The sequence below is a fragment of the Frankia sp. R43 genome (genome assembly GCF_001306465.1).
Lineage (GTDB): Bacteria > Actinomycetota > Actinomycetes > Frankiales > Frankiaceae > Parafrankia > Parafrankia irregularis.
Genome location: NZ_LFCW01000011.1, coordinates 287,411 through 345,081 on the forward strand (window position 1 = coordinate 287,411; position 57,671 = coordinate 345,081).

Annotated in this window: 42 protein-coding genes and 1 pseudogene (2 of these 43 running past the window's edge); 23 read left to right on the forward strand and 20 right to left on the reverse strand. The window is 71.2% G+C overall.

What is annotated here, in order from left to right; genetic code table 11:
* From ACG83_RS37040 to ACG83_RS37065, 6 genes are all read right to left on the reverse strand, one after another.
* Nucleotides 1-108, reverse strand: partial view of a glycoside hydrolase family 26 protein gene (locus ACG83_RS37040; protein ID WP_369812945.1) — the start only. Its footprint begins 1,383 nt before the window's first position; only the first 108 of its 1,491 coding nucleotides appear in the window; it begins with the start codon at nucleotides 106-108; its stop codon lies off the left edge, out of view.
* Between the two features lie 827 nt (nucleotides 109-935).
* Nucleotides 936-2,180 (reverse strand): cytochrome P450, encoded by a 1,245-nt coding sequence (locus ACG83_RS37045; RefSeq protein ID WP_054570899.1) that lies wholly within the window; start codon nucleotides 2,178-2,180, stop codon nucleotides 936-938.
* Nucleotides 2,181-2,229: 49 nt separating this feature from the next.
* Complete coding sequence (locus tag ACG83_RS37050; RefSeq protein WP_054570900.1) at nucleotides 2,230-3,729, reverse strand: aldehyde dehydrogenase family protein; 1,500 nt, start codon at nucleotides 3,727-3,729, stop codon at nucleotides 2,230-2,232.
* Nucleotides 3,730-3,767: 38 nt separating this feature from the next.
* Complete coding sequence (locus tag ACG83_RS37055) at nucleotides 3,768-4,100, reverse strand: DUF4286 family protein (RefSeq protein WP_054570901.1); 333 nt, start codon at nucleotides 4,098-4,100, stop codon at nucleotides 3,768-3,770.
* A 92-nt stretch (nucleotides 4,101-4,192) separates the two neighbouring features.
* Nucleotides 4,193-5,680 carry an aldehyde dehydrogenase gene (locus ACG83_RS37060; protein ID WP_054570902.1) on the reverse strand — a complete coding sequence of 496 codons (1,488 nt, stop codon included), beginning with the start codon at nucleotides 5,678-5,680 and terminating at the stop codon, nucleotides 4,193-4,195.
* Nucleotides 5,681-5,997: 317 nt separating this feature from the next.
* Nucleotides 5,998-6,672: a TetR/AcrR family transcriptional regulator gene (locus ACG83_RS37065; RefSeq protein ID WP_006540864.1), complete on the reverse strand. Its 675-nt coding sequence runs from the start codon at nucleotides 6,670-6,672 to the stop codon at nucleotides 5,998-6,000.
* Nucleotides 6,673-6,952: 280 nt separating this feature from the next.
* Here ACG83_RS37065 and ACG83_RS37070 point away from each other — a divergent pair, with 280 nt between their 5' ends.
* Nucleotides 6,953-8,668: an amidohydrolase family protein gene (locus ACG83_RS37070; RefSeq protein WP_054570903.1), complete on the forward strand. Its 1,716-nt coding sequence runs from the start codon at nucleotides 6,953-6,955 to the stop codon at nucleotides 8,666-8,668.
* Nucleotides 8,669-8,929: 261 nt separating this feature from the next.
* Here the strand turns inward: ACG83_RS37070 and ACG83_RS37075 are convergent, their stop codons facing one another.
* Together ACG83_RS37075 and ACG83_RS37080 are read right to left on the reverse strand one after the other, a co-directional pair.
* The gene (locus ACG83_RS37075; RefSeq protein WP_054570904.1) at nucleotides 8,930-10,633 is read right to left on the reverse strand and encodes a glutamate--tRNA ligase; all 1,704 of its coding nucleotides are present in this window, start codon (nucleotides 10,631-10,633) and stop codon (nucleotides 8,930-8,932) included.
* A 1,268-nt stretch (nucleotides 10,634-11,901) separates the two neighbouring features.
* Nucleotides 11,902-12,717 (reverse strand): FadR/GntR family transcriptional regulator, encoded by an 816-nt coding sequence (locus tag ACG83_RS37080; RefSeq protein ID WP_054570905.1) that lies wholly within the window; start codon nucleotides 12,715-12,717, stop codon nucleotides 11,902-11,904.
* A gap of 84 nt (nucleotides 12,718-12,801) precedes the next feature.
* Here ACG83_RS37080 and ACG83_RS37085 point away from each other — a divergent pair, with 84 nt between their 5' ends.
* Genes ACG83_RS37085 through ACG83_RS37100 form a run of 4 tightly spaced genes read left to right on the forward strand, consistent with a single transcriptional unit; the run spans nucleotide 12,802 to nucleotide 17,415 of the window.
* A complete protein-coding gene (locus ACG83_RS37085; protein WP_235498420.1) occupies nucleotides 12,802-13,944 on the forward strand; it encodes an acyl-CoA dehydrogenase family protein in 1,143 nt (380 codons plus the stop codon).
* Between the two features lie 41 nt (nucleotides 13,945-13,985).
* Nucleotides 13,986-15,038, forward strand: coding sequence for an acyl-CoA dehydrogenase family protein (locus ACG83_RS37090; protein ID WP_054571004.1), 1,053 nt, complete (start codon nucleotides 13,986-13,988; stop codon nucleotides 15,036-15,038).
* On the forward strand, nucleotides 15,035-16,267 hold the full coding sequence (locus ACG83_RS37095; RefSeq protein ID WP_054570907.1) for an acyl-CoA dehydrogenase family protein: 1,233 nt from the start codon (nucleotides 15,035-15,037) through the stop codon (nucleotides 16,265-16,267). Before ACG83_RS37090 ends, ACG83_RS37095 begins: the two co-directional genes overlap by 4 nt.
* Nucleotides 16,264-17,415, forward strand: coding sequence for an acyl-CoA dehydrogenase family protein (locus ACG83_RS37100; RefSeq protein WP_054570908.1), 1,152 nt, complete (start codon nucleotides 16,264-16,266; stop codon nucleotides 17,413-17,415). The genes ACG83_RS37095 and ACG83_RS37100 overlap by 4 nt, the downstream gene beginning before the upstream one ends.
* A gap of 237 nt (nucleotides 17,416-17,652) precedes the next feature.
* Here the strand turns inward: ACG83_RS37100 and ACG83_RS37105 are convergent, their stop codons facing one another.
* Nucleotides 17,653-18,204 (reverse strand): excalibur calcium-binding domain-containing protein, encoded by a 552-nt coding sequence (locus ACG83_RS37105; RefSeq protein ID WP_054570909.1) that lies wholly within the window; start codon nucleotides 18,202-18,204, stop codon nucleotides 17,653-17,655.
* 842 nt (nucleotides 18,205-19,046) lie between these two features.
* On the opposite strand from ACG83_RS37105, the gene ACG83_RS37110 reads away from it, so the two are divergent.
* The 3 genes from ACG83_RS37110 to ACG83_RS47265 are packed head-to-tail and all read left to right on the forward strand — an operon-like array spanning nucleotide 19,047 to nucleotide 22,030.
* The gene (locus ACG83_RS37110; RefSeq protein WP_054570910.1) at nucleotides 19,047-20,252 is read left to right on the forward strand and encodes an amidohydrolase family protein; all 1,206 of its coding nucleotides are present in this window, start codon (nucleotides 19,047-19,049) and stop codon (nucleotides 20,250-20,252) included.
* A gap of 3 nt (nucleotides 20,253-20,255) precedes the next feature.
* Nucleotides 20,256-21,434, forward strand: a complete 1,179-nt coding sequence (locus ACG83_RS37115; RefSeq protein ID WP_054570911.1) for an aromatic ring-hydroxylating dioxygenase subunit alpha — start codon at nucleotides 20,256-20,258, stop codon at nucleotides 21,432-21,434.
* Nucleotides 21,431-22,030: a hypothetical protein gene (locus tag ACG83_RS47265; protein ID WP_054570912.1), complete on the forward strand. Its 600-nt coding sequence runs from the start codon at nucleotides 21,431-21,433 to the stop codon at nucleotides 22,028-22,030. Before ACG83_RS37115 ends, ACG83_RS47265 begins: the two co-directional genes overlap by 4 nt.
* Before the next feature lie 130 nt (nucleotides 22,031-22,160).
* Here ACG83_RS47265 and ACG83_RS37125 read toward each other — a convergent pair whose 3' ends face one another.
* On the reverse strand, nucleotides 22,161-22,976 hold the full coding sequence (locus tag ACG83_RS37125; protein ID WP_054570913.1) for an SDR family NAD(P)-dependent oxidoreductase: 816 nt from the start codon (nucleotides 22,974-22,976) through the stop codon (nucleotides 22,161-22,163).
* Nucleotides 22,977-23,161: 185 nt separating this feature from the next.
* Here ACG83_RS37125 and ACG83_RS37130 point away from each other — a divergent pair, with 185 nt between their 5' ends.
* The 5 genes from ACG83_RS37130 (at nucleotide 23,162) to ACG83_RS37150 (ending at nucleotide 33,358) form a co-directional block, all read left to right on the forward strand.
* The gene (locus ACG83_RS37130; protein WP_054570914.1) at nucleotides 23,162-24,238 is read left to right on the forward strand and encodes a Zn-dependent alcohol dehydrogenase; all 1,077 of its coding nucleotides are present in this window, start codon (nucleotides 23,162-23,164) and stop codon (nucleotides 24,236-24,238) included.
* 139 nt (nucleotides 24,239-24,377) lie between these two features.
* Nucleotides 24,378-25,628 carry an amidohydrolase family protein gene (locus ACG83_RS37135; RefSeq protein ID WP_054570915.1) on the forward strand — a complete coding sequence of 417 codons (1,251 nt, stop codon included), beginning with the start codon at nucleotides 24,378-24,380 and terminating at the stop codon, nucleotides 25,626-25,628.
* Nucleotides 25,625-29,485, forward strand: coding sequence for an indolepyruvate ferredoxin oxidoreductase family protein (locus ACG83_RS37140; protein WP_054570916.1), 3,861 nt, complete (start codon nucleotides 25,625-25,627; stop codon nucleotides 29,483-29,485). The genes ACG83_RS37135 and ACG83_RS37140 overlap by 4 nt, the downstream gene beginning before the upstream one ends.
* Nucleotides 29,486-30,255: 770 nt before the next feature.
* Nucleotides 30,256-31,905: an amidohydrolase family protein gene (locus tag ACG83_RS37145; protein WP_054570917.1), complete on the forward strand. Its 1,650-nt coding sequence runs from the start codon at nucleotides 30,256-30,258 to the stop codon at nucleotides 31,903-31,905.
* A gap of 226 nt (nucleotides 31,906-32,131) precedes the next feature.
* A complete protein-coding gene (locus tag ACG83_RS37150; protein WP_054570918.1) occupies nucleotides 32,132-33,358 on the forward strand; it encodes a septum formation family protein in 1,227 nt (408 codons plus the stop codon).
* 47 nt (nucleotides 33,359-33,405) lie between these two features.
* Here ACG83_RS37150 and ACG83_RS43265 read toward each other — a convergent pair whose 3' ends face one another.
* Nucleotides 33,406-33,858 carry an ATP-binding protein gene (locus ACG83_RS43265; RefSeq protein ID WP_235498422.1) on the reverse strand — a complete coding sequence of 151 codons (453 nt, stop codon included), beginning with the start codon at nucleotides 33,856-33,858 and terminating at the stop codon, nucleotides 33,406-33,408.
* Between the two features lie 330 nt (nucleotides 33,859-34,188).
* On the opposite strand from ACG83_RS43265, the gene ACG83_RS37155 reads away from it, so the two are divergent.
* Nucleotides 34,189-35,097: a septum formation family protein gene (locus ACG83_RS37155; protein ID WP_161934839.1), complete on the forward strand. Its 909-nt coding sequence runs from the start codon at nucleotides 34,189-34,191 to the stop codon at nucleotides 35,095-35,097.
* A 287-nt stretch (nucleotides 35,098-35,384) separates the two neighbouring features.
* Nucleotides 35,385-36,137 carry a hypothetical protein gene (locus ACG83_RS37160; protein ID WP_054570920.1) on the forward strand — a complete coding sequence of 251 codons (753 nt, stop codon included), beginning with the start codon at nucleotides 35,385-35,387 and terminating at the stop codon, nucleotides 36,135-36,137.
* Between the two features lie 207 nt (nucleotides 36,138-36,344).
* On the opposite strand, the gene ACG83_RS37165 is transcribed toward ACG83_RS37160, so the two are convergent.
* From ACG83_RS37165 to ACG83_RS37175, 3 genes are read right to left on the reverse strand one after another with little or no spacing between them, the layout of a single operon-like run.
* Nucleotides 36,345-37,565: an amidohydrolase family protein gene (locus ACG83_RS37165; RefSeq protein WP_054570921.1), complete on the reverse strand. Its 1,221-nt coding sequence runs from the start codon at nucleotides 37,563-37,565 to the stop codon at nucleotides 36,345-36,347.
* Nucleotides 37,566-37,601: 36 nt separating this feature from the next.
* Nucleotides 37,602-40,037, reverse strand: a complete 2,436-nt coding sequence (locus tag ACG83_RS37170; RefSeq protein ID WP_054570922.1) for a CoA transferase — start codon at nucleotides 40,035-40,037, stop codon at nucleotides 37,602-37,604.
* The gene (locus tag ACG83_RS37175; protein WP_054570923.1) at nucleotides 40,034-41,059 is read right to left on the reverse strand and encodes an LLM class flavin-dependent oxidoreductase; all 1,026 of its coding nucleotides are present in this window, start codon (nucleotides 41,057-41,059) and stop codon (nucleotides 40,034-40,036) included. Before ACG83_RS37175 ends, ACG83_RS37170 begins: the two co-directional genes overlap by 4 nt.
* A gap of 361 nt (nucleotides 41,060-41,420) precedes the next feature.
* On the opposite strand from ACG83_RS37175, the gene ACG83_RS37180 reads away from it, so the two are divergent.
* The 3 genes from ACG83_RS37180 to ACG83_RS37190 all read left to right on the forward strand — a co-directional run bounded on the left by ACG83_RS37180 (nucleotide 41,421) and on the right by ACG83_RS37190 (nucleotide 44,032).
* Nucleotides 41,421-41,867, forward strand: coding sequence for a Zn-ribbon domain-containing OB-fold protein (locus ACG83_RS37180; protein WP_235498423.1), 447 nt, complete (start codon nucleotides 41,421-41,423; stop codon nucleotides 41,865-41,867).
* Nucleotides 41,864-43,060: a thiolase family protein gene (locus ACG83_RS37185; RefSeq protein ID WP_054570924.1), complete on the forward strand. Its 1,197-nt coding sequence runs from the start codon at nucleotides 41,864-41,866 to the stop codon at nucleotides 43,058-43,060. The genes ACG83_RS37180 and ACG83_RS37185 overlap by 4 nt, the downstream gene beginning before the upstream one ends.
* 138 nt (nucleotides 43,061-43,198) lie before the next feature.
* Nucleotides 43,199-44,032 carry an SDR family NAD(P)-dependent oxidoreductase gene (locus ACG83_RS37190; RefSeq protein WP_054570925.1) on the forward strand — a complete coding sequence of 278 codons (834 nt, stop codon included), beginning with the start codon at nucleotides 43,199-43,201 and terminating at the stop codon, nucleotides 44,030-44,032.
* 129 nt (nucleotides 44,033-44,161) lie between these two features.
* Here ACG83_RS37190 and ACG83_RS37195 read toward each other — a convergent pair whose 3' ends face one another.
* The gene (locus ACG83_RS37195) at nucleotides 44,162-44,827 is read right to left on the reverse strand and encodes a cutinase family protein (RefSeq protein ID WP_054570926.1); all 666 of its coding nucleotides are present in this window, start codon (nucleotides 44,825-44,827) and stop codon (nucleotides 44,162-44,164) included.
* Nucleotides 44,828-45,385: 558 nt separating this feature from the next.
* On the opposite strand from ACG83_RS37195, the gene ACG83_RS37200 reads away from it, so the two are divergent.
* Both ACG83_RS37200 and ACG83_RS37205 read left to right on the forward strand, forming a co-directional pair.
* A complete protein-coding gene (locus ACG83_RS37200) occupies nucleotides 45,386-45,904 on the forward strand; it encodes a SigE family RNA polymerase sigma factor (protein ID WP_054570927.1) in 519 nt (172 codons plus the stop codon).
* On the forward strand, nucleotides 45,901-47,016 hold the full coding sequence (locus ACG83_RS37205) for a hypothetical protein (protein WP_054570928.1): 1,116 nt from the start codon (nucleotides 45,901-45,903) through the stop codon (nucleotides 47,014-47,016). Before ACG83_RS37200 ends, ACG83_RS37205 begins: the two co-directional genes overlap by 4 nt.
* Before the next feature lie 170 nt (nucleotides 47,017-47,186).
* Here ACG83_RS37205 and ACG83_RS37210 read toward each other — a convergent pair whose 3' ends face one another.
* From ACG83_RS37210 to ACG83_RS37225, 4 genes and pseudogenes are all read right to left on the reverse strand, one after another.
* On the reverse strand, nucleotides 47,187-48,332 hold the full coding sequence (locus ACG83_RS37210; RefSeq protein WP_235498424.1) for a MaoC family dehydratase: 1,146 nt from the start codon (nucleotides 48,330-48,332) through the stop codon (nucleotides 47,187-47,189).
* The gene (locus tag ACG83_RS37215) at nucleotides 48,329-49,582 is read right to left on the reverse strand and encodes a CoA transferase (RefSeq protein WP_054571007.1); all 1,254 of its coding nucleotides are present in this window, start codon (nucleotides 49,580-49,582) and stop codon (nucleotides 48,329-48,331) included. Before ACG83_RS37215 ends, ACG83_RS37210 begins: the two co-directional genes overlap by 4 nt.
* 325 nt (nucleotides 49,583-49,907) lie before the next feature.
* Nucleotides 49,908-51,497: an MFS transporter gene (locus tag ACG83_RS37220; RefSeq protein ID WP_054570929.1), complete on the reverse strand. Its 1,590-nt coding sequence runs from the start codon at nucleotides 51,495-51,497 to the stop codon at nucleotides 49,908-49,910.
* Between the two features lie 292 nt (nucleotides 51,498-51,789).
* Nucleotides 51,790-52,899, reverse strand: a pseudogene (locus tag ACG83_RS37225) (ABC transporter substrate-binding protein).
* A gap of 311 nt (nucleotides 52,900-53,210) precedes the next feature.
* On the opposite strand from ACG83_RS37225, the gene ACG83_RS37230 reads away from it, so the two are divergent.
* The 3 genes from ACG83_RS37230 (at nucleotide 53,211) to ACG83_RS37240 (ending at nucleotide 57,604) form a co-directional block, all read left to right on the forward strand.
* Nucleotides 53,211-54,266 carry an XdhC family protein gene (locus ACG83_RS37230; protein ID WP_063793334.1) on the forward strand — a complete coding sequence of 352 codons (1,056 nt, stop codon included), beginning with the start codon at nucleotides 53,211-53,213 and terminating at the stop codon, nucleotides 54,264-54,266.
* A gap of 532 nt (nucleotides 54,267-54,798) precedes the next feature.
* Nucleotides 54,799-56,007 carry an ABC transporter substrate-binding protein gene (locus ACG83_RS37235; RefSeq protein ID WP_054570931.1) on the forward strand — a complete coding sequence of 403 codons (1,209 nt, stop codon included), beginning with the start codon at nucleotides 54,799-54,801 and terminating at the stop codon, nucleotides 56,005-56,007.
* Between the two features lie 175 nt (nucleotides 56,008-56,182).
* Nucleotides 56,183-57,604: an MDR family MFS transporter gene (locus ACG83_RS37240; protein WP_054570932.1), complete on the forward strand. Its 1,422-nt coding sequence runs from the start codon at nucleotides 56,183-56,185 to the stop codon at nucleotides 57,602-57,604.
* A 59-nt stretch (nucleotides 57,605-57,663) separates the two neighbouring features.
* Here ACG83_RS37240 and ACG83_RS37245 read toward each other — a convergent pair whose 3' ends face one another.
* On the reverse strand, nucleotides 57,664-57,671 hold the end of the coding sequence (locus tag ACG83_RS37245; protein ID WP_083473882.1) for a TetR/AcrR family transcriptional regulator. It continues 559 nt past the right edge of the window; 8 of the gene's 567 nt are visible here — the last part of the coding sequence; the start codon falls outside the window, past its right edge; it ends in the stop codon at nucleotides 57,664-57,666.

Consider the following 57,671-nt stretch of genomic DNA (forward strand, 5'->3'; position numbering starts at 1 on the left):
CGGAACCGTGTCACTGATCGCGCGGGTCGTTGTCGGAGCCGCCGTGACGGCTGCGTCCGCAGCCGCGCCTACGCTGGCCGGTTCCGCCTTCGGCTTCGCCGCCGCCACCGTTGTGCCGCCTGCTTTGCTGGCTGCCTCGTGCCGTCGCACGCACTTCCCCCATCGAGCGCCCCGCCGCACACTCACCGCCCGCCGCCTGAGCCCCGCAGGCCTCGGGCGGGGCGCAACCGTGCGACGCCTATGTCGGCGGACGCCGACCCATCATCCCAACCTTGGTACGGGATCACATGGGTGGACACCCGGCAAATGCCACCGGGGTGCCCTCTGACCAGCGGAAACGAAAGCGGACAACGGCAGGTGGGAGTCCGGGGAGGGTGCGTGGTCGATGTATGACTGGATCCGGCGAGCAGGACGATCGCTCGACGATCTCGCCCGGCGGCGTCCACTCGGCTCGCGCTCACCGGCGCGCCCGGATCCGTACGGCTCGAAGAGTTGAGGCCCGCCACCCCCTCAGGGCTGCGTTACCCACTCGGGAGCGACCAACATCCTTCGGGTCTTCGGCGCTTTTCGGTCGGGATCCCGGATCCAGCCGCTCTGTTGGAGCGCGATCCTCGCTTGGGCGGCCATCACCGTGGTGATGTTGACGGGATGTCGTCACCACCTGCTGTTACCTGAGAGCTGTGAGGTGTTGGAGGTGTTGAGGGGTGGAAAGCGTGAAGGATTTTGGTCGTGCTGACGACCAAAATCCTTCACGCTTGTTTGCTAGCAACGTGGCCCGGCTCGGCCGCTCCGCTCCGCCGCTGCGCCGGGTTCTGCGACACGCTCGCCAGCGACCACAATGCTCAACTCTTGCCCGGCAGCAACGGCAGCAACGGCAGCAACGGCAGCAACGGCAGTAACGGCAGCTGCTGTAGCAGGCGGCGCGCCCGTCCGCGTTAGGCCGCCGCGGTGAAGGTGATCGGCAGCGTGAGCGGGGCCCGGGTCAACGTCGTGTGGTAGTGGATCTCCGCGTCGTCGCGCAGGCGGAAGTCCACCATCCGGCGGAGCAGTTCCTCCAGGGCGATGCGCATGTTCAGCCGGGCGACGTTCGAGCCGAGGCAGCGGTGTGGGCCCGCGCCGAACGCCAGGTGCCGGTTCGTGGCCCGCTCCAGGTCGAACGTGTCCGGATTGGTGAACTCGTCGTCGTCGTGGTTCGCCGACGCCCAGTACATGAGCACCTTGTCGCCCGCGCTGATCTGCTGGTCGCGGAGCTGGACGTCTGCCGTCGCGGTGCGGGCGATGGCGATGAACGGCGCGTCGAGGCGGAGCAGCTCCTCCACGGCGGCGGGAATCCGCTCCGGATGCGCCCGGAGGTAGGCCGGGATCTCCGGCTCCCGGCAGAACCGCGCCATCATCAGGCCGAGCGCGCCGGCGGTCGTCTCCAGACCGCCCAGAATGAGCAGCTGGACGATACCGATGATCTCGCGCTCGGTCAGTGGGCGCTCACCGATCTCGGCGGTGAACAGCGCGTCGACGACGTCACCGCGCGGCGGCCGCCGACGCCTGGACTCGACGAAGCCGGTGATCCATTCGGAGAGCCCGGCCCAGCATTCCTTGCCCTGCGGATCGTTGGGAATGGACGACTTCGACGCGAGGTAGGCGACCTTCTCCAGGTCCTCGACGGGCGCGTCGAGGGCGAAGGTGAAGAAGCTCAGGCTCGGGAACGGGCGGGCGAAGTCGTCCATGAACTCGCATTCGCCCCGGTCGATGAAACCGTCGATGAGCCGGGTGACCAGCTCCCGGGTCGGCTCCGCCCAGCTGGCGATCGCGGCCGGGGTGAAGTGCGTGTTGATGAGCTTCTTGTAGGCCCGCTGCTCCGGTGGGTCGACCTCCACCGGAATGTTGCGGACGTGGGTCGTGCTCGGCGGGATGTTGAGGCCCTGGGTCGAGGTGAACGACTGCCAGTCCTGGGCGACGCGCAGGACGTCGTCGTACTTCGTGAGCACCCAGAAACCCTCATGCTTGTCACTGTGGGTGACCGGGCATAAGGATCGCATCCTGGTCAGGGTTTCCGGGAGTGTCGCCGCCAGCTCCGGGGAGAGATGGTCGAAGCTCCGGGTACACCATTCGTCGGGCAGCCGGCCTGCCGGTGCCTGGGCGGCAGCTGCGCCGGTGGCTGTGTTCGGTGCTGTCGGATCCATCTCGGCCCCCAGTTCCTCGGTTCCTCTTTGTCCGTGGTTCCTCGTTGTCTCAGGCCGTGTCGATCCAGACCGATTTGACGTTGAGGTAGTCGTCGAGGGACTGCTGGCCCATTTCTCGGCCCCAGCCGCTGGTCTTGTAGCCGCCGAACGGAACGGCCGGGTCCATCACGTTGTACGAGTTCACCCAGACCGTGCCGGCCTGCAGGTCACGGGCGAACCGGTGCGCCTTGCCGACGTCGCGCGTCCACACCCCGCCGCTGAGGCCGAACTGGGTGTCGTTGGACCGTGCCACGACCTCTTCGGCGGTGTCGAAGGGCAGCACGCAGGCGACCGGCCCGAAGATCTCCTCCCGGGCGACGCGCATGTCGTCGGAGACGTCAGCGAGCACCGTCGGCGGGACGAAGTAGCCGTGGGCCAGGTCGCCTTCGGTGAGCCGGGCGCCGCCGACGGTGGTGCGCGCGCCCTCCTCCCGGGAGAGGTCGAGGTAGCCGACGACCCGCTCGAGCTGCTCCGCGGAGACCAGCGGGCCGATCCTGGTCTGCGGGTCGAGGCTGTTGCCGACCCGCAGCTTCGCCGCCTGCGCCGAGATCCGCTCCACGAACTCGTCGTAGATGGGGCGCTCGACGTAGATCCGGGTGCCGGCGCAGCAGATCTGTCCGGAGTTGAAGAAGACTCCCAGCGCGGCGCCCGGCACGGCCTTGTTCAGGTCCGCGTCGGCGAAGACCACATCGGGGGACTTGCCGCCGAGCTCGAGGGAGACCCGCTTCAGGTTGCCGGCCGCCGCCCGCACGATGTGCTGCCCGACAGCCGTCGAACCGGTGAAGGCCACCTTGTCGACGCCCCGGTGCGCGGCCAGCGCGGCGCCGGTCTCGCCGAAGCCGGTCACGATGTTCACCACGCCCGGCGGGATCCCGACCTCGTTGATCAGCTCGCCGAGGCGCAGCGCGGCGAGGCTGGCCTCCTCCGCCGGCTTGAGCACCATCGTGCAGCCGGTGGCCAGCACCGGGGCGATCTTCCAGATCGCGTTGCTGATCGGGCGGTTCCACGGGACGATCGCCGCGACGACCCCGACCGGCTCCTTCAGGGTGTAGGTGAACATGGAGCCCGGCACCGAGTTCGGGATCGTCTCACCGTGGATGCCGACCGCCATCCCGGCGAAGTGGCGCAGCACGCTGGCCTCCCAGGCCGAGCTCGGCCCGGGCCGGCGGCGGCCGATCGGCGTGCCCATGTCGAGGGTCTCCAGCAGCCGGAGCTCCTCGTAGTTCTCGGCGACGGCGTCCGCGAGCGCCCACAGCAGCCGCTGACGCTCGTCCGGCGTGCTGTTCCGCCACGGCCCCTCGAAGGCGGCGCGGGCAGCCGCGACCGCCTGGTCGACGTCCGCGGCGCCGCCCTGGGCGATCTCGACCAGCGTCTCCCCGGTGGACGGGTTGATGCTCGGGAACGTCGCGCCGTCCGCGGCGTGAACCCATTCGCCGCCGATCAGCAGCCGCCCGGGCCCGGCCTTCAGGAGCGGGATCGTCGCCGCTTCGGGTGGGCTGAGAGTCGACACCGGTGCTCCTTGTCGGTCGGTGAGGTCGGTCGGTGAGGTCAGTCGATGAGCTCGTAGAAGGACCGGACCGGCGGGGGATCGACCTGGACGGAGCTGCTGCGCCGCACCCGGCCTTCGGCTGACCGGGCCGCCATCTCCAGCAGGGGTGCGCCGAGGTCGTCGGCCTCGATCTCGTAGACCGTCAGGTAGGCGCGCGCCGCCGGGTCCGCCGTGAGGTGCCCGGCGTCGCGCAGCCGGTAGCGCTTCGCGGAGACGAAGCCCGGAATCTCAAGGATGTCCGGGATGTGCTCCTCGGAGTACCACTTGTTGAACTCGTCCTCCCGCTCCGGTGAGACCGGATGGGACTGAACGACGAACACACCCTTGGCCACGCCGGCCTCCCGGTCTCGTCAACGGCTGGGGCAGGAGCGCTGGTCAGTCAGAAGCACTGGTCAGCCAGGATCGCGGGGGCAGGGCCGCCGGGTCAGGAGGTCGAGCCGGCGGCGGGCAGCAGCGCCGGGGGAAGCCCGATGCTGCGGGTCTCCAGGAACTCGTGGAGACCCTCGGGCCCCAGCTCCCGGCCGAGCCCGGACTGCTTGAAGCCCCCGAAGGGCACCAGCGGGAACGGCGGGTAGCTGCCGTTGACCGCCACGCTCCCGGTGCGGATCCGCCGCGCGACATCGACGGCGCGCTGCGGGTCCGCGCTCCACACCCCGCCGGACAGCCCGTAGTCGGAGTCGTTGGCGATGCGCACGGCGTCGTCGACGTCGTCGTAGGGGATGAAGCACAGCACCGGCCCGAAGATCTCCTCCTGGGCCACCTGCATCGAGTTGTCGACGTCACCGAGGATCGTCGGCTCCACATACCAGCCGCGGGGCAGGTGGGCCGGCCGGCCGCCGCCGGCGACGATCCGCGCGCCATCGCGCACCGCGCCCGCGATGTAGCCCTCGACCCGCTCGCGCTGCCGGGCCGCGACGAGCGGCCCGACCAGGATCGCCGGGTCGTGCGGGTCGCCCACCGTGATCGCGTTCGCCGCCTTCGCGGCGATCTCCAGCGCTTCGGCGTACCGGGAACGCTGCACCAGGACGCGGGTATGCGCCCCGCAGACCTGGCCGGACAGATGCATCCCGCCCTTGACCACCGCCGGGACGACGGTCGCCAGGTCGGCGTCGTCGAGCAGGATCGACGCGGACTTGCCCCCCAGCTCGAGGGAGACCCGGCGGATGCGCTCCCCACACAGGCTCATGATCCGTTTGCCGGCGGCCGTCGAGCCCGTGAACGCGATCTTGTCGACGCCCGGGTGCGTCACCAGGTACTCGCCGACCTCCCGGCCGCCCGGGATGACGTTGATGACGCCGGCCGGTACCCCGGCCTCCTCCGCTGCCTCGGCGAGCAGGTAGTTGCTCAGCGGGGCCTCCGGGGCGGGCTTGAGCACGACGGTGCAGCCGGCGGCCAGGGCGGGCGCGGTCTTCCAGGCGCCGAGGGTGACCGGGGCGTTCCAGGGGACGATCGCGGCGACCACGCCCACCGGCGCGGTGGTCACCAGGCCGCCGCGGTCCGCGGCGGGGTTGATCACGGTGCGCTCGAACTCGTACGTGCGCGCGAGCTCCGCGTAGTAGTCGAAGACGGGGGCCACCAGGCCGGTCTGCGCGGCCCGGGCCTGGCTCGCGGCGCAGCCCATCTCGTCGGTGGTGACCTGGGCGATCTCGGCCTCGTGCTTGCGCAGGGCGTCGGCCACGCGGGCGAGGATGTCGGCCCGCTCGGCGGGTGTCATCCGGGGCCAGGGGCCGTGGTCGAAGGCGTCGCGGGCGGCCCCGACGGCCTGGTCGATGTCGGCGGTTGTCGCCAGCGGGACGCCGCCGACGACCTCCTCCGTGGACGGGGAGACGACCGGGAGGATCTCCGAGCTCGCGGGCTCGGGCCAGGCTCCGTTGATGTAGAACGCATCTCTGTGCATTAACCGATCACGCACAGTGCCTCCCTGGGTAGCTCCCGGCGTGGAGCGTAACAGCATGAGCGAATGCTCGCTAGCTTCAAAAGATCTTCAAGTGCCCACAAGGTGCTGGTAGATCGAGGTCCAACAATATGTGAGCACTCACTTGAGAAGCAACGCGTACGAGCCGGGAGGGCTCGCCGCCGCCCCGGGTGCCAGCGGCAGTGCCGCGGGCCAGCGGCGGCGCCGGGTGCCAGCGGCGCCGGGTGCCAGCGGCGCCGGGTGCCAGCGGCGCCGGGGGCTCAGTGGCGCCGGGGGCTCAGCGGCGGCGCCGGACGGTCGGCAGTGCCGGCGGCTCAGCGGCGGCGGCGGGAGGGCTCCAGCACGGGGAAGAACCCCTTGATCGTGCTCTCGGTGATCAGGGTCACCGCGCGATCGCGGTTGAACAGGTCGTTGTGCCGGCTCTCCATCGCGAGGATCAGCGCGATCCCCATGACGGCGCGCGCGGACAGGTCCGGCGACTCGAACTCGAAGCCGTAGCGGTCCTCGACGTCCCGCCAGGCGTCGGCCAGCCGGTCCATCGCCACCGAGAAGTGCTTGCGGTAGAACTTCCGGCCGACCTTCGGGTCGCCGAACAGCACCAGGCCCAGCAGCGGGAGCACTTCCTCCAGGGTCGAGATGAGCTGGCGGTAGAGGCCGTTCATCGTCTGGATCTGGCGCTCCGGGGTGAGCGGCTCCTCCAGGTCGATCACTTCGGTGGCGGCGACGAGCTCGTCGACGGCGTCACGCAGCGGCTCGACGACCGCCTCGTAGAAGAGCTGGTCCTTGCTCTCGAAATGGCGGTAGATGACGCCTTCGCTGATCCCGCCGCGCTCCGCGATCGCCTTGATGGTGGTGCCGTTCATGTCACCGGTCTCGGTGAACGCCTGGCGGGCGGCCTTCAGGATCGAGCGCTTGCGCGCCTCGGCGGTCAGCCGGCGTGGACGGGGTGGCTCCTCGGCCCCCGGGGGGTTGACTACCTGTTCGGACATCGTCCCCTCCGCGCCTTGTACCACAGATGGTAAATGAACGTACACTACTCCGTCGAATCGACCATCGTCCGCGCGAGCCGCCATGCCGCGATATTTTCCGTGTCGGCTGCGTCACCCGCAGGCGATGCCGGACGGTCGCCGCCCCGGTGCGGGTCGCCGTGATCCCAGGTGCCTTGACGCGGCCTACGGGACATCCCTAGCATCGATATTAAATGAGGGCTTACTCATTTATTGTTCTCGTCGGTGCTGGGTGGACGGTCGGACCGGAGGAACGGATGCCATGCACGACATCGTGATCCACGGCGGTGAGGTGGTCGACGGGACCGGCTCCCCGCCGCGACGCGCCGACGTGGCGATCGACGGGGACCGGGTCACCGAGATCGCCGAGCCCGGCACGCTCGCCGCATCCGGGCGCCGCCAGATCGACGCCCGGGGCCGCCTGGTCACACCCGGCTTCGTCGACATCCACACCCACCTCGACGCCCAGCTCTTCTGGGACCCGGTGGCCAGCCCGTCCTGCTGGCACGGGGTGACCAGCATCGTCCTCGGCAACTGCGGTGTCACCTTCGCCCCGGTGCGCCCCGGCGAGCAGCGCTACCTGGCCGAGATGATGGAGGCGGTCGAGGACATCCCGGTCGAGACGATCATGTCCGGGATGGACTGGAACTGGGAGTCCTACGGCGACTACCTGCGCGCGCTGGGGCGCCGCGGTCTCGGCATCAACGTCGGCGGCATGATCGGCCACTGTGCGCTGCGCACCTACGTGATGGGCTCCCGCGCCCTGGATGACGTCCCGGCCTCCGCCGACGACATCGCCCGCATGGCGGAGATCGTCGGGGAGGCGATCGACGCCGGCGCGCTCGGCTTCTCGACGTCCCGCAGCTTCATGCACACCGTGCCGGACGGCCGGCCGGTTCCCGGCACCTACGCCGCCCAGGCGGAGCTGGCCGCGATCGGCGGCGCGCTCGCGGAACGCGGCCGCGGCACGATCGAGGTCGTGCCCCGCATCGGCGAGCGCGACGGGCCGGAGAAGGCGAACTCCGTCGCCGAGCTGGCCTGGATGGAACAGGTCAGCCGGGACTCGGGCCGCCCGCTGACGTTCGCGATGATGCAGAGCGACCGCCGGCCCGGACTGTGGTCCTGGGTGATGCAGGAGGTGGCGGCCGCCCGCGGCCGCGGCGCCGACCTGCGCCCGCAGACGGCGGCGCGCGGCAGCGGCATCCTGTACGGGCTGGTCGGCCGCACCCCCTACGACGCGCTGCCCGGCTGGGCGGAGCTGATGGCCCGGCCGTGGCCGGAGCGGCTGGCGGCACTCGCGGATGTCGGCCGGCGCCAGGCACTGGCCACGGAGGCCGAGCGCCCGGTCGAGCTGTCCGGGCCGCTCGCGCCGAAGGACCCCGCCAAGCTGTACCTCCTGCCGCCCGGATCGGCGCGGTACGACGTCGACCCGGGTAACAGCCTCGCCGCCGAGGCGGCGCGGCGCGGCATCACCCCGGCGGCGGCCTTCCTGGAGTTCACCGTCGAGACCGATGGCCTCGGGCTGCTCTACTACCCGGTGCTCAACCAGGACCTCGACGCGGTCGCCGCGATGCTGACCAACCCGGATGTCGTCGTCGGCGTCGGGGACGCCGGCGCGCACGTCGCCCTGACCATGGACGCCGGCCAGTCGACCTTCCTGCTCCGGCACTGGACCCGCGACCAGGGCCTGCTCGACATCGGCACGGCCGTGCGCAAGCTGACCTCCGAGGGCGCCGAGCTGTTCGGGCTCGCCGACCGCGGGGTGCTTGCTCCCGGGGCCTTCGCCGACATCAACGTCATCGACCTCGACCGGCTCGACCTCGACGTGCCGCAGATGCGCGCGGACTTCCCGCTCGGCGCGAACCGGTTCGTCCAGCGGGCCCGCGGCTACGACTACACCCTGGTCAACGGCCGGGTCCTGATCGAGGGCGACGAGCTCACCGACGAACGCCCGGGCGGAATCCTCACCGCTCGCTAGCGGAGCGCAGCGCGGCGTGGCGCTCAGCGGCTGCCGCCGCTGCTCCCGAGCAAGGAGTGAGGATTTCGGTTGCTGCCGCAGCCGAAATCCTCACTCCTTGCTGATTGCCAAGCGGTTCCACGTCCCTTTTTGGGGCTATTGGTGAGAATTGCTGGCGCTGGCGCCGTGTGGCGGCGCGGGATTCCCGATGGGTCACCGCGCGCTGGGGGCCCAGGCCGGACCGGTCACGCCGGAGCAGACCGGACCCGGGTTTGTGTTGCGTCAGGCCTGGTCGAGGACGGCGCCGATCCGGCGGCGGGTCTCGGTCTCGCCCAGAGCCTGGGTCACCAGGTTGAAGGCGGGGCTGCGGTTCGAGCCGGTGAGCAGGACCCGGAACACCTGGGCGGCTTCCTTCGTCGACCCGACGAAGGAAGCCTTGTCGGCCTTGTATTCTTTCGGGCTGCCGGCGAAGCCGTTCGCCAGCGCGGCGACGCGGATCTGCTCGAACCAGGCGTCACTGTCGTTCACGTGCTGGTAGTCCCGCAGGAAGTCGGTGGCGAGCCCGCGGACGACCTCGGCGGGCAGCTCGCCGAGCCGCGGGTCGGCGGGATTCGTGACCGGTTCGAAGACCCCGGGGAAGAAGTACCCGTAGACCTGGCGGAAGTCGGACCACTTGTGCAGGTCCTTACGCGGGTTGGCGACCCCGACCCGCTCGATGTCGAGCGCCCGCAGCGCCACATCCCGGTTCGCGGCGACCGCGGCGGCGAGCTCGGTGTCGTAGACCTGCGCCCAGGCCAGCACCTCCGCCAGGATCGCCTCGCCGCTCATCGTGGCCACCAGGTCGGCGGCGACGTCCGCGAGCTTCACCAGGTCGACGAGCGGCCCCGCGACGCCGCATTCCTCCAGCCGCAGCGGCTCGGCCAGCGCCTGCTCGATCGGAAGGTCCGCGAGCCGGCCGTTCGCAAGGCTGCGCAGGTAGAACCAGAGCGCGTCCGTCGGATAGCCACCGGCGACGTAGTACTCGACCGAGGCCTCCGGGTCCTTGCGCTTGGAGAGCTTGCGCTTCGCCTTTCCGTCCTGCTTCATGAGCGGTGCCACATGGGCGTACGGAATCCGCTCGAAACCAGCCGCGTCGAAGAGCTGGTGATGCACCGGGACGGATGAGATCCATTCGTCGCCGCGGATGACCAGGTTCACCCGCATGAGATGGTCGTCGACCGCGTGCGCGAAATGATATGTCGGCAGCCGCAGCTCGTTCGCGGAGCTTTTCAGAATGACGACGTCGTTGCGGTTGTCGTCGGCGGAGATCGTGCCGCGGATGACATCGGTGTAGCTGACCCGGCCGGCGGCCTCGCCGGGGGAGCGGAAACGCACCACATACGGCTCTCCGGCGGCCAGCCGGGCGCGCACGGCCTCGGCGTCGGCGTCGCGCCAGGGCGCCCAGCGGCCGTAGTACCCGGTGGGGACCTTCACGGCCCGCTGCTCCTCCGCGAACGCGGTCAGCTCCTCCTTGGAGGCGAAGCAGGGATACGCCGCGCCCGCGCGCATCAGCTCCCGCACATAGCTCAGGTAGATCCGGGAGCGTGCCGACTGGAGGTAGGGACCGTACGCGCCGGCGCTGGCACCTGCACCGCCGTCGCGCTCGTCCGAGACCAGGTCGAAGTGGGCGAACGCCCGGTCGAACTCGTCGACCGCGCCGGCGACCTCGCGCTCCTGGTCGGTGTCCTCGATGCGGATCAGGTAGGTGCCGCCGGACTGCCGGGCCACCGCGCGGTCGAGCATGGCGACGAACACGCCGCCCAGGTGCAGCGAGCCCGTCGGGCTCGGGCAGAACCGGGTGACCTGCGCGCCCGGGGCGAGCTGGCGCGGCGGGTACTGCCGCTCCCAGTGCTCGACCTCGGGCAGATCGCTCGGGAAGAGCGCGTCGATCTCCGCACGATCAAGGGCGGAAACAACCTGGGCGGACGAATCACCTGGGCGGACCATCGACAAAGCAACCATTCCCGGTTTGCGTGTGAATTCTCGAGTTTTTGCAGTGACCCGAACATTCTACCACGGCGGGGATCGAAATCGAGATCGGCGCCGCCGGACGCTGTTCCGGCCCGTCGGATGTCTCGGCATGTCGGTGTCGCGGGATGCTGGTCGATGCCAGGCGATTAACTGGAGGGGTGCATTTATTGGCGGTGCCAGGCCGCAGCGTCTGCCACCCGAGGAGCCGGGGATGTAGGTCGTCCTCGCAACCAGGATCCTTGGGGCCGCCGACATCCATCCCAATATTGGCAAACGGGGCAGAGGGTCGCTTGGCGATCGACAAGAAGTGAGGATTTTGGCTGTTCCGGCAGCCAGAATCCTCACTTCTTGCTCGGCGGCGGCCGAGGAGCCGGCGTGCCCGCGGGTTCCGATGGGCTCTGGCTGTGGCATTGGCGTCCGAAATCGTCCGGACCCGTGAACGGATGCCCTCTCGGCCCGCGTCGGCAAAGTGACAGAGGTGTTTGAAGCCCGAATCGTTACTATTTGGTCGATGAATGACGGGTGTCCGGTGATCGGTCGTCGCGGGCAGATCGTTGCTGTGGGCGACCCGTGTATCCGGCATCGCCGGCCCGGCATGGTGTCACGGCGGCCGCTGAGACCCGAAAGAACCCCCGTGACCAGCGGTTTCAGGGGCCGCCAGCGGCGCCCACGGCTCCGTGGGTGGACGAATTCCCGTCCCCACGGGGCTTGGCGGTGTGCGCGGGATTGACGACTAAAGGGCTCTTTGTGGCTCCTCCGAAAATCACCCCTCAGGGGCTTGCGGATCCGGCGAAGAGATGGATGTCCAGAGACCTGGAGAAGGAGGTACACAGAGCCCTCTAGTGCCGTGAACGGAACAGTCGCGCACCCGCTGAAAGCTGACCAGTACTGTCAGAAACCCGAAAGATCGACCACGCGCGAAACCCGCGCAGCCCCCCGCCCCCCGCCCCCGCCCACGGTGTGCGAGGAGCGGGGAGCTAGGTGCAGGCAGTCTGCGGGGTGCCGCCGAATCCAGGCGAGCGCACTACGGCCACGGGCTCCCCAGCGGCCGGAATCCTCAAACGATTTCCCGGCGACAACGCCAACCTGCAGTTCGCGATTCCGCGAGAAGTTCTGGCCTGGTGACTGGCGGCAAAAATCGTCAGATTCTGCTCGGCGGTAACGGGACGGACCCGCTCGCGGGTGGCACCGTGGCCAGGCGGTCGCGCGGGCCCCCGTGGCACCCGCCGCTCGGACCCCGCCGCTCAGACCCGCCACAGGGGGCTCGGCACGCCCGGTGCCTGGAGCGGCCGCGCGTTCGTGACGGTGACCACGCTGTCGTCGAACCTGTCCAGCAGGTAGGCCTGGGAGGCGACGAGGTGTGCGCGGGCGATCCGCTCGGCGGCCGCCGCCCGCCCGGCGGTGATCTCGGTGAGGAGCCGGCGGTGGGCCCGGACGACCTGCTCGGCCTCGACCTCGTCGGGATACTCGCCCCGGCTGGTGACCGACTCCGCCCAGGTCCGTTCCTGCGCCGACCAGAGCGCCACCAGGCTGCCGACGATGTGGCGGATAGTCGCGTTCGGGGTGAGCGCGACGACGAGCTCGTGGAACTCCCGGGCCGCATGCGTGAACGCGCTGCCGTCGCCGCTGCCGATGAGGCTGGTCGTGGCCTCGATGTTCGCCCGCAGCGCGGGCACGATCCGCTCGCCGCGGTCCGCGGCCGTGGCCAGCGCGCACTGGGCCGCGCACTGCGGCTCGAACGTCTGCAGGCCGACCGCGAGATCGCCGAGGGTGACCCGGCCGGCCTGCAGCGCGAGCCCGAGGTGGTAGGCGGCGGATGTCTCGTCCGGCCGGTGCACGTCGGCCCCGCCGACCTTGCCGCGCCGCACGGTGACCAGGCCCTCGGTCTCCAGGATCCGGATGGCCTCCCGGACGGACGGGTAGCTCACGCCGAACTCCCCGACGAGCTGGTCCTGGGTCGGGAGCTGGTAGTCGCCGGTGAGGATGCGCTCGCGCAGCGCCGCGGCGACCGTCTCGGCGATCCTGACCTGTGAGACTCGTCCCGGGCGGCTGGTAGGCACACCAGGATCATACGCCTCTTTATCTTTATAAGTATTGAAGGTTGAGCGGTTTGCGACTACTGTCTGCCGTTCATGGAGTACGACATGGGCGAGGGAGTGGCGGCACTCCGGCGCGACCTGCGTCAACTGGTCCACAAGCACGTGCCGCCCGACTTTCTGGGCGCCTTCACCGACGACCCCGCCGATCTCGAGGTCGCCCAGAGCTTCTGCCGGACGCTCGCCGACCTCGGCCTGCTGTGCATGGCCTGGCCGGCGGCGTACGGCGGGCGCGACGCGACCCCCTGGGAGCAGACCGTCGTCCGCGAGGAGATGTGGGCGCAGCATGAGCCCCGCGGCGCGCAGTACATGGGCGTCAACTGGGTCGGCCCGACGATCATGCGGCACGGCACCCCCGAACAGCAGGCCCAGCACCTCCCCCCGATCGCGCGGGGTGAGGTGATCTGGTGCCAGGGCTTCAGCGAGCCCGAGGCCGGCTCCGACCTCGCCTCACTGCGCACCACCGCCACGCCGGACCCCGAGACCGGCGGCTGGCGGGTCAGCGGGCAGAAGGTGTGGACGTCCTACGCCACCATGGCGCAGTGGTGCTTCCTGCTGGCCCGCACCTCGCGGGAGCAGCGCAAGCAGCAGGGCCTCACGATCTTCCTGGTCCCGATGTCCGACCCCGCGATCGAGGTCCGGCCGATCCCGAGCATGATCGGCCCGCACCATCTCAACGAGGTCTTCTTCGACGAGCTGCGGGTCACCGAGGCGGACGTCCTCGGCACCGTCGGCGGGGGCTGGGCCATCGTGCAGGAGGTGCTGGCCTTCGAACGGGTCGGCATCGCCCGGTACGCGCGCTGCGAGCGCCTGCTGCAGGCCGCGCCGGCCGCCCTGGGCGCCGAATGGGACCAGCTGCCCGAAGAGCTGCACAGCCGCTGGGCCCGGATGCTCGTGCACGCCCGCCGGGCCCGACTGCTCGCCTACCGGGTCGTGTCGCTGCAGGCCGGCGGCCGGATCCGCCCGGAGGACTCGGCGGCCTACCGGATCGCCGTGACCCGACTGGACCAGGAGAGCGCGGAGGTTCTCATGGACATCGTCGCCGGAGCGTCCCTGCCGGACGAGGACGGCCAGCGGTTCCGCCGCGCCGTCGAGGACCACCGCCGCTACTCGGTGTCCGCGACCGTGGCCTCCGGCAGCGTCGAGATGCAGCGGATCCTGATGGCACGCTCCCTGCTGGCGGCCCGGTGAGCACCGGAGCCGTGAACACCGGCGTCATGAGCACCGGAGTCATGAACACCGAGCTGAGCGAGGAGGCCGTCGAGTTCGGCCGGACGGCCCTGCGTGCGTTCGAGGCGGCCGGCGGCGACCAGCTCGTCCAGGACGCCGAGCGGGAACCGGCCCGGCGGGCCGAGCTCGTCGAACCGGTGCTGGACGAACTCGGAGCCTGGGAGCTCGACCCCCGCGGCGGCGCCGACGAGCTCGAGGCTGCGGCCGCGCTGTGCAAGGCCGCCGGCTGGTGGGCGCTGCCATACCCGGTGGCCGAGCGGCTGTGCCGCCCCACCGACGGCCCCGGCTCCGGCGGCTCCACCGATGGTCTGGTCGTGATCGCCGGATCCGAGCCGGGGCCGCGCACCGGCCCCGGGCCGGCGGCACCGGTCGCCGGGCTCGGCCCGCGCTGGTCGACGGTGGCCCTCGACGGCCGGCGCGGTCTCGCGACCGCCGCGGAGCCGGTCGGCTCGCCCCGCTACACCGCCTTCGTGACGGAGCTGATCCCCGACCCGACCTCGGCCCCGGACCTCCCGGCCGGCCCGGCCGCTGACGGGCCGGCCGACGGCCTCGCCGACCTGGCCCTCGGCCTGGTGCTGCCCTGCTGGACCCTGCTGGGCATGCTCGACCGCGCGATGGAGCTGGCCCGCGCACACGTCCTGGCCAGGGAGCAGTTCGGCCAGCCGCTGGCCCGGTTCCAGGGGGTGCAGTTCCAGCTGACCGACGCCGAGGTCGAACGGGTCGGCGTCGAGGAGCTGGCGAAGTACGCGCTGTGGGCGGTCGCGACCGGCCGCCCGGAGGCGGTGGACGACGCATTGGCGCTGCGCCTCGCCGCGCTGGAGGCCGCCGACCTGGTGTTCCGGGTGACGCATCAGCTCCACGGCGCGATGGGGTTCTGCGACGAGACGACGCTGTCGTGGATCTCCCGGTACAGCCAGCCGCTGCGCCGCCTCCCGTTGGGCCAGGCGGCGACCCGCGACCATCTGACCCGCCGGATCGGCCGGATCGGGCTTGCCGGCCCGTTCGCCACGCAGGCCGTCTCGTCCGTCGCGCAGGTCGAGGGGCAGCAGCGATGACGATCCCGACCGGGAGCGGCGTGGGCGCGGCTGGCCCCGTGGACCTCGCCGAGTTCCGCGCCGAGGTCCAGCGCTGGTGCCGGGCGCATGTTCCGTCCGACTGGCGACGGGCCCAGACCGGCGCCTCCGCGGAGGAGTTCGCCGCGTTCCAGCAGGACTGGTTCCAGCAGCTGCGCGCCGCCGGCTACGCCGTCCCGCACTGGCCCGCCGAATGGGGCGGCGGGATGCCCGTCGCCCAGCAGGTTGTCCTGTACCAGGAACTCGCCGCGCATGACGCGCCACGGCTGGTGCTCGGCTTCGTCTCGATCCACCATGCCGCGTCGACGCTGCTCGTCGCGGGCACCGACGAGCAGCGCCGCCGGCATCTGCCCGCGATCCTCGACGGCGAGATCTGGGTCCAGGGCTTCTCCGAGCCGGAGGCCGGCTCCGACCTGGCCAGCCTGCGCACCGTCGCGCGCCGCGACGGTGACACGTTCGTCGTCGACGGGCAGAAGCTGTGGGCCAGCGGCGCCGCGCACGCCGACTGGTGCCTGCTGCTCGCCCGCACCGACCCCGACGCGCCCAAGCGCAAGGGCATCTCGTACTTCCTGATGGACATGCGCTCGCCGGGTGTCGACGTCCGTCCGGTGCGCAACGCGATCGGCGACTCCCACTTCTGCGAGATCTTCCTCAACGGGGTGGTGATCCCGGCCGAGAACCTCGTCGGCCCGGTCAACGCCGGCTGGCAGGTGGCCCAGGCGACGCTGGCCGCCGAACGCGGGATGACCATGCTGGAGCTGGCTGAACGGCTCGGCAACGCGGGCTTCCGGTGGCTGGTCGACACCTGCCGCACCCCGGGGCCCGGCGGTGGACGTCCCGTCGACGACCCTCGGGTGGCCGACCGGCTCGCCGAGCTGGAAACCGAGATCACCGGCCTGCGGGCGCTGTGCCGCGGGCTGGTCGAACGGCATGAGGCGGGCACCGCCGGCCCGGCGGACGCCTCGGTCGTCAAGCTCTTCTACAGCGAGCTGCTGCAACGGACGATGGACTTCGCCGTCGAGGTCGCCGGGCTGCCGGCGCACGCCGAGCTGCGCAAGCCCGCGTCCAGCGGCTGGGAGTCAGGGGCGTGGGTGCTGGACTTCATCGGATCGTGGGAGTGGACCATCCCCGGCGGGACCAGCGAGATCCAGCGCACGATCATCGGTGAGCGCGGCCTCGGCCTGCCCCGGGAACCGGTGGCGTCGGCATGAGTGACGCCACCATGAGCGGGAGCGAGCTGGCGGAACTGCACCGCGAGCTGCGCGCGGTGGCCCGCGACCTGCTGCGCCGCAGCGCGGCGAAGGCCGGGCCGGACCAGACGTACCCCACCGTCGACTGGTCGCTGCTCGTCGACACCGGCTGGCTCGGTCTGGAGATTCCGGCGGAGCTCGACGGGGCGGGCGCGACGTTCGCCGAGGTGGCGGTCGTCCTGCACGAGCTGGGCCGGGCCGCGGCGAGCACGCCGTACCTGGGCACGGCCGTCCTGGCTGTCGGCGCATTGTGCCTGCTCGAGGCGGGCGCCGCACGTGACGACCTGCTGCGCGCGGTCGCCGCGGGTGGGCAGCGCCCTGCCCTCGCGCTGCCCACCGGCGACGGCGACTCACCCGTGTTCCGGGCGGTGGCGGACGGGGCCGGTCGGGTGGTGGTCAGCGGGAGCGCGGACTTCGTCCCCGACGTGCCCGGTGCGGACCGGATCCTGCTCCTCGCCGCGGACGAGTCCGGGACGCCGGTCGTGGTCGCGGTGCGCCCGACCGATCCCGGGGTCACCGTGTCCGAGCGTCCGGTGCTCGACGAGACCCGCCACCTGGGCACCATCGTGGTGGAGGGGACCCGGGTCGACCCGGGGGCGGTGTGGCGGTTCCGCGGAGCCGACCCGGCCGCGTCCGCGGCCTCGGCCCGGCGGCTGCTGGACCGGGCCGCACTGGCCCTGGCCTGCGACAGCCTGGGCCTGGCGGAGGCGATGCTCGAAGCCACCGTCGAGTACGCCGGCACCCGCCGGCAGTTCGGACGTCCGATCGGCTCGTTCCAGGCGGTGAAGCACGCCTGCGCCGACATGTACGTGAAGATCACGGTGGGGCGGGAGCTGCTCGACGCGGCGGTGCGGGCGCTGGCAGCGGCGGACGATCCGGCGGGGCCGCACGATCAGGAGATCAGCGTGGCCGTCTCCCGGGCGAAGTCGTACCTCGGTGCCGCGGCGGTCGACATCGCCGGCGCGGCGATGCAGCTGCACGGCGGCATCGGCTACACCTGGGAGGGCGGGGTCCACGTCTACCTGAAGCGTGCCCTGCTGGGGCGTTCGCTGTTCGGCGCCCCGGCGGCGCACCGGGCCCGGCTCGCCGCCCGCTTCACCGCCCCCTGAGCCTGAGAGCGCCTAGCACAATCACGAGCGGCGAGCGAGCCGCTGCTGCTGAGCAAGAAGTGAGGATTTCGGCTGTTGGAACAGCCGAAATCCTCACTTCTTGTCGATCGTCCGAAACTCTTTGTCTCGTTTGTCACTATCGGGAAATGAATTGCTGGCGCTGTGTGGCGACGTGACACCCCCGGTAGATCGCTGTGCGGCGGGTGGGCGGCGCCCAGCCGCGACCGCCCTCGTTGGTCAGTCGCAGGCGACCCCGTCGCCGTCCCAGTCGAGCCAGCGTGAGTAGCCGGGCTGGCCCTCGTAGAGCGGGGCCGCCCCGGCAAGGCGCGCGGTGAGGCAGGAGCTGTAGAAGACGGCCGGTGAACGGGTGGCCTTCGCTGGGCTCCGCGTGACGCTCGGCGCGGGCTGGGTCGCCTTCTGGGTGGGCTTCTGTCGGCTCGCGGGTGTCGAAGCGGCGACCGGCATCACCGGTGCCGTGGTCTGCGGCCGTCGGATCACCGGGGGCGCCGTCGGCGTGGGCGCCGCTTCCTGGACGGACACCACCGCTGGCGCCGGCAGCAGTGCGGGAGCGGTAGTCGGTGCCAGGGAGCCGGCAGGGCTCGCCGTCGCCGGCGGCAGGTCCGTTCTGGCCGCGGCGGAGCTGGCGCTGCCCGGCCCCTGGGCGGGCACGAGTGCGGCGACGACGAGGAGGAGAACCAGAAAGGCCCCGCCGATGCCGGTACTTGCCCGCGGGTGCAGGCGGGCCCACCTGACCGCCTGGGCGCTCCACTCCGCTGTCCTTCGGGCCATCGCACGTGCTTGCATTTGCCGGAGTTTCCTGGGGTTGGTGCAGCTATGTCCAGGTATCGGGCTTTCCGACTGGGACTTCGGTGTGGCCATTGGACTTCGGTGTAACTGTCAGCTTGACCGACCGTATCGTCGATCACACCTAGGGTGCCGGGGTGCCGGGGTGGCGGGGGCGTCGCGGGTCGTGTAGCGGAGGAGGCGGTCGGATGAGCCGCCGGGCCTTCCGACGCACTAACCAGTCGGTGGCCGTGGGGGTGTTTGGAAGAGGTCCAGACGTTCATCGGCGGCCACAAACATGGAAGCTCCGCACAGCGGTCGGGACTCGGGGGGCGTAGTCCGCCTCCCGGCGACCCAGCCCCCGAACCCGGCGATCGCACTGCCGGTTCCGATCGCAGCCTCCGGGCTGGTCAACGCGAGCCCGACCGACGCGGCGGCACCGACGACGGTCATCGCCGAACGGAACAGTGCGTCAATGAACTGTTCGGCATCGGTTCCGCGGGCTGGGTCGGGCGCGATGAGGCAGGGATGCGGGCCAGGTCGTCATCGTGGGGCTCGAGGGTTGCGTGGGGCCGACCACGCGCGGCGCGAGGAGCCGAGATCAGGATCTGGCGGCCAGGAGGATCCAACCCGCGCACCCGGAGCCGCCGCCACCTCGACCGCCTTCGGCTTGACACCGGCAGGCTCGCCGTCGTCGATTCCTCCTGGCGGGCGGCCGACGAGTGTGGCTGGTGCCTGGGGCGTGCCGTGGCTAACATATAGGTGAGCGTTCGCTTTCTTAGGAAGTTGATCGCTCCTGTGACCGTCAGGTGCGTGGCCGTCGAGTGGGTGGCCGTCAGGGAGGACTTGTGACACTGGGCTGGTTCATCTCAGTCGACGACCATCTCATCGAGCCGGCACGGCTCTGGCAGGAGCGGCTGCCGCAGAAGTGGCGCGACACGGGCCCGCGGATCGTGCGCGAGGGCACGTCCGAGTTCTGGGTCTACGAGGACAGGCAGATCGTCACCACCGGCCTAAACGCCGTCGCGGGCAAGTCCCGCGAGGAGTTCTCGCCCGAGCCGATCTCGTACGAGGACATGCGGCCCGGCTGCTACGAGCCGGCGGCCCGGGTGGCCGACATGAACCAGGGGCTGGTGCTCTCCTCGATCCTGTTCCCGTCGTTCCCGCGGTACTGCGGGCAGGTGTTCCACGAGGCGAAGGACAAGGAGCTCGCCCTGCTGGGCGTGCAGGCCTGGAACGACTTCATCCTGGAGGACTTCGCCGCCGCCTACCCGGGGCGCTTCATCCCGATGATGATCATCCCGCTGTGGGACCCGGTGGCCGCTGCCGCCGAGATCCGGCGCACGGCGGCGCGTGGCGCCAAGTCGATCGCCTTCTCGGAGAACCCGACCAAGCTCGGGCTCCCGTCCATCCACACCGACTTCTGGGACCCGATGCTGGACGCCTGCAACGAGACCGGTTTCGTGGTCTCGATGCACGTCGGCTCCTCGTCGAACCTGATCCGCACCTCGCCGGACATGCCGACGCTGGCGTTCATGGCCTACTCGGCGGCGGCGAACCAGGCCGGCACGTTGCTCGACTGGCTGTTCAGCGGCAAGTTCGAGAAGTTCCCGAACCTGAAGATCGCGCTTTCCGAGGGCTCGATCGGCTGGATTCCGTACTTCCTGGAGCGGGCCGAGCAGGTCATCGACAAGCAGCGGTTCTGGGCGTCGCGCTTCGACATCGACATGAACGCGAGCCACGAGCGCGGCGAGGCCAAGGGCACGGCCAGCTTCAACCTCGACACCGACATCCGCCAGCTCTTCCGCGACCACGTCTTCGGCACGTTCATCGAGGACGCGGCCGGTATCCGGCTGCTGGACATCATCGGCGAGGACAACGTGATGCTCGAGTGCGACTACCCGCACTCCGACTCCACCTGGCCGGACACCTCGAAGCTCGCCAGTGGCTGGCTAGCCCACCTCTCCGAGGACGTCCAGCACAAGATCGCGGTCGGGAACGCCTGCCGCGTCTACGACTTCACCCCGGCTGACCCGGCGACGATCGAGGTCTGAGGCGTGGACAGGGAGTCGCTGGACCACAGCCTGGTGCGCCGGCTGCTCGACCACATCGAGAACAACACCACCGACGTGGTCGACTCGGTGCTCGAGGTGTCCACCGAGATCTACTCGGACGGGTACTTCTCCGACGAGTTCGAGGCGCTTTTCCACAACCAGCCGATCGTGCTGTGTCTATCGGGTGCCCTGCCCGGCCCGGAGACCTACCACACGGTGGACATCTGCGGCACCTCGATCCTGCTGACGCGGGACGCGGGCGGCCAGCTCCGGGCCCTGACGAACGCCTGCCGGCACCGTGGCGTGCGGCTGGCGGACGGCACGGGCAAGGCGAAGAGGTTCAGCTGCCCCTTCCATTCCTGGACCTACGACCTGGCAGGCAGCCTGGTCAGCGTTCCGTCCGAGCAGTACTTCGACGGGATGTGCCGGGAGGACAAGGGTCTCGTCGAACTGCCGGTGGCCGAGGGGTACGGGCTGATCGTCGGCCGGCTGCGGCCGGGCGGCGAGCCGCTGGACATCGACGCCTATCTCGGTCCGCAGCTCGCCGGTGAGCTGGCCATGCTCGACTTTGCCGGCTGGACGCCGCACAACGCGCCGCACATCCACGAGGTGGGGGGCAACTGGAAGGTCACGCTCGACACCTTCCGGGAGAACTACCACTTCAACTACCTGCACCGGAAGACGCTGCGGACCTACGCGTACGGAGGTGTGCTGACCTTCGACGCCTTCGGCGCGCACCTGCGCAACTGCTCCGCGCTGCGCTCGATCGACGAGCTGATCGACCGCCCCGTTGGCGAGTGGGGCGACGTCACGCAGCATTTCAGTTACCAGTACTCGCTCTTCCCGAACACCTGCATGACCTTCGACAGCCGGCACATCGAGCTGTGGCAGATCATGCCGACCGGCAGCGCCACCTCCCAGGTCCTGCACTCCGTCTACCTGCGTCCCGGGCTTTCGGAGACGGAGCGTGCCAAGGCCGTCGACATGGCACCGTGGATCTGCGAGACGGTCGTCGACGGTGAGGACTTCTGGGTGGCCGGCCGCACGGAGCCCGGTGTCCGCACGGGCGGATTCGACACGGTCGTGTTCGGCCGCAACGAGCCGGCCCCGCAGCACCTGCACCGTAACTTCGCCGCCGCGGTGGAGGCCTACCGCGAGCAGCGGAAAGTCCGGGAGGCGTGAGCGGGAACGCGCTCGCGCGGGAGAGCCCGGCCGCCGTGGTGGAGGAGCTGGCCCGGCGGTTCCTCGCCGGTGACCGGGACGGCGCGTTCGCGCTGTTCGACCCGCAGATCCGCATCCAGCAGCCGGCCTCCCTTCCCCATGGCGGCTGGTACTCCGGGCATGCCGGCGTCGAGCGGATGGGCGTCGAGTTCGCCCGCTACTGGAGCCGCACGATCAGCGACACCAGGATCAACGGCTGCGGTGCCGGTACCGGCACCGCAGCCGGCGGGTCCGGCGATGCCGGCGGGTCCGGCGATGCCGGCGGGTCCGGCGATGCCGGCGGGTCCGGCGATGCCGGCGGGTCCGGCGATGCCGGCGGGTCCGGCGATGCCGGCGGGTCCGGCGATGCCGGCCGGTCCGGGGAGTCGGGGGACGCCGGAGACGCAGGTGAGCTGGTCGTCCAGCTCACGACCCAGACGTGGACGGCGACGTCCACCGGCCGCGCGGCGACGGTCGACGTCGTCGAGCTGATCCGGGTGCGGGCGGGCGTGATCCGCGAGATCAGGGTCTTCCAGCAGGACACCGCCCTGCTGCTGGCGACGCTCGACCCGGCCTAGCGGCATTCTCTGCCGCCAACCACCTCTGTGGGCTTGCCTGGCGGCAACGGCCGAACCCGAGCGCGAGGCGGTCGCCCCCGATCTGAACGAGGGCGGCCGCCTCAGCTTCGCGCTTTGTGTTCTGTGAGCCTCAGAAGGTCTCGGCGAGCGCCCAGGGGCCTTCCTGGAAGGGCTGGTCGAGGTAGTGCATGCTGTAGACGATCTTTCCGGTCGCGGTCGCCGGGTCGACGCCGCACAGCCGCAGGGCCGCGTCGGCCATCGCGCTGTCCGGCTCGACGGGGACATTGTCCGGCGTGTGCGGGGAGACGACGGCGACGCCCGGGGTCATGACCAGGCCTGCCGTGCCGAGGGCGTTGACGGCGACCCCGGTGCCCTCGAGCTCCGCGGCGAGGCCGGTGGAGAGCCGGTCGAGCGCCGCCTTGCACATGCCGTAGGGGACGCAGCCGTCGCGCGACCAGTCCGGGTAAGGCGGGCCGGCCGGGTGCCGGGCCTGCTTCGAGGTGATGTTCACGATCCAGCCCCGGCCGCGGCTGACCATGCCGGGGACGGCGAGCTGGCAGAGCCGGAAGGGGGCGTGCACCATCATCTGGAACATCAGCGCGTAGCGCCGCGGGCTGATGTCGAGCGCGGGCCCGTAGAAGTTGACCCCCGCGTTGTTGACCAGGATGTCGACCGGCCCGAGGGCCGCCTCGGCCCGCTCGATGACCGTCTCGACGTCGGCCGGGTCGGTGAGGTCGGCCCGGATCGCGACGGCCTCGCCGCCGCCGGCCCGGATTCGCTCGACCGTCTCGGTGATCGAGCCGGGCAGCGGCGCGGACCCCGCGTCGACCGTGCGTGCGACCAGTGCAACGGCCGCCCCCTCGCCGGCGAGGCGCTCGGCGATGTTCGCGCCGATGCCGCGGCTGGCGCCGGTGATGATTGCTATGCGGCCATCCAGGGACCCCACGAGGACCTCACCATCGTCGGCACCGTTGTCAGGCCGAATGATAACAGAGTGCTCACATACTTACGGCAAATGTCGTAGGTCTTGCGGAGTGAGCGGTTACTGAAATATCGTCGGGGCTGTTGCGCGGACCCGGCGCACGTGTCTCCCCGTGCCGCCGCCCGTCCGTGCCGATAGGAGGATCGTCCGTGCGGGTCGCCGTCGCCTACGAAGCCGAGAAGCCGCTGGTCCTGGAGGATGTGCCGCAGCCCGCGGTCGGCCCGCGGGATGTGCTGGTCCGGATCAGGGCGAGCGGCATCTGCCACACCGACCTGACCGTCATCAACGGTCTCTCGCCGCTGCCGCTGCCGACCGTGCCGGGTCACGAGGCCTGCGGCGTGGTCGAGGAGGTCGGCGCGGAGGTCCGCCGGGTCCGGGTGGGCGACCGGGTGCTCGCCTCCGTCTCGCCGGCCTGCGGTTCGTGCTGGTGGTGCATCAACGGCATGTCGAACCACTGTGAGCTGGGTGGTCCCGTCAAGGCGAAACCGCGTTTCACGCTCCCCGACGGCCGCCAGGCGCCGGCGGTGTGCGGCTGCGGGACGTTCGCCGAGGCGATGGTGGTCGACGAGGCGTCGGTGATCGCGGTCCAGACCGACCTGCCGGACGAGCACCTCGCGCTGATCGGCTGCGGAGTGACCACCGGGCTCGGTGCCGCGCTCATCACGGCCGGGGTCACCCCCGGCTCGTCCGTCGCGGTGATCGGCTGCGGTGGTGTCGGGCAGTCCGTCATCCAGGGCGCGCGGATCGCCGGCGCGGCCACCATCATCGCCATCGACCTGTCGGCGGGGCGGCGCGAGACGAGCCTGATCGCCGGCGCGACCCACGTGATCGACCCGGCCGAGGGCGACCCGGTCGCGCAGGTTCGCGACCTTACCGCGGGCCGCGGTGTCGACTACAGCTTCGAGGTCGTCGGCCTGCCCGCGCTGATGGTGCAGGCCTTCAACATGGCCCGGGCCGAGGGTGCGGTGACCCTGGTCGGCATGCCCGCGAAGGACGCGACGCTGACCCTGCCGGCGATCTCCGCGATCTTCTCCGGCAAGCGCATCGCTGGCTCCGTGGTGGGGGGCGCGCAGATTCTCAGAGACATGCCCCGATTCATCAGGCTGGCCGAGAGCGGGCGGCTGGACCTCAGCTCGATGGTCTCGAACAAGATCAGCCTGGACGAGATCAACGACGGGATCGCCCTGCTCAACCGCGCCGAAGGCATCCGAACCGTGATCGTCTGACGTCGGGTGGAGCTGACGTCTGGCGGAGCTGGCGGCGGGCGGAGCCGGGGCTCGGCCGAGCTGGAGTTGGGCGAGCTGGGGTTGGGCGGGTGGCGGCGGGTGAGACCTGTCGTCGACGTGTCGGGAGGGGAACGCGACCATGACCGAGCGCACGCTGATCAGGAACGCCCGGATAGTGACCTGTTCGGAGCAGCCGCCGGGAGTGATCGCCGACGGCGACATCCTGCTCGACGGTGACCGCGTCGCCGAGGTCAGCGCCGGGCGGCTGGCGGTGGACGAGCACGCGGTGCGGGTCGTCGACGTCCGGGGCGCGGCCGTCCTGCCGGGGCTCGGGGACGCCCATGTGCACCTGAGCTGGCCACTCGACTTCGTCTTCGACCATGTCTCGGTGGCGAACGCCCCCGCGGCGCCGCACGCCCTCGACGTCGCCGCGGTGGCCCGCACCTACCTGGAGAGCGGCTACACCCTCGTCATCGGCGCCGGGGTCTCCCAGCCCTTCGACGACATCCGCACCCGGGACGCGATCGACCGCGGCTACTTACCGGGCCCGCGCGTCCTCCCCAGCGGCACGATGATCACCGAGGCGGGCGCGATCAGCGCCGACACCGGGATGACCACCGTCGTCACCGACGCCCGTGACCTGCGCGAGGCCGTCGCCCGGCAGTGCGACACCGGCGTGCGGGTGCTGAAGCTGTTCATCTCCGGCGACGGGATCGTCCCCGAATACCCCTCCGACGACCTCTACATGAACGACGAGATGCTGGCCGCGGCCGTCGACGAGGCCGACCGGCACGGGGCGTTCATCTCCGTTCACGCCCGCGGCTCCGCCAGCGTCGCGATGGCCGCCCGCACCGGGGTGCGGCTCATCCACCACGCCTGTTTCCTCGACGAGGCCGCGCTGCGCGAGCTGCGGGCCCGGCGCGACGACGTCTGGGTGTGCCCCGGCCTGCACTACCTCTACGCGATGGTCAGCGGCCACGCCGAGCCGTGGGGCGTCACCCCGGACAAGATCGAGCGCGCCGGGTACGAGAAGGAGTTCCACGCCCAGGTCGAAGGCCTGCGCCTGCTGCACGACGAGGGCATCCGCATCGTCGCCGGCGGCGACTTCGGCCACCAGTGGACCCGGCACGGCACCTACGCCGCCGAGCTGGAGCGCTACGTCGAGCTGGTCGGTATGAGCCCGGTCGAGGCGATCAACACCGCCACCCGCGACCTGGGCCCGCTCGTCGGCCTCGACGTCGGCCAGATCCGTCCCGGCGCGCTCGCCGACCTGCTGATCGTCGACGGTGACCCGACCACCGACATCACCGTCCTGCAGGACCCGGGCCGCCGTCGCGCGGTGCTCAAGGGCGGCGAGTTCGCCTACGTCAACCCGAGGCTCTACCCATGACCACGGTGGTGGGGACGGAAACCGCCGCGGCGCGCCCCGCCCGGGCGGCGGCGAAGCTGCTGTCCGGGGTCGAGACCCTGGCCCGGCTGCTGATGGTGCGCGAGCAGGTCGACGCCCGGGACGGGCTGACGACCGCGACGATGGTCTCCGGCTACCCGGGCTCCCCGCTGGGCACGTTCGACCTGACGCTGGACCGCCTCGGCGCCGAGCAGCTCGGCAGGCACCGGATCGTGCACCGCCCCGGTCTCAACGAGGAGCTCGCCGCCGCGGTGGTGTGGGGCAGCCAGATGGGCGCGGTCAGCGGCTACACCGAGGTCGACGGGGTCGTCGGGGCCTGGTACGGCAAGACGCCCGGTCTGGACCGCTGCGGCGACGTCCTCAAGCACGCCAACGCGATGGGCTCCGGCCCCGGCGGCGGCGTCGTGATGTTCTGCGGTGACGACCCGACAGCCAAGTCGTCCACGCTGCCCTGCGAAAGCCTGTTCACCTTCGAGGACGCCTGCGTGCCGGTGCTGTACCCCGGTGACCAGCAGGAGGTCCTCGACCTCGGCGTCCACGCCTACCGGCTGTCGCGCTACTGCGGCTCCTGGGTCGGGATGAAGATCGTCACCGCGGTGGCGGACGGGATCGGCAATGTCGACCTCGACCTGGACCGGCACGACCCGGTGGAGCCGCCGGACGCCGACGTGCTCGTCGACGGCGTCGCGTGGCGGCACCGGCCGCAGGTGACGATCGGCCCGCACGCGGTACCCGGCCAGGAGGCGCTCGTCGTCGACCACCGGCTGCGCGCCGCCGCCGCCTACGCCCGCCGTAACGGCCTCGACCGGGTCGTCGGCGCCGCCCCGGGCGCGCCGCTGGGCATCGTCTGCGGTGGCAAGACGTACTTCGACGTCGTCCAGGCGCTCACCGATCTCGGTGTGCGTCCCGGCGACCTCGCCGCCGCGGGCGTGCGGGTGCTCAAGCTCGGGATGATGTATCCCCTGGTGGAGAGCACCGTCACCGAGTTCGCCCGGTCCGTCGACGAGATCGTCGTGGTCGAGGAGAAGCGGCCGTTCGTCGAGACGCACCTGCGCTCGGTGCTGCACGAGGCGGGAGTCCTGACGCCGATCCACGGCAAGCGGGCCGTCGGCGGCGGCACGCTGCTCTCCAGCGTCGGCGAGCTGGACCCGGCGGTGATCGCGAAGGCGCTCACCCGGGTGCGCCCGGAGCTGGCTGTGCCCGCGGGCGCTTCCGCCGGTGCTTCCGGGGCCGCCGCCGCGTCCGCGGGTGCCGCGCAGCCACGGCGGGTGCCGGTGCCACTGCCGCTGATCGACCTGCCGTCGCGGTCGCCCGGGTTCTGCAGCGGGTGCCCGCACAACCGCTCCACCGTCTTCCCGGACGGCGCGCTCGTCGGCGGTGGCGTCGGCTGTCACGGGATCATGTACTTCGAGAGCCGCAACAAGGGCATGACCAGCATGCCGCCGACGCCGATGGGGTCCGAGGGCGTCCCGTGGATCGGGCTGTCGCCGTTCGTCGGCGAGCCGCACCTCATCCAGAACCTCGGCGACGGCACGCTGAGCCACTCCGGGACGCTGGCCATCCGGGCGAGTGTCGCGGCCGGCGCCGACATCACCTTCAAGATCCTCTACAACGCTGCCGTGGCCATGACCGGCGGCCAGGACGTCACCGGCCTGATGGACGTCCCGGCGATGACCCGGGCGCTGGAAGCCGAGGGCGTGCGGCGGATCGTCGTCTGCGCGGAGGACCCGAAGCGGTACGGGCGCCGGGCCCGCTGGGCGCGGGGGGTCCAGGTACGCGGGCGTGATGCGCTGCCGCAGGTCCAGGAGGAGCTGCGTGAGGTCACCGGCGTGACGGTGATCATTTACGACCAGCGCTGCGCGGCGGAGGCGCGGCGGCTGCGCAAGCGCGGTGAGCTGCCCGAACCGCCCCGGCGGGTCGTCATCAACGAGGCCGTCTGCGAGGGCTGCGGCGACTGCGGCACCAAGAGCAACTGCCTGTCGGTGCTGCCCGTCGAGACCGAGCTCGGGATCAAGCGGCGTATCGACGACCTGTCCTGCAACCGCGACTACACCTGCCTGGACGGCGACTGCCCGTCATTCGTCACGGTGCGTCCGAAGCGCCGGTCGCGCCTGCGGCCGGCGCGGTCCGTGCGGTCCGTGCGGTCCGTGCGGCGCGCGCCGAAGGCGGACATCCCCGAGCAGGGGAGCGGTGCGGCGGCGGGGAGTGGTGCCGGTTCGGGTGCCGGTGCCGGTTCGGCGGGCGGCCGGCGCCGGCGTGGCCGGGACGCCCGGCCCGCGCTCCCGGCGGGCACCCTGCCGGTGCCGGACGCCCCGCGCGTCGACGGCCAGTACGGCATCTACCTCACCGGCATCGGCGGGACGGGCATCGTCACCGCGAGCCGGATCATCGCCGCGGCGGCCGAAAAGGCCGGCCTCGTCGTCGGTGGCGTCGACCAGACCGGGCTGTCGCAGAAGGCGGGTGCGGTCGTCTCGCACCTGAACCTCGCGACGTCCCGGGCCGAGATCGGGTCCGCCACTGTCGGGTCCGGCGGCGCGGACCTGTATCTCTCCGGAGACATCCTGCAGGCCGCGACCGCCTCCAACCTGGGCCGGACCAGGCCCGGGCACACCATCGCGGTGGTCGAGGCGGAGCTCACCCCGACCACCGCCATGCTCCAGGGCAACGCCGCCGCGCCCGATCCCGACGACCTGCGCCGAGCGGTCGAAGGCCGGCTCGGCACCGAGCGCACGGCGTTCGTGGATGGGCGGCGGATCGCCGAGCGGGTCTTCGCCGACCAGCTCCTCGGCAACGTCGTCCTGCTCGGGGCGGCGTTCCAGCTCGGCGGGCTGCCGCTGACCCTGGACGACCTCGAGGCCGCGCTGCGCCGTCAGGGCCGGGCCGCCGCCGCGAACCGCGAGGCGTTCGAGTGGGGCCGGTGGGCTGCCCACGATCCCGCCGCGGTCGAGGCCTGCCTGGCAGCGGGCCCCGCGGACCCGTCGGCGGGTGGTTCCGCGGCAGGCGGTTCCCCGGCGGGTAGTTCCGCGGCGGGTGGTTCCGCGGCGGTGGGAAGGGTTTCGGCGAGCGGCCCGGCATTGCACGATCCATCGCCGGTGGCGCTCGACCGGGCCGCGCCACTGGTCGACGGTTCGGCCCTGCCGAGCGCGTTGCGTGAGCTGCCTGATCTGCGCGATCTACTTGTCCGCCGGACCGCGCAGGTGATCGACTACTCGGGTCCCGGGCTGGCACGCCGCTTCGTGGGGCTGGTCGAGAAGGCGGCGGCCCGCGACGGAGCCGAGCACGGGTGGGAGCTCACCCGCGCCGTGGCCGAGGCCTGGTTCAAGCTGCTGACCTACAAGGACGAGTACGAGGTCGCTCGGCTGCACCTGAAGGTCGACTATGACCAGGTCGCGAGTGAGCTGGGCATCGACGGCCCGTACCAGGTGACCTACCACCTTCACCCGCCGGTGCTGCGCGCGCTGGGCATGTCGAAGAAGCTCCCGGCGGGCCGGCCCTACGCCGCCGCGTTCCGCCTGCTGCGCGCGATGAAGCCGCTGCGCGGGACGCCCTTCGATCCGTTCGGCCTGCTCGCCGACCGGCGGACCGAGCGCGCCGTGATCGAGGAGTTCGAACGGCTCATGACCGAGCTGCTCGAACCGGGGCCCGCGGTGCCGTACGAGGCGCTGCTGCGGGCCGCCCGCTCCCCGCAGGCGGTGAAGGGCTACGGGGAGATCAAGGAAGCCGCCGTGGCGAGATGGCGTGACGAGGTCGCCGGGCTGCGAGGCGAGCTCGAGGCCGCCCGCGGCGCTGTTCCGGCCGCCACCGCTGGTGGTGGCGAGGGCGACGGCGGATCCCAGTGATTCAGGCGCTTCCGGTTCGCCTGCGGCCGGGTCCGGAAGCAGGGCTGGGAGGCCGGGTTGGGAGTCGGACGGCATCGGGTGAGGCCGTCCGCCTCCCAGCCCGGGTGCGAGATCTGGTGATCTGACACTGCTGTCTGGTTTTCGTGGCGGGTTCCGCTGTCGTGTTCGCGGAACTAGAGGGCTCCCTGTGACCTCCTACGGAACGCCTGTTGACGTTGCGAGCGGCGCGGGTTCCGCAAGTCCCTGAAGGCAAGAGGCCACAAGGACGCCTTTAGTCGCCGCCACCGCTGTACGCGGCCCGCGGCGAGGCAGGGGATGGGGAACCCGCCCAGCGGGCCAATGGCACCCTGAACGCCCTGGTAGGAGGCGGGAAAGCTGCTGGGTGGACCGCCGGTCGCACTCGTTCGGCGTGGCTGGTGGCAACGAGACACGACGTGGGCCGGGCTTGGATCGGGAGCGGGCGGTCCGGGGCGGGTCCGGGTGACTGCTCCGCGTCGGTGGTCGCGGTCTCGCGGGATTGCCCGACGGTGGCCTGATCCCGACCTCTGACACTAATGTCACCCTGCCCCTGCCCCTGCCCCTGCCCCTGCCCCTGCCGCGTCGTCCGGTTCGTGGGTCGTCCGGTCGGGATGACATCCGGCGGGCAGCCCCCGGCGCCAGGCGTGCGTGGGTCGGGCGCGCGCTGCGCCTTGCCGGGTCGCTCGAAAACTAAGTGAGCATTTGCTATCTTCGTGAGGATCGTTGCTCGCTGGTGACCGATCGGAGTCTCGATGGACCTCCTGCTGCGTCAGGCCTCGTTGATCGACGGAACGGGGGCTCCCGCCCGCCCCGCCGAGGTCGCGGTCAGCGGCGGCCGTGTGGTCGCCGTCGCCGCACCCGGCGAGCTGACCCCAGCCGCCGAGACGGAGATCGTCGACCTGGGCGGGCTCACCCTCGCCCCGGGGTTCATCGACGTCCACACGCACTACGACGCGCAGATCCTCTGGGACGGTGACCTCACCCCGTCGAGCTGGCACGGCGTCACCAGCGTGATCATGGGGAACTGTGGCTTCGGGGTGGCCCCGACCCGCCCCGAGCACCGCGACACGATCATGCGCATCCTGGAGAACGTCGAGGGGATGTCCCTGGACGCGCTCGACTCCGGCATCGACTGGTGCTTCGAGACCTTCCCCGAGTACCTCGCCGCGCTCGACGCCCGGCCCAAGCGCCTCAACGTCGGTGCCTTCCTCGGGCACTCGCCGCTGCGCGCGTTCGTCACCGGTGGCGAGGAGCGGGTGGCCACGCCCGAGGAGATCAAGCGGATGCGCGAGATCGTCCGTGAGGCGCTCGACGCGGGTGCGCTGGGGTTCTCCACCTCCCGCCAGCCCGCCCACCAGGGTGCCTACGGGCGTCCGGTGCCCAGCCGGTTCGCCGAGGTCAGCGAGGTCTACGAGCTGGTCTCGGTGCTCGGCGAGCTCGGCCGGGGCGTCGTGCAGGTCTCCATCGGCCCCGGCCTGTTCGTCGACCAGTTCTCCGAGCTCGCGACCCGCTACAACGTGCCGGTGACCTGGACGGCGCTGGTCGCCCGGGCGGACAAGCCGGGTGCGGCGCTGCGCACCGTCGAGCGCGGCGCGGCGCTGCCCGGCGAGGTCTACCCGCAGATCGCCTGCCGCCCGATCGTCATGCAGATCACGATGGATGATCCGGTGCCGCTCGCCGAGATCGACGAGTGGAAGGAAGTACTGGCCCGGCCGCGGGCCGAACGCGCCGACCTGTACCGGGACCAGACCTGGCGCGACCGGGCCCGCCCGGCGACGCTGGCCGCGTGGAGCCACCGCTGGCCCAAGATCGACGTCGAGGAGACCGGCGCGCACCACGACGCCGTCGGCATCCCGCTCGACCGGCTGGCCGCCGAGCGGGGCACCACCCCGTTCGACCTGATGCTCGACCTGGCGCTGGGCGACACCGAGCTGACCCGCTTCCGGGTGGTGCTCGACAACGACGGCGACGCCGAGGTCGGCGACCTGCTCGCCGACCGGCGCACGCTGCTCGGGCTGTCGGACGCCGGTGCCCACGCCAGCCAGCTCTGCGACGCCTGCTACTCGACCCATCTGCTCGGCCACTGGGTCCGCGAGCGCGGCGTGCTGTCGCTCGAGGACGCGGTGTGGCGGCTCACCGGTCAGCCGGCACAGGCCTTCCGCGTCGCCGAGCGCGGCCTGGTGCAGGAGGGCTTCCACGCCGACCTGGTCGCCTTCGACCCGGCGACGGTGGGCACGACCCCGGTCGAGCGGGTCCGTGACCAGCCGGGCGGCGCGGACCGTCTGGTGGTGCGCAGCACCGGCATCGAGTACGTCTGGGTGAACGGCGTCGCGACCCGCACCGCCGGCAAGGACCTCCCCGACGCGGCCCCCGGCCGCCTCCTGCGCGCCCGCACCGCCTGACCACCGCACGAGCCGCCTGACCACCGCACGAGCCGCCTGACGACTGCGCGTGCCGCACGCCCCGGACCCCGGTGGCGGCGATTGCGATCTTCTTTGCGTTCTGTCCTACTATGGCCTGCTGCGCAGCCGACGGTAGCCAGATCAGCGCATTGGGTTTCAGTTGATTCATGGTGCTGGCCGCCTGACCGCGGCCAGCCGATGATTCCCTGACCCGAGGAGCCCGCACATGCCCGCCGATGCTGCCGCGGAACCGGACCCGTTCGCCGGGCTGGTCCTCGACGACGCGTTCGTCGCCGCGGCGACCCGATACGAGGCACCGGCGCGCACCCGGGATGCGATCGCCCGCTTCGGAGCAGCCGAGGACGAACGGTCGCCGCTGCTGGCGAAGCCGCGGCGCGCCCGCGGCAGGCGGGCGCGTTGGGCCGGCTCCGCGGGGCGCCCACCGCGCCCGCCCCGCGGTGGATGGACTCGCGGCCGGGTCATCCTTGCCGCGATCAGCCTGACCCTCCTGGTCAGCACCCTGGTGGCGTTCGTCCGGTCAGAGTTCGACGACGTGCCGCGCACGACGGTGCCCGCCGCCGCGCCAGGCCCGTCGGCCGGTCCTACGGGGCCGGCTGCCGGGGAAACGGCCGATGCCTCGGACGAGAACTTCCCGGAGCTACGCCGATGGACGTGGGAGTCAGGGCATTGCTACCGCTGGTCACAGGCGTCGGGCGACACCTCGGTGAAAGACGTCCCGTGTGCCGGCCCGCACCTGTTCGAGGCGGTTGGGAGGCTCGACCTGAGCCCCGCCTACCCCGACGACGCCCCTTACCCGTCGGAGTGGAACGACATCGCCGATCGTCACTGTGGCCCTATGGTCACGACCTACCTGGGCTATTCGCTGGACCCGTTCGGGCGGTACACGGCGAGCTCGATTCATCCCCCGCGACCGGAGTGGGGCGATGGTCACCGAGAGGTCGTCTGCGGGCTGGCTGTCAAGGGCGAGGTCGATCCGGCTCGGCCGTGGTTCCTTTACACGTTTTCCGGCGGTGTCCGGGGAGCGGACCAGGCGCAGACCTTTCCGGCGGGTACCTGCTTCAGAGAGGTCGCCGACCAGCAGGACGACGTGGTCCCATGTGAGGGGCCTCATCACTTCGAGAGCGTCGGAACGGCCGTCCTGCCCGACAGCGCCGACGGCGCACCGCCCTCGGTCGAGCGCATCGACGAGCTCACCGACGCCGCCTGCTCGCCGAGGTTCGCGCCCTACCTGGACCACGGCGACAGCCGCGGCAACGGCGGTGTGGTCGTCGAGGTCAGCTGGCACCGGATCCATCCCGAGAGCTGGCGCGCGGGCACCCGCACCGCCACCTGCCTGGTCGGCCTGGTGGATGGCGCCGGGCGCCCGGTGGAAACCACTGGCCGGCTCGACCCGGCGAACCCCGCCGCCGGGGCAGGCACGGCCAACGTCTGAGCACCGCCGGCCGACCGCCGTGGGCAGAATTCCGGTGCGTCGGCCGGTTACCGCGGCCCGCCGGGCCCGGCCGCGGATTCTTTTCTTTGGTAAAGAGTGATTCTTCCTCGGCCGCCGCTCTGGGTGGCGAGTCCGCGGTCGCGGAGGCCACGTAGTGCCTTGCGGATACTCGGGGCGGAAAGCGCGAGTTCTTCGGCGAGCTCGCGGACCGTCCTTCCGTTCTGGGTCAGCGCCTGGTGAACGCGATGTTCCGTGGTACCCAGAGATGCCTTGGCAGCCGTACGTCCGGTGGGTGCGGGTGCGGGTGCGTGTTGGTGGAGGACCACGGTGAACCGGATGCCGCTGTTGACGTAGTGCGCAGGAGGCATCCCCCGGCCGGCGAGGGCTTCGGTCACGGTGGGTATTCCGCTGGCGAGGGCCTCGATCACCCGAGCCCCGGTCTCTGGTGATTGCACGTGCTGGCAGATGGCGACGAGCCGGGCGTTGCGTGTGGAGGTCACGGCGTCGCGTCCGGCGCGAAATGTAACCAGGTGCGGTTACATTTCGCGGTGCGGTGCGGACGGGTGCTGCTGTTGGCTCGGCGCGCTGCCGGCCTGGGGGCAGCCCGATGCGAACTTGTTCGCAGCTTGTCCTAAGATGGTCGGCTGCGCTGCCGGTGGTGGGAGCCGTTGGTGGTAGGGGCGAGGCGAGACCCGGCAGATTCACCAGGACCCGGGTCGGCGACTCGAACCGTCGCGGCGCGTACTGATCCTCGTGCCCAGGGAGCGGAACCTGTCATGTCCATCGACCGAGATCGTGTCAACAGAACGTGGCGGGGCTGGCGTGGCCCCGTGGTGACCATTGCGATCAATGTCGTGCTCGTCGGCGCGGTCGGCTGCGCGGCGGTGGAGTCCCGCGCCGGCGACTCCCGTGCCGCGACGGACGGGACGCCGCTCCCATCGTCGCCCGGCACCGCCGGCGCGGACCGGACCGTCGATCTCGAGCAGTACATCTATGCGACCGGGCACTGCTACACCTGGCGGCAGGAAATCAGCAAGTCGGATGTGAAGGACGTCCCCTGCGAGGATCGCCACCTTTTCGAGGCGGTCGACGACACGGATCTCGACAAGGAGTATTCGAGCTCGGCTTTCTATCCCAGGCCCGAGGAGTGGCCCGATATCATCGCCCGGTACTGCTCGCAGATGATGGACGAATATCTTGGTTATCCACTCGACCCGTACGGGCGCTTCGGCGCCGGCGCGGTTTATCCGGATAGTGTGGGGTGGGAGCAGGGCGACCGGTCGGTCACCTGTGGGATCGTGGCGAGCGGGACCGAGACGGATCCTTTGACGGCCTTCATGCCGTTCGAGGGCGCCGTCCGTGGCGCTGACCAGGCCTGGGTGCCCGCTGTTGGAACCTGCTTCAGCGACGACGCGGGCCACCTGACCGAGACGTCCTGTGCTGCCCCCCACAACCTGCAGAGCATCGGTGCCGTCACGGTACCGGGGACACCGCCTGGAGACGGCCCGCCGTCCGACAGCTGGCTCGACGAGCAGGCGAGCCAGCTATGCGCCGATCTCGCCGCGCCCTACCTGCGGACGGACCGCTTCGATTCCGCGTCGCTGACGCCGCAGTGGAACCCCATCGATCCGGAGAGCTGGCGCGCGGGTACCCGCCGGACGAGCTGCTATGTCGGCTTCGTCGACGAGAACGGGACATCGGTGCCGGTCCACGCGGCCATGCCTGTGCCGGCCGCCTGAGCGGGACCGCGGGGCGTGGGGCGGTTCCGCGGAACCGCCCCACGGAAACACCGGTCCGGCGGTGGAAGCATGCCCGGGGGTTCTTTTCGTGTCATTCAAAAGACAGCCGGCGTATCTTTTTCGGACGCCGCGGTCGCTCTGGATGGGCGTGTCGCGCCACCGACAGCGATTTCAGGATGCGGATTCATCCTCGGGGCTGACCCAGCCTGGAGCCGTGCGGTAGCGTCCTGAACGGAAATGCTGATCAAGGTCGAAACCATCTGATTTCCGAGGGGTTCTCCCGGGCCATGCGAAAAAGCCGCTACCCGTTTTCCTGGCTGCGTCTCCCGCAGCGAGTTCTGCCGATTCTTCCGATTCTGGTGATTCTGTCGATCTCGGCCGCGGCCTGCGATGACGGTGGCGGCAAGGGCGGCGTCCGGCACGCTGGGAACGCCTGCGACGGTGTTTCCGCCTGCACCCGTGTCGGCACGGCCGACGTTGATGCGGACGGGACCGCCGACGACATCGGGCTCGTCCAGGTCGCCCCGCAGCGCTGGCTGCTGCGGGTCCTGCCGGCCGGGGGCTCGGTCGGCGAGTTCCGGTTCGACGGGCCTGCCACCGGTCCGGACGAGCCCTGGTACGGAACCGCGCAGGTGGACGGCGTGCCAGGCGCGGAGATCGTACTGCTGACCGATCATGGAGCGCACACCGAGTGGTTCACGGTGTTGAGCCACCGAGACGGTCGGCTCGTGCGGTCCGATCCGCCGGGAGAGCGACCGGAGCCGGAGAGCGGGTGGGCGGTCGACAGTGCCAACAGCGGCTGGATCGGTTACGCCTGCGGAAAGCAGGGCGAGACCGTGACGCTGTTGGCGAGTGCCTCGGAGCGAAATGATGACCCGGCCCGCCCCGAGGCCTACAACGAAATCAACACGCTGTACGGATGGACGGATTCCGGCTGGCGTGAGCTGTCCAGCCGGAACGTGGCCTACAATGCCGGGGACCATTCAGGGGAAGAACACGCCGGCTGGCACTGCGACGGCCTTCCGGTCTATCCCGACTGACGTCCGCCGGTCTGGTGGTCCGTGCCCACCCGCCGCACAGCCAGCAATTCACCCCAATAACGGCAAACTGGGCGCGGGGTCGCCTGACGATCGACAAGAAGTGAGGATTTTGGCTGTTCCAACCGCCAAAATCCTCACTTCTTGCTTGGTGGCAACGAGAAACCTCGGTAGGAAGCCCGCTGGCGGCGGCGCGCTCAGGCCTGCGGGTCAGGCCTGTGCGGTCTGCGCCGGGCGGGGCTGGTCCGAGCCGGTGTCGGGGATGCGCAGCAGCTCCGCGGTGTTGCCGCGCAGGATCTTGCGGGCCACCGCCGGCTCGCAGGTGTCCAGGCGCTCCACGTAGTCGACCGGCTGGCGCAGGCCTTCGGGGTGCGGGTAGTCCGAGCCGAAGAGGACCTGGTCCGGGCCGAGGATGTCGATCAGGTCGTGGACGTCGTCCTCCGGGAACGGGCAGACCCACAGGTGCTCGGTGAGCATCTCGCTCGGGCGGGCGCTGAGCGGGCCGCCGATCATCGGGCCGCGCCGGCCCAGGGCCGCGGCCTTGTCGACGGTCTTGAGCAGGTGCCGGACCCAGTTGCTGCCGTTCTCGATCGAGACGATCTTCACGCCGGGGTGGCGGCCGAAGAGATTGTGCAGGGTCAGGGCGGTCAGGGTGTCGACGATCGGCCGCTCGGTGTTGCACAGCGCCCACTGCAGCGGCGACTGGCGGTGGGACGGGTTGCCCGCGTCCTCAGACCAGAGGCTCCCGTAGGCCAGGTTGTAGCCACTGTTGGAGACGTGGAAGACGACCCCGACACCGGCCTCGGCGACCGTCGCCCAGAACGGGTCGAACACCGGGTCGGCGGGGGAGCGCCCCCCGACCGGGCCAGGGCGCAGGTGCACCAGGCGGGCCCCGGCGTCGAGCACCCGGCGTAGCTCGACCAGGCAGTGGTCGAGGTCGAGCAGGGAGAGCATCGGCACGGCGAAGATCCGGTTCTCCGCCGCGTAGCCCCAGTCCTCCTCCAGCCAGCGGTTGAACGCCCGCAGGCTCGCGTAGGTGAGCTCGATGTCATCCACCATGTCCTGCTCGACGGCCACGCCGAGCGTCGGCAGCATGATGCTCGCCTCGACGCCCTGGTCGTCCATCAGGCGCAGCCGGGCGGGCCGCTCGATGAAGGCGGGGTGGTCCTTGGCGTTGAGGACCTCCCGGTGGGTGAAGCCGTCGGCGACCTCACCGACGAACAGCCCCTGCAGCGCTCCTGGCGCGGAGGCGTAGTCACCGGGCATGACGCTCATGAAGGTGCGGCGGTCGCCGATGAAGACCCGGCCGAGACCGTCCGTGCCGCGTTCCACCCGCACGGTCTCGTTCTTCCAACGGGACTCGATGTGTCGGGAGAAGCAGTCATCCGGCTCGTAGTAGTGGCCGTCGGCATCAATCAGCTCGTAGTCCACCGATCCACCTCCACAAAGATAGTGAACACCCGCTCATTATAGGACCTGGCCCGCCTGGTGGATGCTCTTGCTGGCCAACAGGCTGTTGATCTCCTCGGCGGAGAAGCCGAGCCCGGTCAGGATGTCCGTGCTGTGCTCGCCGATTCCGGGGAGCGTCGGCCGGGGGGCTTCCGGAGTGCGGGGGCCGTAGCGCAGCAGCGGCCCGATCTGCTCGAACCAGCCCCAGTCCGCCACGTCGTAGGACGCGACCCGCCCGAGCTGGCGGTTCACCGGATCGTCCAGCACCGCGCGGCGGAACCCGTCCCGGTCGAGCTCGTCGACCAGCTCGGCCGCCAGGCCGTGCGCACGCAGGTGCGCCACCCACTCGGCCGCCGTCGCGGTCGCGAACGTGGCCTCCAGCGTGGCCTCCGCTTGGCGGGCGAGCGCGTCCTGCGCGCCGCCGCGCAGCGGGACGTACGCCTCGGGCAGGGGTTCGCCGCCGGTTACCGGCGTGCCGGTGCTGGTGCTGGTGCTGGTGTTGGAGTCGGTGCTGGTGGCGGTGCCGCCGCTGACGCCCACGCCGGCGGGCGGTGGCAGGGTGCGCAGGCGCTGCCAGGCGTCCCGGTCCGGCACGACGAGCGCGAACCAGCGGCCGTCCCGGGCCGGGTAGATGCGATAGCCCGGGCCGTAGCCCGTCTGGGCGGCGTCCAGGGTGGGGGTGGCCACGGGTTCGCCGTCCCGGAAGAACACGCCGCTCTGCAGGAGCATCCCGGCGCCGAGCAGGCTGGTATCCACCCGCTGCCCGCGCCCGGTGGCCTCCCGCGCGTACAGCCCGGCGAGGATCCCGGCCGCGGCGACCCAGCCGCCCGTGATGTCCAGCGGGATCCAGGTCGGGGCCACCGGGTCGTTCCCGGCGCCGCCGACGGCCTGCTCCAGCCCGGTCAGCGCCTGCATCAGCGCGTCGTTGCCCGGGTGCTTCGCCCGCGGCCCGGACGGCCCGAAGGCACTGGCGTGGCAGTAGACGGCGCTCGGGTTGAGCGCGGCGACGGTGCCGGCGTCGATGCGCAGCCGCTCGGCCACGCCGACGCGGAAGTTGTGCAGGACGACGTCGGCCCAGCGGATCAGCCGCTCGACGACCGGCCTGGTCTCGGCGGCGCCCAGATCCATGGCGAGGCTGCGCTTGCCGCGCTGGCAGGCGGCCACCGCGTAGGCCGCGGCCCGCATCGCCTCACCACCCGGCGGCTCGACCTTGATGACGTCCGCGCCCAGGTCGGCCAGCACCTGGGCGGCGAGCGGGCCGGCCACGAAGGCTGAGAAGTCCAGGACCCGCACGCCGTGCAGCGCGAGCCCCGGCGCCCCTCCCGCCTGCGGGCCACGCCTGCCCGCTGCGGCGCCGGCGCCGACACCGGCTGCGGCTGCGGTGTCGGTGGCCGGCTCCGCTGACTGGACGGAGATCGGCGAGCCGACGACGACGTCCTCGTGGCCCGCCTCGGAGCGGGGCACGGCGAGGCCGATCTCGGCCAGGTGCGGGTCGGCGAGCGCCTCACCGGGGCGCAGCACCGGCTCACAGGCGATCCCGGCGGCCCGCAGCCGGGTCAGCCAGTCCGCCCGCGGCCGCAGCGCGAACGGGGAGCGCCAGCGCCGGGCGCGCTCGTTCAGCGCCCCGGTCATCTGGTCGGCGTAGTAGCCCTCCGCGCTGGGGGTGTCGCCGAGCACCTCGATGAGGCGCGCGTACATGCCCTTGCCGCCGAACCAGACCTGGAGCAGCTCGCCGTCCGCGCAGCGGTACAGGAAGTTGGGGAAGGTCGAGCCCTTCTCCCAGTACGACTCGATCTCCGTGGCGGCCCGCTCGGAGCGCCCGATCATGCAGCCGAGGGTGGCCAGCAGACCGTCGTAGAGGGACGTCTCGGCCCAGCCGCCGTGGTCCGTCGCGGCCCGGCGGCGCAGCAGCGCGAGCGCCGAGGTGATGAGCAGGAACGCCGTGCCGCTGCCGGACGCCTGCGCGTCGACGAAGATCGGGCCCGGGCGGTGCCCGGCCAGCTGGGTGCAGAAGCCGGCGCGTGCCTCCACGAGCAGCCCGAAGTCCGCCGTGGTGCCCTTGGACGTCCGGCTGGGCCGGCAGCGCAGGTAGACCAGGCCTGGGCGGGCGGTGGTGAGCTCGAGGCAGCCCAGCCCGCGCTCCTCGACGAGCTGCTCGGGGCCGTAGACGATGGCCACGTCCGCGCCGAGCAGCAGGTCACGGATGTGTGCCGGGTCGTCGGTGACGACCAGGTGCTTGTCGCGGTGCCAGACCTGGCCCCAGGCGACCTCCTCGTCGAGCTCGGGTGTCGCCGTGCCCACCACGCGCACGACCCGAGCACCGAGGTCGGCGAAGATCATGCCGGGCACGCCGCCGGCGAGCCCCAGCCCGAGGTCGCTGGTGCCGACCGCGACCTCGACGACTGTCAGCCCCGCGCACGGGCGCTGCGCCCCGAGGGCGACGGCCGCGCTCATGAGGCGCTCCCGGCGGCCGACGTGGACAGCGTGGCGGCGGCCGATCCTTCGGGATCGGGCGCCGGTGGGGCGACCAGCCTCGGCAGCACCTCCTCGGCCGCGAGGGTGATCACGTCGAGGGTGTCCTCGTGCGCGGCAGGTGAGATCACAAAGTGGCGCACACCGGCGTTGACGTACTCCTGGAGGCGGGCGGCGACGTCCTCGGGCGTGCCCGCGGGGGCGATGCGGTCCAGCATGCCGCCCGGTTTGTCCCCGTAGGCCTTGCCGAGGAACTTCGCGACGTCGTCCCGGGCGCGGTCCCGGTCGCGGCGAATCGAGCAGTAGAGAAAGATCATCCACTCGAAGCCGCTCGCGTCGAGGTCACGACCAGCGGATTCGGCGTGTTCGCGGACGGTGGTGACGGTCCGGGCGTAGGCGTCCGGGGAGACGAGGTACGGCATCCAGCCGTTGCCGAGGCGGGCCGCGCGGCGCATCGCGGCGCCCTTGCGCCCGGACACCATCAGCGGCGGCCCACCGGGCCGCACCGGCCGTGGCTCGCCGGTGCCCGCGTCCCGTAACGCCACCGGGTGCAGCTCGACGTCGTCGAAGTGGAAGAACTTGCCGTGATGGCTGACCGGGCCCCCGCTCCACAGCGCGCGCAGGATCTCCAGGGTCTCGTCGGTGCGCGGCCCGCGCTCGGCGACCGGCACGCCGACGGCGTCGAACTCGTGCGGGAACTCACCCCCGACCCCGACCCCGATCGAGAGCCGCCCGCCGCTGTGCACGTCGAGGTCGGCGATCTGCTTGGCGAGCACGACCGGCTGGTAGAGCGGGGCCAGCAGGACGGCGGTGCCGACGCGGACCCGCTCGGTCCAGGCCGTCATCAGCGCGAGCCGGGTGAGCGCCTCACCGGTGCCCGTCCGCGGCAGGACGTGCCCGCCATGCCAGACGGACTCGATCGGGAGGCGTTCGGCGGCGGCGAGCCACGCCCGGTCCGGCTCGGGGATCGCCGCTGCTCCGAAGACGATGTGGTTGTCTGGCAACAAGGGCTCCTTCGCGGACGACCGGTCGGGCGCGTGCGGTAGCCGGCCGGCCGGTTGGTTGACCGGCCGGCAGGCCGGGCCCCGGACCCGCCCGAGGGTGCCGATCCCGCCCGGGGATTCGGCCCGCGGGCTGCCGGCGCCCCGCGTTCGGACCGGTGCGGGCCGTGACCTCGGCACTTGCCGGCGTCAGTCGCGGAATGTCGGCCCGCACGGCCGAGCTTGCGTGGCAGAATAGCGGAGTGAGCGTACACTTTTTAATGGTTCGAGGGGAAGCTCGGCCAGACCCGTCGACGGGTCTGGCGCCTGCATCGGCCCCGGGTTCGGCCCCCGCGCCCGCGTCGGCCAGAGCGGGGCGCTCCGCGTGACGGCGCCGGTCGGCACGGTCGGCATCCCGCCGGCGGTGACGGAGGAGACCGAGCCGTTCTGGACCGCCGCCGCGGAAGGCCGCCTCCTCGTCGAGCACTGCGGCGCCTGCGGCGCCGAGTCGTTCCCGCCCTACGGGACCTGCCGGGCCTGCCGCCACCGGCCGGTCGAGTTCGTGGAGATCACCGAGCGGGGCCGGGTCTACAGCTTCACCGTGAACCACCAGCGCTGGCTGCCCGGCCTGGAGGTGCCCTACGCGATCGTCCTCGTTGAGTTCCCGGGCCATCCGGGAGTGCGGGTCGCCGGCCGGCTGCGCGGCTGCGCCCCCGAGGAGGTGGCCATCGGCGCCGAGGTCGAGGTCGGCTTCGAACCGGGCCCGGGCGGCTACGCCGTCCCCAGCTTCGTCGCGGTTGCGGCCGCGGCAGAACCAGGTGCGGCGTCATGACCGGCACCACCGGCACCGACCACTTCGAGCGACGGGCCGTCATCTCCGGGATCGGGCAGTCCGCTGTCGGGCGGCGCATCGACCGGTCCGGCTTCCAGCTCACCCTTGACGCGGTGCTCGCGGCGATCGCCGACGCCGGGCTGACCGTCGACGACATCGATGGGCTCGCCATGTTCCCCGGCGGAGGCAAGGCCAACCTGCCCGGCTACGCGAACGGCAACCTGTACGAGATCCAGGACGCGCTGCGCATCACGACATCCTGGCGGCAGGGCCAGGTCGAGGGCATGAGCCTGCCGTTCTACGGCCCGGCGCAGGCCGTCGCCACCGGGCAGGCCAGGCATGTCGTCATCTGGCGGACGGTGAAGGAGGGCAGCGCGGCCCGCAACGCCGGCGGCCGGCCCGCCTACGGCTCGATCCATCCGGCGGCCGAGGGCCCGCTCGCCTGGCTGCTGCCGATCGGCGCGCTCTCCCCGGTGTGCCAGGTCGCCCCGTACGCCACCCGCTACATGCACGACTACGGCGTGACCCGCGAGCAGCTCGCCTGGATACCGGTGACCCAGCGGGCGCACGCGGCCCTCAACCCGGACGCCGTCTACCGCGACCCGCTCACCGTGGACGACTACCTGGCCTCCCGCATGATCTCCACGCCGATCTGCCTGTACGACTGCGACGTGCCCGTCGACGGCGCGACCGCGATCGTCATCTCCGCCGCGGACGCCGCCGCGGACCTGCGGGCACCCGTCGCCATCGAGGCGATGGCCGGGGTGGTGGACGGACGTCCGTCCTGGGAGCAGTGGGAGGACATGAGCCGGGTCGGCTACGCCACCGCGGCGGCGCTGTGGAACCGGACGAGCCTGCGCCCGGCCGACGTCGACGTCGCCCAGCTCTACGACGGCTTCATGATCGAGGCGGTGTGGTGGCTGGAGGCCATGGGGTTCTGCGGCACCGGCGAGGCCGGCGCCTTCGTCGAGGGCGGGAAGCGGATCGGGCTCGGCGGTGAGCTGCCGCTCAACACCTGGGGCGGGCAGCTTTCCGGCGGGCGGCTGCACGCGTCCTTCGGGCACACGGCGGAGGCCGTCCGCCAGCTGCGGGGTGAGGCGGGCGCCCGGCAGGTCGCCGGTGCCGAGGTGGCCGCGGTGACCAACGTGGGCGGCTTCGAGGCAGGCGCGGCCCTGCTGACCCGCTGGCGCTAGCCGACGAGCAGGTCGCCGGCGAAGAGGCGGCTGACGAGGGGACAACCGGCGGGCAGGTAGCCGGCGAACAGGCGGTTGGCGAACGAGCTGTACCGACACAGACCGGGTAAGAGGCCGGGCGAGAGCAAGGAGACGGCGATGCCACGTGGAACAGGACGGGTCGAGGGAAAGGTCGCCATCGTCACGGGTGCCGGCTCCACGCCGGGGCCCGGGATGGGGACCGGCAAGGCCAGCGCGGTGGTGCTCGCCCGGGAAGGCGCGAGTGTCCTGCTCGTCGACCTGCACCCCGAGCGGGCCGCGGAGACGTTACAGATGATCGAGGACGAGGGTGGCAAGGCCAAGGTGTTCGGCGCCGACGTCACCAGCGCGGCGGACTGCGAGGCGATGGTCGACGCCGCCGTCGACACGTTCGGCACGGTGGACATCCTCGTCAACAACATCGGCCTGGCCTCGGTCGGGACCGTCGTCGACACCTCCGAACAGGCGTGGGACCGCAGCCTCAACCTGAACCTGCGCACGGTCTTCCTAGCGTCGAAGTACGCGGTGCCGGTGATGGCCGCGAAGGGCGCCGGTTCGATCGTCAACATCTCGTCGATCTCCGCGCTGCGCGGCGACGGCACCATCGCCTACTCCGCCGCCAAGGGCGCGATCCTCGCGATGACGGTCGACATGGCCTACTCCCACGGCCGGGACGGAATCCGGGTGAACGCGATCGCGCCCGGCCACATCACCACTCCGATGGTCAACTCGGTGTCGGGCCAGGACGCGATGGCCGACTTCCGCAACCGGCTCCGTAACGAGGCGGGCCTGCTGGGCACGCCCGGCACCGGCTGGGACGTCGGCTGGGCGGTCGGCTACCTCGCCTCCGACGAGGCGCGCTGGGTGACCGGCGTGACGCTGCCGGTGGATTCCGGCGTTCTGAGCGTCACCCCGCTGATGATGGCCCCGCACCTGCGCGGCGTGCAGGAATAAACACCGCAACGCCGCGCAGTACGGAGTTTGTTTTTCGTGAATGTCGGGGCCGGTGGCTTCCAAACCCGGTCTGGTGCCGGACCGGCCTGGCCTGGGCCCCGACATTCACCACTTGCTCGGCCTGGGCGGTCAGCCCAGTGCACGCACCTTGGCCGCGGCGAACGCGGCGCCGCTGGTCGTGCTGCCGTCATACCCGTAGGTGAGATGCGCCAGCGTGTTGTACCCGGCCGCGCAGACCGGGTCACCGAGGTTGCAGTATTCCTTGGCCTTCGAGCCGTAGAGCGCGCTGGCGGTGGGAATGTGCTGGCCGTACAGCGCGAGCGGGTTGCCGAACACGACCACCGCGGCGACCCGCGGCGCGAGGTTCGTCGGGATGGTCTCACCGGTGCCGAGCAGGGTCGGGATGCCGATCGAGATGTCGGTGACGCTCGCACCCTGCGAGTACCCGCCGAGCACGAACTTCGTGTTCGGGCAGGACGCGGCCACCGACTTCACGTGCCGGGTCATGTCGGTGGCGCCGGGGCCGGCGGAGGTCTGGGCGAGGTCGGCGGCGTAGTTGACGGCGTAGGAGCTGACCGACTTCCCGGTCAGGTTCGTCTTCAGGGAGTTGACGAACGGGGTGCCCGTGATTCCCAGGCCGGCCAGCTCGCCGCTGCCGCGGGCGAAGACGATGTCGACGTCGGAACAGGTCGCCGCGCCTGCGGGTTCCGCGGCGATTCCGATGCCCAGTGAGCCGGCGACCGCCACCATGGCCAGCGCCAGGGTCCGCTTTTTCCGGGAACGCGAGAGCTGCATAGCTTCTCTTTCCTCGGGAATCCGTCGACTTTTTGACGGAGATTCCCAGTCGTGCCCCCACGACTAATTACCTTGCGCTCCCGAAACTAGCTTTCGCCCCGGTGGTGGATCAAGCCGCCCTCATAGGGGTTCACCCTTAGGTGCCAGCGACATCACCGAGCGACATCACCGAGCGGGTTCGTCGGCTACCCGTGCCGGCTACCCGTGCCGGTTGCCCGTGCCGGCTACCCGTGCCGGTTGCCTGACCCCGCCATCGCCCGCCGCGCGCCCGCGCGGCACCGGCAATTCCCTCAAGAGGTGCAAGAAGGGCCAAGTTTCACTTGTCGATCCGCAAGAAGTGAGGATTCTGGTCGTTGGAACGACCGAAATCGTTCGTTCTTGCGGCTCGCCAAACCGGTCTGGCGGGCTCGCGGAGGTCCGACGGTTGCTGGCACGACGTGCTGGGTGGCGAAGATCCGTTCGGGTGCTGCACCGGAACCGGAAACCTGACCGTACCTGTCAACCTGTGCGCTCGCTGTGGCGTTCAGAAGGGGCAGGGACACGGAGAGGACATATCGGGTGCAGGCACGGGATGAACGTGCGTTCGAGGAGTTCGTCGCGCGCACGGGTGACCGGCTGCTGCGCTGCGCCTTCCTGCTGGTCGGGGAGCGCGCCGCGGCGGAGGACCTCGTCCAGGGGGCGTTGGAGCGCACCTATCGGCACTGGCCGCGGGTTTCGGTCGGTCAGCCGGAGGCTTATGTGCGTAGGGCGCTGGTCAACGCCGCCGCGAGCCGATGGCGAAGTAACCGGATCAGAGAGGTCCCGCTGGGACCACATGACGTGGTCGGCCCGCCGGACCACGCGGATCATCTCCTGGCCCGCGACGAACTGATCCGCGCGCTCATGACCCTGCCGGCCCGGCAGCGGGCGGTGCTCGTCCTGCGGTATTTCGACGATCTGCCGGAGGCGGAGGTCGCGGCCGCCCTGGGGTGCAGCATCGGCTCGGTCAAGACCCATGCCTCGCGCGGGCTCGCCCGGCTGCGGGCCAGCACCGAACTCGTCGACCGTTCCCTACCGATGACGGGGAGGAATCCGTGAGCATCGACCTCGAACTGGGACTACGCGAGGCCATGCGGGGCGCGACCGAGCCGCTCACAGCCGGGCCCGACCTGGCCCAGGCCGCCCGCGAACGGTTTCGCCGACGCCGCCGCAACCGGCGGGCCGTCCTCGGCGCGGCGATGGCAGTGCTGGTGGCGGTGTTCTCCACCGGCCTCGTCGTGGCCCGGTCAGGTTCCGACGCCGTCGAGATCAGACCGGCCGGGCCGTCACCCGCCGTCACCAGCCCGTCCCCCGCGCCGATTACGGATCCCCTCGGGTTGCTCTCCACCCGTGACGTCGGTGGTGTCGACATCACCTGGCTGCCCGCTGGAGTGGTCCCGGGCCGCGGGGCGAGGTCGGGGTGGGGTGAAAAGCAGGCAAGAACGTCCCGCTTCGATTACCCCGGTGCCGTCGACGGGCAGCGAGGCTTCGTCGCCGTCACTACGGAATGGAACCCGGAACTGACCTTCGACGAAGTCGAGATCCGGATGCGTGCGCAGCAGCGCCGGTTCGAGCGGGTGACGGTCAGGGGCCGGCCCGCGCTGCTCACCCACCAGAATGACCCCGCGCTGCTCACTCAACTGGATGTCAAGGAGGTGTTCAGCCTCGTCTGGATCGAACAGGACGGTCTCTGCCTCGAGGTCGCCGCGAGGGCTCCGGCCACTGAGAGCGACATACGTCGGGTCGCCGACGGGCTCGTTGTCGGGTCGCCGCCGCGAACAGATCCAGCCGACGACCGGGCCATCCGCGCGGTGGTGGCCCAGGCGTTCAGCACGACGACTCCGCCGGACCGGGTGCTCGCGGCGGTCGAGAACGGCGCGGACCTCGCGTCGGGCCTGGCGCTGTACCGCTCGCAGCATCCCGGGCTGGCACGCACGCTGCGGGTGGCGGTGAACGTGGTGGACGCGGTGGTCATGGTGCCCGGCCGCGCCGGGGCGACGATCACACTCACCTTCACCGATCCGACCGTGCGGATGCCCGACGCCCTCGGGGGCCCTGAGGGGCCGACGACCCGCGACACCATGGTCATGCTGGTCCGAACCGGGAAGGGCTGGCAGGTCGGCCGGGACAGCTTCTGCGCGCTTCTCCAGGGGGTGTGCCCGGCCGGCTGAGCGGAAGGCCAGGCAGCTGCGGGCCGCCGCCGGGACTGGCATTGCTACCGGACAAGAGTGGAGGATTCCGGTCGCGAGAACGACCGGAATCCTCCACTCTTCGGGCCAGCCGCCAGCGGTGCCGTCACCGCGGCGCCGACGGCTGGCCAGGGCTGATCGGGGGCCGGGCGTCAGGGGAGGACGGCCACGAACCGCCAGTCGAGGACGTCCCGGCCGCTCCCGCCGGCAGCACCGGCGTCGCCAACAGCACCGGCGTCGCCGGTGGGGGCGGTGTCGGCGCGTACCCGTGAGCGCAGGCTGACCAGGCCGCCGCCGGCGGCGAGCGGGGTCAGGTCCTCCACCGTGATCTCGCTGCGCAGGGTGTCGCCCTCGTGGACGGGGCCCACGTGGTCGCAACCGTGCCAGCCGGCGACCGTGACCAGCGTCGGCAGTGCCCGGGTGACCTGCGCGAACGCCAGGCCGATGGTGTGGCCGCCGTAGACCAGCCGACGTCCGCCGCCGGCCGCGGCGTCGTGGTGGACCTGCGCGATGTTGAGGGTGAGGCGGGCGAGCTCAGGGGCGTTCGACACGACGTCGCCGCCGCCGACCTGCCAGCTCTGCCCGGCCTTGAGGTCGGTGAAGCGGACGCCTTCGGTCGCGGCGGCGAAGCGGGTGAGGTCCCAGCCGTCGACGACCGCGGCGAGGTCCGCCGGGTCCGGCTGGGCGCCGACCGCGTCGACGTCGTCGCGATGCCCGGTGGCCCGGTCGGGATCACGCAGCGGCAGCATCGCGCACCGCCAGAAGTCCAGGACAGGGCGCCCGTGCTGGTCGACGGTGGTGATCCGCAGCACGGCGAGCCCGGTGGGCCGCCGGCCCGGGCGCACGCTGTTCTGCCGCAGCGCGACGACCTCGGTGGACGTCCGCAGTGTGTCACCGAGTTCGGGGGTGCGGCGGAAGACGAGCCCCCGGTAGAACAGGTTGGCCTTCACATGGTGGGTGACGACCGTCGACTGCCCGATGGCGACGTCCCAGACGACGTTCGGCGGGGCGAGCGCGGTGCCGCCGGTCACCTCGGTGTAGAGCGCGTGGTCGAGCGCGAGGGGGAGCCGGCCGCCGACGATGGCGCGGTGGACGTCGACCAGGCCCGGCGTGAGCGTCACCCCGGGCGCGGAGCGGAACGTCTGGCCGACGGTCAGCTCGTCGAAGTACGGCCCCTCGGCGACCTCCCCGATCGTTTCGATCGTTTCGACCGCGCTGCCAGCACCGACCGCGCTGCCAGCACCGCCCGCGCTGCCAGCACCGCCCGCGCTGCCAGCACCGACCGCACCGACCGTCATTCCGCCGCTCCTGACGTTCCCGTTGCCCCGGCGGCGATCACACCGCTGTCGACGAGGCGGCCGATCTCCGCGTCGCTGAGCCCGAGCACGTCACTGAGCACGGACGCGGTGTGCTGGCCGAGCCGCGGCGCGTCGCCGGGAGCACCGTACTCGCCGTCCCACCGCATCGGCGAGCGCGCCGTGATCGACGTGACCGGCCCACGGGACGGATCACTGGCGGGCAACTCGACGTCCGCCAGCACGGCGAGCGGGTTCGCGGCGTGCGCGGCGACGACGTCCGACATGCCCTGGTAGCGGCTCCACAGCACGCGGGCGGCGTCGAGCTCGCCCGCGACCTGCGCGTATTCACGGGCGGCGAACCAGGGGCGCAGCACCGCGGCGATGGTCTCACGCAGGCGGTACCGGTCGGCCTCGAAGTTCAGGTCGGCGTCCAGCGCGGTCTCCAGCGCGCCGAACACCTCGCCGGTCTTGGTGACCGAGCACAGCGCCGCCCACTGGCCCTCGGTGAGCGCGACGACCATCACCCGGATGCCGTCGCTGCAGGTGAAGTCGACGCCGAAGCTGCCGTACACGTGGTTGCCGTGCCGTGGCCGCTCCCCGCCGCGGGCGGCGGCCTCGGACAGCCAGCCCATGTTCGCGACGCCGGCCAGTGCCACGTCGGAGAGCGCGAGCTCGATGAACGCTCCGGCGCCGGTGCGGTCGCGGTCGCGCAGCGCGGCGAGGACGGCGGTCGAGACGCTCAGGCCGGTGATGTAGTCCCAGGCGGGCAACACGTGGTTGACCGGCGCGCCGCCCTCCTCCCGCCCGGTGATGCCGGGCAGGCCGACCTCGGCGTTGACGGTGTAGTCGACGGCCGGCCGGCCGTCGGGGTAGCCCTGGACCCGCACGTGGATCAGGTCCGCCCGGCGGGCGGCGAGGACGTCGTTGGCCATCCAGCGGCGCCCGACCACGTTGTCGACGAGGATGCCCTGCTCCGGCCCGGGTGCGGTGATCAGCGCCGTGACCAGCTCCTTGCCCTCGGCGGCGCGCAGGTTGATGGCGGCCGAGCGCTTGGCCTTGTTGAGGGACGTCCAGTAGTAGCTCTCGCCGGTCGGGGCCACCGGCCAGCGCTGGAAGTCGCTGCCGCCGCCGATCGGGTCGATCCTGATCACGTCGGCGCCGAGCTGGGCCAGGGTCATCCCGCCGGTCGGCCCGGCTACGAAGCTCGCGCATTCCACGACCCGCAGGCCGGCGAGTGGCTGCCTGATCATGCGGACCACCCGCGGGTCACCAGGTGCGTCCACGAGTTGTCGGGCACGAGCGGGGTCGTGCCTGGGCTGGCTTCCACGTGCATGCGGGCACCGCCGTCCTGTTCGAGGGAACTGCCGGCCGGACCCGGTCGAGGCACGTTGCCTGCGGTGACGGATGGGACAGAGCGGCAGCTTTGTAGCACGGGAGCTTTGTATCAGAATTCATCTCTCGGAATAATTCTTTTCGAGTGATCCCTTTGGCGTGGGCTGGATCGTCCGCTGCGGAGCCGAAACGCGCGAAGCCGCGGCCCGGGAGGAGCCGCGGCTTCGCGCCGTAGGTCTGCGGTCAGGAGGAGGCGGCGGCGCGGCTCGGCTCGGTCGTGGCCGACACGCCGACCCGGCGCTGGCTGGGAACCGCGTTCTCGGTGGTCGCGACAGCCGCGGTGATCCCGGCCGGCCCGCTGGCCTCGACGGCCCGGACGGCCCCGGCAGCCTGGGACCTGCGGCCGGGGATGGCGAGGGCGAGCAGGCACGCAGCCAGTGCGGCACCCGCACCGATGACGAAGCCGACCCGCATGCCGGTGAGGGAGGGCACCGCGCTCGACCCGAAGGCGACGGTCATGTTCGCCAGCACCACGCCGATCACCGCGCTCGCGGTGGACGTCCCGATCGACCGCATCAGGGTGTTGAGGCCGTTCGCCGCGGCACCCTCGGACGCCGGAACCGAGCTCATGATGAGTGCCGGCATCGCCGCGTAGGCGAACCCGACGCCCAGGCTGATCACGGCGGAGACGATGAGGAGGCCCCACGGAGCACTCATCAGGCCCTGCGCGATGACGTACCCGACGGTCATGATGCCCGCGCCGGTGACCAGGGAGACCTTGGGCCCGCGAGCCGCGATCAGCCGGCCGGCGAACGGCGAGGCGGCCATCATGACCAGGCCGCCGGGGGCCATCCACAGCCCGGTCTCGATCAGCGACTGCCCGAGGCCGTGCCCGGTCGCCTTCGGCAGTTGCAGCAGCTGCGGCGCGATCAGCGACATGGCGTACATCGCGAAGCCGAGCACCATGGAGGCGATGTTCGTGAGCAGCACCGGCCGCTTGCTGGACGTCCGCAGGTCGACCAGCGGGGCCGGGATGCGGGTCTCCCACCAGCCCCAGGCCAGCAGGACGATGACGGCCCCGCCGAACAGCCCCAGCGTGGTGGCGCTCGACCAGCCCCACGCGGAGCCCTTCGACACCGCGAGCAGGAGGGCGGCCAGGCCGGCGGAGAGCGTCACCGCACCGGGCACGTCGAAGCTGCCTTCACCCCGCACCGGGGATTCGGGGACCACGACCGCGACGAGCGCGATGATCAGTACGGTTGCCGCCAGCGAGCCCCAGAACAGCACGTGCCAGTCGAAGTTCTGCGCCACGATCGCCGCGATGGGAAGGCCCAGCGCGCCACCGATGCCCAGGGACGAGCTCATCAGCGCCATGGCGGGGATGAGCCGCTTCGCGGGCAGCAGGTCGCGCATGATGCTGATGCCCAGCGGAATGATCGCCAGGCCCAGGCCCTGCAGGGCACGCCCGGCGATGACGGGCACCAGAGAGCTGCTCAGCGCACAGATCAGCGAGCCGCCGGCCAGGAAGTAGCCGGAGACGAGCAGCATGCGCCGCTTGCCGAAGAGGTCGCCCAGCCGCCCGTACACGGGGTTGGCGACGGCGCCGGTCAGCAGGGTGGCCGTGATGGTCCAGGAGGCGTCCGCCGCACTGGTGCCCAGCAGGCGTGGCATCACCGGGAGCAGCGGCACCATGAGCGTCTGCATCAGGGCGACGATCACGCCGCTGACGGCGAGGACGGCGACGATCGCGTTGGCGCGGGATGGGTCCTCGGCGACCCCGGGGCCCTTCGGGGGAACCGGCCCGGACCGGCCGGAGACTTCGTTGGACACCATATGCACCCCACAGATAGCTGTACCGTACAACTATGTGTATCACGCACATCGAACGAATGTCCGTGTACGACGTGAGGGTTCTTGGTCACACTTCGGCGCCTGGACGGGACGGACGGGCGCCGCCGCGGTGTGGCGCGGCGCGTTCCGGCGAGGCTCGAGCGCGGTCCGGCGAGGCCGAAAACGATCGATGCTGGCCTGGTGCCTGGTGCCTGGTCGGCCGGGTGGCGGCTGGTCAAACCGCCGCCCGGCCTTGCACACCGCCCTCAGGCGGTGCCTGGGATCAGGGTCCGGATCAGGGCTCGGTCGGGCTGAGGATCCCGTCGACCTCGGCGTCCGTGAGCTTGTAGTCGTAGAAGGTGGTGTAGAACTCCTTGACCTCCTTCTCGATGTCCACGTCGGCGAACTTGTCGGGGTGCAGGGTCTTGGCGACCCACAGCGGCTGCAGCGCGGACTCGGCGCTGCGTGCCGACCAGACGAACACACCGCGCGGGTTGGTGATCACGTGGTGGTTTCTGACCGCGGCGACCTCCGCGAAGCGGTCGTCCTTGAGAATCTCCTCGCAGGTCGTGTGGTCCCGGCAGAAGATGTAGTCCGGGTTCCAGGCGACCACGGCCTCGAGCGTCACGGGCTTCGCGGTGCCGGAGACCGAACCGCCCTCGGTGACGGCCACGCCGCCGCCCTGCCGCGCCCAGACCTCGGCGATCGTCTTGCTGCCGTCGGTGCTCAGCGGGTTGTCCGCCGTGTAGTAGATCTTCGGGCGCTCCGCGTCGGTGAGGCCCTTCGTGCCCTCCGCGGCGCGCGAGATCGTGCCGTCTTAGAACTCGGTGAACTTCTTCGCCCGGGCCGGCGCGTCCCCGCCGAGCACGTCGGCGATGAAGGTGACGCCTTCCTTCAGCTTGTCGGAGTTCGGGAAGCTGGCGACGTCCACGGCCGGGATGCCCAGGTCGGTGATCGTCTTGCGGAGCGTGTCGTTGCCTGCGGTCAGCAGCACCAGGTCCGGCTTCTGCGCGAGCAGGACCTCGGTGTTCACGGTGGTGGTGTCCGTGCCGAAGACGGCGGTCTTCTGCGCGAGCGGCGGATAGATCTTCTTGAACAGCGGGAGGGTCGTCAGGTTGGTCTGGGTCACGCCGACCTGTCGCTCGATCGCGCCGAGCAGGAAGATGATCTGTGTGACGGCCGGGTAGTTCGTCACGACCCGCATCGGGCGCGACGGCACCACGACCTTGTTGCCCGACATGTCGGTGACGGTGCGGGTCGTCGGCGCGGCCTGGGTCGCCGCCGGGGCGTCCTTGGTGCTGCCGGTGGTGTCGTCGCCACAGGCGGTCAGGGTGGTGAGAAGGGCCAGCAGCACCGCCGCCAGGAGAGCGGTCAGGCGGCGTTGTTGGAAGCGAGTTTCTGACATCTGGTGATCGCAGTCCTCGGATTGGTTCTTCAAGTGGGTTCTTCAACTGGCCCGCGGTAGGCCGGGGACGTCCACCGCGAGCCGCCGGAGCGCAGGCCGTGGCAACGGACCTCCGCGCTGCGGATGGTTCGACCGCCGTCGGCGGCGACACTGCCGCTCGGCACCTCGACCCGGCCTGACCAGGGCTCCGTCGAGCTGCCACGTCCGCAGATGCGGATCGACAGCGCGAATATAGACCGAATATGCGGTACTAGACTCACTGTTTGCTTCAGATCTGCGCCTTCGTTGTGGCATGGAGGGTTGTCGTGCTGATGCATGATCTGGTTCAGGTGCTCGCCGGGGGCTGCGAGGCGAGTGACGTCGTCCTCGCCCGCCCCGTCGCCGCTCGCGGGATCGGTGTCCGCACCGAGGGTGAGACGCTGGCCGTCACGGCCGACGGAACTGTTCTCGGGGAGCTGCTGGGGGGTGCGATCGACGGTCCGGTCCGTGGCGCGGCCGCCGACCTGATCGCCTCGGCGGACACCGCTCGCGTGGTACCGATGCACCTCCCCCATGGCGACGCGCGCGAGGCGGGGCTCAGCTGCGGCGGGCACGTCGACGTGCTGTTGCAGCGCGCCTCGGCGCTTCCCGCCGCCGCGGTCGAGCGGTTGCGGGCGGGATGTCTGGTCGCTCTCGTCACGGACCTCGTCAGCGGGCGGTCGCGCGCCGTCGAACCAGGCCAGCCCGTTCGGACGTCGACGTCAGCGTCGCCGGCTGCGGCTGCGGCTGCGGCTGCGGGTGCGGCGTCGGTGGCTGTGCCGGCGCAGGCGCAGTCACCGGACGAGCAGGGCGGGTTCGCCGACACGGTGCGCCGCCTTCTCCTCGCCGGCCGGACGGCGGCGGCCGTCGAGGGGACGACCGTGGTCGAGCTGTTCGTCCCGACCACCCACCTGGTACTGCTCGGCGCCGGCACGCTGGCCGAGGCCATCGCCGCGCAGGCACGGCTGCTGGGGTGGCGGGCGACGACGGTCGGGGTGGCCGCCACCGGGGTCGGCGCGGTGGAGCGGCTGGGCCCCTCCGGTGGCCTGGTGGCGTTCGCGCACGACGCCGCGGTGGACGATCCGGTGCTGATCGCGGCGCTGCGCGCGGGCGTCGGCTATGTGGGCGCCCTCGGCAGCCGCCGGACGCACGCCCTGCGTCTGGAGCGGCTGCGCGCGGCTGGCGTCGGCGACGGCGATCTGGCGCGGATCCACGGCCCGGTCGGGCTCGACCTCGGCGCCCGCACCGTCACGGAGATAGCCCTTGCGATCAGCGCCGAGGCACTTGCGGTCCTTACCCGGCGCACTCCGACGCCGCTGCGGGACGGAGCCGGCCCCATCCACCGGTGACGCCCAACCGCGGTTCCGCGGAGCCGGTGTCGGGTGGCGGTTCCGCAGAGATACGGAACTGTCTTGATCCGGAACTGTGCTGGTCCGGATATCGAATTCATGGTCGGCCAGCCGGCAACATGGGCGTTCGCGACTGCCCGAATTGGTGCGCACGCTGGCCTCGGCCCGAATTTTGGCGATTGCCATAGATCCCTCGGCCTGAATTTTGGCGATTGCCCTAGATCGTGTACTGCCGAGTAAGGTTGTCGGCCGTCGCCGGGAGTACGGGGAACTATCCGTTCTGGCGCGGCTAAGGGCCGCCCAGGAGGTTCCGGGGGGTGCGCCGCCCCGCCGCAGGCGAGGATCGTGTCATCGCGTCGTCGCAGGTAGCGCACCATGTGCAGCCCTGGATCGGACGCACTACTATCTCCCGAAACAACGGAAGTATTTGAAGTATTACGGTTGGTGCTGTGGGGTCCCGGGTGGTGTGCGGGGCTCGATTCAGCCCGCGGCGTCCAGGACGGCGTCGTCCGTGTACCCAAAGGGGGATCTCGTGCGCAGGCACCGAATTGTCGGACGGTTAGGCCTGGCGGCCGCAATCATCGCGGCTGCCGCGACCAGCTGCTCCACATCCGGGTCCGCAGCGGAGGCGAACGGCGCCTGCGACACTCCGGGCATCAGCACCGACCAGGTCAAACTCGGCCTCGTCTTCTCCAGCACGGGCACCGGGAGCGAGGCGCTCGCCTCGGCCCGCTCCGGGTTCGACGCCAGGATCGGGCTGGCCAACGCGAACGGTGGTGTCCACGGGCGCGAAGTCACCTACGTCTGGCGGGACGACGAGAGCACCGGTGCGGTGAACGAGCAGGCGACCGTCGACCTCGTCCACCAGGAGTCCGTCTTCGGGCTGGTGATGGTGACGTCGTCGAACGGCCAGTCACCGGAGACCCTGCAGAAGGAAGGCGTGCCGGTCGTCGGCCTGGCGCAGCCGGACTACGGGAAGTACTCGAACTGGTTCACGGACCTCTACGACCCCTCGCCGGCGACCGTGGCCCGCTACATGCTGGCCCGCGGTGGGACGAAGCTCGCGATCGTGACGACCGGCTCCTCGGACTACGTCATGGGATTCGCCCACAAGTACGGAGCGGAATTCCAGCAGGTCGGGCTTCCCACGGTCGAGGTGATTCCGTTCGAGGCGAGCACCGACAGCCCGAGCCGCATCGCGAAGCGGATCGCCGCGAGCGGCGCGGACGCACTGATCGGCTTCACCACCCTGGACGACTTCGCGCAGATCTCGGCGGCGGTGACGGCAGCCGATGTGTCGCTGAAGGTCAGCGTGTCCCTGAGCGGATATGACCGCAGCACGCTCAGCCGGCTGGGGCAGCAGCTCGTCGGCGTGTCCTTCCCGGTCTATTTCCACCCCTTCGAGGGCGGCGGCGAGGCGATCGACCGATACCACCAGGCGATGAGCCAGTACGCGCCGGAAACCGCACAACCCGAACAGCAGTTCGCGGTGTACGCATACATCTATGCCGATATGTTCCTGCGCGGGCTGGAGCTTGCCGGCGAGTGCCCGACCCGGGAAGGCTTCATCAGCGCGTTGCGCGCGGTGAAGGACTTCGACGCGAGCGGCCTGATCGAGCCGGTCGATCTCAGCACGAACCAGACGACTCCGCTGCGGTGCAACGCGTTCGTGCAGATCGACCCGACCGGCGCGGCGTTCCAGGTCGTCCAGCCGCGGCTGTGCGTGGACGGAACGACCTGACCGGCTGACCCCGGGCCCCAGGGCGGCGTCGGGCTGCGTCCACGGTTGACGGAACTGGGTGGGTGCCCACATAGTGAGGAGTCCTCACTATGTGGGTCCATTCAACGCTGGGCCCAGCTGTCGACGCCGCCGCCCGAGCCTGCTCGTGGTGGGTGGCGAGCCGGAAGGAGCCCGTATGGGCGATACGCGCCGCCGTGGACCCGACCAGCGGGTGGTCGTCGCCGCACTCTTCGTCGCAACGATGTTCATCACGATCATGGACACCACGATCGTGAACGTGGCGCTTCCGTCGATCGCACGTGATCTCGGTGTCGCGCCCGACTCGATCGACGAGATCGTGGTCAGCTATCTGGTCAGCCTGGCGGTGGTGATCCCCGCCTCGGGCTGGCTGGCGGACAGGTTCGGCACCCGGCCGGTGTTCCTCGCCGCGCTCGCGATCTTCACCGCGGCCTCCGCGCTGTGCGGCCTGGCTGAGAGCGTCCCGGAGCTGGTCGGGTTCCGCATCCTGCAGGGAGTCGGCGGCGGGCTGCTCACCCCGGTCGGCATGGCCATGCTCTTCGGTGTGTTCCCGCCGGCGGAGCGCGCGCGTGCCGCGCGCATTCTCGTCGTGCCCACGGTCATCGCGCCCGCGGTCGGGCCGATCCTGGGCGGGGTGCTGACCGACCAGGCCTCCTGGCACTGGGTGTTCCTGGTCAACATCCCGATCGGGATCGTCGCGTTCGTCTTCGGCGCCCTCTTCCTCGCCGATCACCGGCGGCCGTCCACCGGCGCCTTCGACGTGGTCGGCTTCGTGCTCTCCGCCGGCGGGTTCGCGCTGATCCTCTACGCGCTGTCGGTCGGGCCCACCAGGGGCTGGGCCTCGCCGCTCATCCTCACCACCGCCGGCATCGGGATCGTCGCGACCGCTGCCACCGTGTGGTGGGAGCTGCGATGCGCCCATCCGCTGCTGGTGCTCCGCCTGTTCGGGAACGCGCTGTTCCGCAACGTCAGCCTCACCCTGGGCGCGATGTTCATGGCGTTCATGGCCGTGCTGTTCCTGATCCCGCTGCTCATGCAGACGGTGCGGGGCGCCAGCGCGACGACGTCCGGGCTCGTCATCTTTCCCGAGGCCATCGGAGTGCTGGTCGCGAGCCAGATCTCCGGGCGTCTCTACCCGACGGTGGGCCCGCGCCGGCTGATGATGGGTGGCCTGGCCGTCATCGCCCTGTCGACCCTGGGCCTCGGGCTGCTGGACGTCGACGCCTCGCTCTGGGTGTTCCGCGTGGTCCTGTTCGTGTTCGGTTTCGGGGCCGGCCTCGTGATGACCCCGGCGCAGGCGGCTGCCTTCGCCACGATCTCCCGCGTGGACAACGCGCAGGCCTCGGCATTGTTCAACGCACTGCGCCAGCTGGCTGCCGCGGTGGGCGTCGCGCTGGTCACGACCGCGCTCAGCCTCGCCAGGCCCGGCGAGACGGGTGGCTCGGCCGCGGGTGGCCTCGGTGGCACCTTCCAGTGGGGGTTCTACGTCGCCGCGGCGGTCGCCGCGCTCGGGATCGTGGTCGCCGCCCGCGTCCGCGACGCCGACGCCGTCGCCACCATGGGCCGCCCCGCCGCCTGACTACCCGGGCGGCCTGGTACCTGGGCCGCTCGGCACCTGAGCACCCGGGCGGTGGTGGCTCAGACTC

Coding starts and splice junctions, on each gene's coding strand:
- ACG83_RS37045 (WP_054570899.1), bottom strand. CDS start 2,180: ATGGATCCGACAGCACCGAACACAGCCACCGGCGCAGCTGCCGCCCAG.
- ACG83_RS37065 (WP_006540864.1), bottom strand. CDS start 6,672: ATGTCCGAACAGGTAGTCAACCCCCCGGGGGCCGAGGAGCCACCCCGT.
- ACG83_RS37070 (WP_054570903.1), top strand. CDS start 6,953: ATGCACGACATCGTGATCCACGGCGGTGAGGTGGTCGACGGGACCGGC.
- ACG83_RS37075 (WP_054570904.1), bottom strand. CDS start 10,633: ATGGTCCGCCCAGGTGATTCGTCCGCCCAGGTTGTTTCCGCCCTTGAT.
- ACG83_RS37085 (WP_235498420.1), top strand. CDS start 12,802: ATGGGCGAGGGAGTGGCGGCACTCCGGCGCGACCTGCGTCAACTGGTC.
- ACG83_RS37090 (WP_054571004.1), top strand. CDS start 13,986: ATGAACACCGAGCTGAGCGAGGAGGCCGTCGAGTTCGGCCGGACGGCC.
- ACG83_RS37095 (WP_054570907.1), top strand. CDS start 15,035: ATGACGATCCCGACCGGGAGCGGCGTGGGCGCGGCTGGCCCCGTGGAC.
- ACG83_RS37100 (WP_054570908.1), top strand. CDS start 16,264: ATGAGTGACGCCACCATGAGCGGGAGCGAGCTGGCGGAACTGCACCGC.
- ACG83_RS37105 (WP_054570909.1), bottom strand. CDS start 18,204: ATGGCCCGAAGGACAGCGGAGTGGAGCGCCCAGGCGGTCAGGTGGGCC.
- ACG83_RS37135 (WP_054570915.1), top strand. CDS start 24,378: ATGACCGAGCGCACGCTGATCAGGAACGCCCGGATAGTGACCTGTTCG.
- ACG83_RS37140 (WP_054570916.1), top strand. CDS start 25,625: ATGACCACGGTGGTGGGGACGGAAACCGCCGCGGCGCGCCCCGCCCGG.
- ACG83_RS37145 (WP_054570917.1), top strand. CDS start 30,256: ATGGACCTCCTGCTGCGTCAGGCCTCGTTGATCGACGGAACGGGGGCT.
- ACG83_RS37150 (WP_054570918.1), top strand. CDS start 32,132: ATGCCCGCCGATGCTGCCGCGGAACCGGACCCGTTCGCCGGGCTGGTC.
- ACG83_RS37160 (WP_054570920.1), top strand. CDS start 35,385: ATGCGAAAAAGCCGCTACCCGTTTTCCTGGCTGCGTCTCCCGCAGCGA.
- ACG83_RS37170 (WP_054570922.1), bottom strand. CDS start 40,037: ATGAGCGCGGCCGTCGCCCTCGGGGCGCAGCGCCCGTGCGCGGGGCTG.
- ACG83_RS37185 (WP_054570924.1), top strand. CDS start 41,864: ATGACCGGCACCACCGGCACCGACCACTTCGAGCGACGGGCCGTCATC.
- ACG83_RS37190 (WP_054570925.1), top strand. CDS start 43,199: ATGCCACGTGGAACAGGACGGGTCGAGGGAAAGGTCGCCATCGTCACG.
- ACG83_RS37195 (WP_054570926.1), bottom strand. CDS start 44,827: ATGCAGCTCTCGCGTTCCCGGAAAAAGCGGACCCTGGCGCTGGCCATG.
- ACG83_RS37210 (WP_235498424.1), bottom strand. CDS start 48,332: ATGACGGTCGGTGCGGTCGGTGCTGGCAGCGCGGGCGGTGCTGGCAGC.
- ACG83_RS37215 (WP_054571007.1), bottom strand. CDS start 49,582: ATGATCAGGCAGCCACTCGCCGGCCTGCGGGTCGTGGAATGCGCGAGC.
- ACG83_RS37220 (WP_054570929.1), bottom strand. CDS start 51,497: ATGGTGTCCAACGAAGTCTCCGGCCGGTCCGGGCCGGTTCCCCCGAAG.
- ACG83_RS37230 (WP_063793334.1), top strand. CDS start 53,211: ATGCATGATCTGGTTCAGGTGCTCGCCGGGGGCTGCGAGGCGAGTGAC.
- ACG83_RS37240 (WP_054570932.1), top strand. CDS start 56,183: ATGGGCGATACGCGCCGCCGTGGACCCGACCAGCGGGTGGTCGTCGCC.